We start from the raw sequence: 57,671 nt of genomic DNA, 5'->3' as shown, positions 1-57,671 counted from the left end.
TTAGCGCTCGCGCATCGCCTCTTTGGCCTTGTTAAACGGTTTGACCAGATAATCCATGATGCTCTTCTCGCCGGTTTTGATATCCACGGTAGATACCATGCCCGGGCTGATGGCAAAGCGCCGGCCGGCCTTGTTCTGCACATAGTCGTTGTCAGTACGAATAAATACGCGGTAGTAGTAAATCTCCGGTTTGACCTCGTCCTGAATGGTATCCGGCGAAATGCTTTCCACCACGCCGTTGAGGCCGCCGTAAATGGCGTAATCGTAAGCGGAGATCTTTACCACCGCGCGCTGACCGGGATGGATGAAGGCAATATCGCGCGGCGACAGACGCGCTTCTATCAGCAGCCGATCGTTCATCGGTACGATGTTCATCAGCTCACCGTTGGGCGGAATCACCCCGCCCACCGTCGAGACTTTGATGTTTTTCACGATGCCACGCATCGGTGCGCGAATGGTCAGACGCGTGACGGTATCTTCGCGTCCTTTAATCACCTGCGCCAGGCTGTCGGCTTCGGCGCTGGCCTTCGCCAGCTCTTCGCGCGCCTGCACGTAATACTGCGAGCGCATATCGGTGAGCTTCAGCTCGAGGTCGGACTTATCGCGCTGTAAGCGCAGCACTTCGACGCTGCTGGCGGCACCGGTTTTCGCCAGCCGCTGGGTGATCGCCAGTTCGCGATTAGCCAGCGCCAGCGACTCCTTAAACTGCCGGGTGGCATCATTGAGCTGGGCGCGTTTGGTGTTATACAGGCGGGTTTCCGCCGCGATAAGATCCGGATAGCCCTTCAGCTCGGCGGGAAACGTGAGCGGATCATCGTTCACTTCCGCGCGCAAACGCGAGGCCGCCGCCAGCGCGGCCCGGTAGCGCGCCGCGCTTTCGCCGACGCTGGACTGCGAGCGCGTGGCATCCAGTTTCGCCACGATCTGCCCGGCCTGCACGCGATCGCCCTCATGCACGTACAGCTCCGTGAGAATGCCGCCCTCCAGCGATTGCAGCACCTGTTCGCGCGAACTGGGGATCACCTTCCCGGTGCCGGTTGAGACCTCATCCAGCATGCCAAACCACGCCCACACCAGCGCCACCACGATCAGCGCAGTGCTGATGACGATCAGCCGCACTGCACCGGTGTAGTGGCTTTCCGATTTCAGTTCGCCGAGCAGATCGTCGGACGAATCCACTTCCGCAGCGGTGACCAGCCGCAGTTTTGCCGGCAATTGTTTCATCATGCCTGTCCCTCCCCCGCCGCTCCGCTGGCGCGCGGTGCCGGCAGCGCGTTCTCTTTCGGGCTGTCCATCACCAGCTGCCCCTCTTTCAGCACCAGAATGCGATCCACCAGCGACAGAATCGCCGCGCGGTGCGTTGCCACGATCAGCGTGCGGCCATTCAGCCAGGCGCCGAGCCGCTCAATAAAATCCTTCTCGGTATGATCGTCGAGCGAAGCGGTGGGCTCATCCAGCAGCACGATATTGGGATCGCGCAGCAGCATGCGCGCCAGCAGCAGCGACTGGCGCTGACCGCCGGACAGCCCGACGCCGCCCTCCATTACCGGATGATCGAGCCCGAGCGGCAGGCGGCGAATAAAATCGGCCCCGCCACTCACCGTCAGCGCGGCAAAAATCGCTTCGTCGGTGGCGTGCGCCGCGCCCATGGTGAGGTTTTCCCGCAGCGTACCGTGGAACAGCCGCGCGTTTTGCGTCAGCAGCCCGACGTTGCGCCGCACGTCCGCGACATCAATATGCGGCAGGCTGAGGTTGTCCAGCCGCAGCTCGCCGCCCACCAGATCCATGCCGCCGGCCATCGCCTGCAGCAGCGTGGATTTACCGGAGCCGTTACGCCCCAGCACGGCGATGCGCTCGCCCGGCTTGATGGTCAGCGTCTTAATGCGCAGCGCCACGGTCAGCGAATCGCTGTAGTAGCGGAACATGGCATCGGTGAACTGGTAGTGACCAAACAGCACCGGACAGTGAATGCGCGTTTCGTCTTTGCTGTTCTCCACCGGCAGATTCATCAGCGCATCAAGGCTGCTCTTTGCCGCTTTTACCTGCTGCCAGCGCGCCAGCACGCCACACAGCGTCGCCATCGGCGCAATCATGCGTGAGGACAGCAGCGAGGCGGCGACAATCGCCCCGGTGGTGATATCGCCGTTGATCACCATCGGCGCACCGACCACGATCACGCTGGCGTACACCAGCCCCTGAATGGTGACGCCCCAGCTGATCAGCGCATGCATCACTTTGCGCATCTCAACGCCCGACTGCGCGGTGATGCGGATATAGCTGTTCCACTGCTGCAGAAAGCGATCCTCCGCCTGCATCAGCTTGATATCTTCCAGCCCCTGCACGCTCTCTACCAGCACCGCGTTGCGCAGCGTCGACTCTTTCAGGTTTTGCTGCGCCAGCTTCGCCAGTTTTTTCTGGCTCAGCACGCCGGGCAGGATCATCAGCAGCACCGCCACCGGCGCGATCCACGCCAGCTGCGGCGCGATGATCGCCATCACCAGCATAAACAGCAGGAAGAACGGCATATCGACGATCGCCGTCACCGTGGTCGACGTCACCATTTCGCGCACCGCTTCCAGCTCGCGCAGCTGCGAAATAAAGGTGCCGGTCGATCGCGGCACCGCGCTGTTGCGCAGCCGCAGCGCATGGCCGAACACGCGATCGGAGACGCGCATATCGGCGCGCTTGCCGAGCAGATCGGTGACGTGATCGCGGCCAACGCGCAGAATATAGGTGAACACCACCGAGAGGATCACGCCGATATACAGCACGTAAAGCGTGGGATAGGACTGCGCCGGGATCACCCGGTCGTACACCTGCATGGAAAAGATGATGCCGACCAGCGCCAGCAGGTTGATGAGAAACGATCCCAGCATCACGTAGCCGTACGGGCGCATATCGTGCAGCACCAGGCGGCGCAGCCAGTCCGGCCGGACCGTGGCGAGATAGCGATCGACACGGCTATCTTTGGCGGCCGTCACCGGACGCAGCGCCGCGACGTAACCGATCTGCGGCAGCAACGTATTCAGCGCGATGGGCGCCGGTTGTTCATCGCCGGCGAAGTGCACCCGTACCGTATCATCGCCATCAAAGCTGGTGATGACGCCGACCTGGCCGTCGCGCAGTTCCACCGCCAGCGGCAAGCGCCAGCTGCTGATCTCCCACTGATGCTCTTCATACAGCTGCAGCGACAGCCCGGCCTGACGCGCCAGATGGCGCAGCGCTTTATCGCGTGACTGTTTGCCCTGCCATTCGCTGGCGGCCATGATCATGCCCGGCGAGCACGGCAGGCGATAATGGGTAGCGATGAGAATAATGGCGGTGGCCCAGCCGTGTAGCGGCACCTCGCCACCGGCGGCGCTGGCGGAATTGCCATTGGGTGCGTCCGGAATCTGTAATTGCGTCATGGCTGGATCTCCACGGACTGGATGCGCTGGTTATTCAGCGCAAACGCTGACCGCATCTGCCCGGTGCTGTATAAGCAGTCGAGCTGCAGTGAACGTAACTGGCTGATGGTTTGCTGCATGGCGAAGCGCGTCTGGAACACTTCCTGTTCGGCGTTGAGCACGTCCAGCAGCGGACGGGTGCCGAGCTGCAGATACTGATCCTGATATAGCTGCTGCGTCTTCTCGCCCAGCGTCTGCTGGCGCGACATGATCGCCAGGCTCTGCGACAGGCTCAGCGCTTCGGTTTGCGATTCACTCAGCTGCTGCTGCGCTTTGAGGCGCGCCGAGTTCACCGCCGCATTGGCCGCCTGCAGCGCGCTGGCCGCGGCATCGCGCGCCGCGGTAATGCCGCCGCCCTGATACAGCGGCATCTCAACTTTGACGAACGCGGAATACTGGGTACGGTCGAGCGTTTCGCTGCCGGAGTAGTGATTGTTGAGGTAATGCGTGACCTGCGGTTCCAGCGAGATGGTGGGTAAATTCTGCGCGTTAGCGTTATCCAGTTTGGCCTGCGCCTGCCGCGCCTGCGCCCACGCCGCCAGCACCGCCGGATTGGATTTGTCGTCGGCTTTGCCCACCGCGCAGGCGCGCGTCAGGCTGGGCGGAAACGCATCGCTGACCTTTTTCACCAGTGGCCAGCCGAGATAGCTGGCCAGCGTGGCCCGCCAGCGGTTGAGGCTGGCCTGATACTGGGTCAGCGTGGTGCGCGCGCCTTCGATACGCGCGTCGGTTTGCGTGGCGTCCGAGAGCGATGCCGCCCCCTCTTCATTGCGCTGACGCGCCAGATCGCCAATCTTACTCAGCGCCGTCAGCTGATCCTGGGCAATCTTCACCAGTTGCTGATAGCCCTGCACCTGCACCAGCGCGGCGGCGGTGTCGTGCGCGACGGTATCAATACTCACCAGCACGCTGGCCTGCTCCTGCGCCACCCCGGCTTCGGCGGAGCGCACCGAACTGCTAACTTTGCCAAAGTCATACAGCATCTGCGATACCGACAGCACAAATGACGGGCTGAAGCCTTTCTCGCTGTAGGCGTTGCTGTAGCCGTTGTTCATGCCGGCGCTGATTTGCGGATAGTATTTGGCCTGCGCCACATCGACCTGGCTGGCCTGCTCGAGCATTTTGCCAATCGCCTGCGCGATATCCGGATGCCACTGGATGGCGCGCTGTACCGCCTGATTAAGGGTTAAGGTATCCGGCACGTTAGCCAGCGCGGGTTCAGCCACCTGACCGGTTAATGAGGGAAGTTCCTGCTGCTGCGCCAGACCGGCTGAGGTTATGCGCCCCGCCTGCATCACGGCATCACTGGCAGCCATAAGATGAGAACTGTGAAAAAACACAATGCCAGCACACAGGGCGCTGAGCTTACAGGTACGGCGAGTTGTTGCGCCTGATTGCATCAGATCCATCGATTGTTCACCAGTCAAAGAGAGAAAGGGGCACCTCCGTGTGCCCGTTATGCGTCCCTGCGTAACACCCACTACGCCGTGTGGTTTTGATGCGGTTGCTGCAGCAGCTCCTCCAGTGAGACGTTTACGCCTTCCAGGGTAATCAGCTGCGTACTGCTGTACCCCGTCCCGCTGCCGTCACGGTCAATCGACAACACCGTATTGCCGTCCGCGGTATGATCCACTTTCACAAAGTCATTGATATTACTGGTGGCATCATTCCAGCCGATCAGCAGACTGCTGACGTCGATCTTGTCGCCCTGCGCGACGCTGAAGTCGGTCCAGCTGTCGTGACCGTTACCGCCGGTGGCATCTGCGCTGCTCAGCAGGTGGTAAACCAGCGTATCTGCGCCGGCACCGCTGGTAATGGTGTCGTCGTAGGCGCTGCTGGTAAGGCTGTCAGCCGCGGCGCTGCCCGTGATGGTCGGGTGAAGCTCAATGGTAAAGGTGTTGCTGGTGATGGTGCCGTCGGACGATGCCAGGGTGTAGGTAAACACCTCCTTATGCGTGATGTTCTGGATATTCACATCCGCGTTCAGGGTATAGGTGTAGCTACCGTTGGCGGCGATGGTCAGCACACCAAAGTCCCCGGCCACCGCCGTGCTGCCCACGCTGCTCACGGTGGTGAGATCGCCGTGCTCATTGAGGATGCTCAGCGTGCCGCTGTGGCTGGCGTTGCTGTCTCCCCAGATGCTGCCGCTGGCATCGTGCTCGCTGCTGCTGGTGGTTTCCGCCGCCAGACTGGTCGTCGCGAACAGCGCGGTGGCCGCACCGTTATGCAGCGTCACCGTCAGCGTCGCCGAGGTCACTGCACCGCTGGCATCCCGCACCGAGTAGGTGAAGGTGTCCGCCGATGGCAGGGTGTCGATATCCAGCCCGGCCTTCAGCGTGTAGGTGTAGTTACCCTTCGCATCAATGGTCAGCGTACCGTAGGTGGTGTTGATCACCGTATTGCCGCTGGAGGCCACCGCACTGCTGCCCACCGACGCCACCGCCGTGCCGGACGGAATCGTCCCGGCGATCGAGCTGGTATCGTTGGTCAGCAGATTGCCGGTAACCGTCGCGGCAGTAGTGACCGCCAGCGTGGTGAAATCCGACACCGTACTTACCGTGGTGGTTGGCAACACGCTAATGTTGGTGGTGGCTGCGACCACCACCGCATAGTTGCCGGTCCCCAGTCCGGTATAGGTGACGTTCGCCCCTTTCAGCGTACCGATCGTCAGCAGCGCGTTGATATAGTTGGTCTTGATGCTAATCAACTGCCACGAGCCGTTCGCCTGCTGTTCGTACAGGTTTAACGAGTAGTTAGCGGCCACGCCGAGGCTGGTCACCGACCCGTTGAGCGTCACGGTACGGCTATCATCGTTACCCACGCTGAACAGGTAAGCATTACCGTTGTTCAGTACGCTGGCATTGAGCACCGTACCCAGCCCCACGGTCAGCAGCGCGGTGTGTGACGAGTTGACCGTACCGTTGTTTACCGTGGCCTGCGTACTGGTGTAATCCACCTCGTTGCTGTCGTTGGTCGCCACGATGCGAATCGCACCGGTCAGCGAGGCCCCCGGCGAGACGTTACCGGCGCGATCCGTCTGGATCACCGAGAGCGGCGCCCCGGTGATCTGCGCGGTGGTGAGCGTCACCGACCAGTTGCCGCCGCTGCCGACCGTGGTGGTACCGAGCGCGTTGCCGCTGGCATCGCGCACCGTCACCGTGGCGCCCACTTCACCGCTACCGGTGACAAGGGTACCGGCGCTGTTGATCGCCAGCCCACTTACCGCCGCCGGCGGCAGGGTATCGACGTTCACCGTCGCCGTGATGTTACCGGTGCTGACGTTACCCGCCGTATCGGTCACCGTGGTGCTCAGCGTGTGCGCGCCGTTCGCCAGCGTGGCAGTGGTGAAACTCCAGCTGCCATCGCTACCGGCGGTCACCGAACCAATGGCGCTGGCACCGTCGTAGATGGTGACCACCGCACCCGCTTCCGTGGTGCCGCGCAGCGTTGGCGTGGTATCACGCGTGAAGGCACCGTTCGCCAGCGTCACCGGCGTACCGCTGATGTCATCAATGATGCTCAGCGTACTGGCAACCGGCACCACGGTGTCGACGATCAGCGTGGTCGACACCTGCGGGCTGACGTTGCCCGCCGGGTCGGTCTGCGTCACGTTCAGCGTGTGGCTGCCGTTGCTCAGCGCGTTGCCCACCACGAAACTCCAGCTGCCGTTGCTGCCCACCGTGGTGGTGCCCAGCAGTGTAGTGCCGTCGTACACCGTGATGCGCGCGCCCGCCTCACCGCTGCCGCTCAGCAACGGCGTGCTGTCGTTGGTGACGCCGTTGTTCGGGATGGTCACCGCCGTGCTGCCGTTGTTGTTGAGCGCCAGCAGATTGGTCACCGCCGCCGGGGCCGTGGTGTCGATAATCACCGTGGCCGCGGTGGTACCGCTGACGTTACCTGCCGCATCCGTCACCGTCACGGTGATCGGGTGCGGCCCGACGCTCAGCGCGGCCAGTGGCGTGAAGCTCCAGCTGCCGTCCGCCTGCACGATCGCCGTGCCCAGCGCCTGACCGTTGTCGAGGATAGTGATGCGCGCCCCCGCCTCGGCCGCGCTGACGCTACCGCGCAGCGTTGGCGTGGTGTCATTGGTCGCCCCGCCGTTGACGATAGTCGCACCGGTCGCATCATTAATAATGGTGAGACTGGTGTTCACAGGCGCCACGGTATCCACGGTGAGGTTAATCGCGTCAGAGCGCGCACTGACGTTGCCCGCGCTGTCGGTGACCGTCACGCTCAGCGCGTGAGCGGCGTTGCTCAGCGTCGGTGAAACGAAGCTCCAGCTGCCGCTGGCGTTGGCCTGCGCCGTACCGAGCAGCGTGTTGCCATCGTAAACCGTGACAATCGCGTTCGCTTCCGCCGTACCCTGCAGCGTCGGCGTGCTATCACTGGTGACGCCGTTATTGACGATCGCCACGCCGGTGACGTCGTTGGTCAGCGTCAGTCCGGTTGCCGCCAGCGGTGGCACGGTATCGACGGTTAGCGCGAGTGACGCGGCAGGACCGGTATTGCCTGCCGCATCGGTGGCCGTCACGCTGAAGGTGTGTAAACCGTCAGACAGGGTGCCGGTGACAAAGCTCCAGCTGCCGTTGCTGGCGGCGGTAACCGAACCCAGCACCGTATCGCCATCACGAATGGTCACGATGCTGTTGGCTTCCGCCGTGCCGCTCAGGCGTGGCGTGCTGTCATTGGTGACGCCACCTGCCGCAATCGCGACTGGCGTGCTGCCGTTGTTGTTCACCGCTGCCAGTCCGGTAATGGCCACCGGCGGCGTGGTGTCGATCACCAGCGTGGCGCTGGTGGTGGCACTGACGTTACCGGCCGCATCGGTGACCGTGACGTAGAGCGTATGGAGCGTTTCGCTCAGCGCCGTGGCTGGCGTCAGCGTCCAGCTGCCGTCACTGCCCACCTGCACGGAGCCGACCAGCGTGGTGCCATCCAGCACGGTGACGATGCTGCCCGCCTCCGCGCGGCCGCTCAGCACCGGCGTGGTATCGCTGGTGACGCCGCCATTCGGGATGACGCTGCCGCTGACGTCGTTGGTGACCACCAGCGTGGCTGCGCCCGGCGCAACGGTATCGACGGTGATCGTTACCGGCGTGGTGCGCGGGCCAACATTGCCTGCGGCATCGGTGACCGCCACGCTCAGCGCATGCGCGCCGTTACCCAGCGTCGGTGAAACAAAGCTCCACGCGCCGCTGCCGTTGACCTGCGTGGTGCCGAGCAGCGTGTTGCCGTCATAAACGCTGACCGTGGTGTTAGCCTCAGCGCTGCCGCTCAGCGTTGGCGAGGTATCACTGGTCGCGCCGCCAGCCGGTATGCTGACGCCGGTCACATCGTTAGTGATGGTCAGGTTGGTGGCCACCAGCGGTGGCGTCGCATCAACGATCAGCGTCACGCTGAGCGCCTCGCCGGTGTTACCCGCCGCGTCCGTTTCCGTGACGCTGAAGGTATGACTGCCGTCGCTCAGTGCCGCAGAGGTGTAACTCCAGTTACCGCTGCTGCCCACCGTCAGCGAGGCCACCACATCACCATCGAGGCTAATGGTCACCAAGCTGCCTGCCTCAGCCACACCGCGTAACAGCGGCGTGTTGTCGTTGGTGGTGCCGCCGTCGGCAATGGTCACCGGCGTGCTGCCGTTGTTGTTGCTGGCCGTCAGCGTCAGATCGTCTGGCGCCAGGGTATCGACGATCACCGTCGCGCTGGTGCTGGTGCTGACGTTGCCCGCCGCATCGGTCACCGAAACGCTCAGGGTGTGCGATCCTTCACTCAGCGCTGTCGCTGGCGTGTAGCTCCAGTTGCCGCCGGACGGCACGGTCAGCGTGGTCAGCACATCACCATTATTGAGGATGGTGACCGTGCTGCCCGCTTCCGCTACGCCGCTCAGGGTTGGTGTGGCATCGCTGCTGTAGCCGCCGCTGAGCACCGGCTGCGCGGTATCATCGTTGGTGATGACCAGCGTCGAAGCGTTCGGTGCGATGCTGTCCACCGTGAAGCTCAGCGCCGGGGTGCGGTCGCTACTGTTACCCGCCGCATCGCTGACGCCCACGCTCAGCGCGTGCGCCCCTTCGCTCAGGACAGGCGTAGTCAGCGTCCAGCTTCCACCCGCGCCCACCGTAACCGACGCGATGGCGGTGTTGCCATCGTACACCGTGACCAGGCTGCCCGCCTCGGCGCTGCCGCTGAGTACCGGCGTGTTGTCATTGATAACGCTGCCGTCGCTAATCGGCACCGCCGTGCCGCTGCGATCGTTGCTGATCACCACATCAGCGGCCACCGCCGGCGCGGTGGTATCCACGGTGAAGCCGAGGGTAGCCGATTTCGCCCCCTCATCACCGCCAGTGTTTTGCGCAGTGATGTAGTATGCGTAGCTGCCTTCAGCCAGCGTCGGCGTATAGCTCCACTGGCCGTTAGCATCCGCCGTAACGCTGGTGATTACCGCATCCGTATTAGCGTTATAAATACGAATCAGCTGACCGGGTTCGGCAGAGCCGCTGAGCGTTGGCGTGGTGTCGCGGGTTACCGCGCCGTCTGCCAGCGTCACCAGCGTCGTGCCCGTGTCGTCAGTGATTTGCAGCGTCGAGGTAGCTGGCGGCAGATCGGCCTGCACGTCGAGGCTGAACGCCGGCGTCGCCGTGCTGACGTTGCCCGCCGCATCGGTCACGGTCACGGTGAAGCTGTGAGGTCCGTTGTTGAGCGCTGCGGTCGTAAAGCTCCAGGCCCCGCCCGAGCCGGCCAGCGCAGTGCCCAGCAGCGTGGTGCCATCGTAGATGCTCACCGTGCTGCCGGCTTCTGCCGTGCCGCTCAGGGTTGGCGTGTTGTCATCGGTCGACGCGCCGTCATCCAGCGGGCCCGTCGTGCCACCGACGTTATCGGCGACCACCAGGTCAGGAACCGCGTCTGGCACCAGCGTATCGACGGTGATATTCACCGGACCCACCGGCTCGCTGACGTTGCCAGCGGCATCCACCACCTGCACCGAGAAGGCGTAGCTGCCATCCTGCAGCGCGCTGGTTTCAAAGCGCCATACGCCATTAGCATCGGCGACTACCGAGCCAATCACCGTATCGTCCTGCAGCAGATTGATGATGGCACCGGCCTGCGCCGTTCCGCTCAGCACCGGCGTGGTGTCGTTGGTAAAGCTGCCATCCACCAGCGGCAGTGCGGTTGGACCGTTATTGGCATTGACCTCAAACGACAGCACCGGATCCGGCCCGACGGTGTTGACCGTCACGCCAACACTCACCGGGTCGCTGACGTTACCCGCGTTGTCACGGACGACGACCGTCAGCGTGTAGCTGCCGTTATCCAGCGGCAAGGTATTCAGGCTCCAGTTGCCCTCGCTGTCCACCGTCGCCGACCCCACCAGCACGCTGCCGTTGTACACGTTGACGACGCCATCCGGCTCACCGCTGCCGCTCAGCAGCGGCGTGTTGTCGTTGGTGGCGCCACCGTTGGCGATGGTGACTGGATTATCCGGATCGTTATCATTCTGCAGCAGCACGGCGCTGACCGGCTGCGGCGGCGTGGCATCAACCTGAACGGTGAAGCTGGAAGACGGCGCGCTGACGTTGCCGAGGCTGTCCGTCACCGTGGCCGTCAGGGTGTGCTGACCATCGGTGAGCACGGGCGACAGGAACACCCATTCGCCGGCCGCATTGGCGGTGGTCGAACCCAGCACCACGTTGCCATCGTAAATGGTCACCAGGCTGTCAGCCTCCGCCGTACCGCTCAGGCGTGGCGTGTTGTCATTGGTAAAGGTGCCATCGGGCACCAGTACCAGATTGGTACCGTTGTCGTTATTCACTTCCAGCGTGGCCTGGGCCGGAGCCTGGCTATCCACGGTAACGTTAATCGGCGCCGACGCCGGCCCGGTGTTACCGGCCGCATCGGTGACGGTCACCGTCAGGCTGTGCGACGCATTGGTCAGCGTCGGCACGTTGAAACTCCACGCGCCGTCACTGCCCGCGATCGCCGTACCAATCGGCGCGCCGTTATCCAGAATGTTCACCGTGCTGCCCGGCTCGGCAACGCCCGCCAGCAGCGGCGTATTGTCGCTGGTGGTCGAGCCGGACGGGATAGCCACCAGCGCACTGCCGTTGTCATTGGAGAGACTGATTTCCGTCACCTGATCCGGTGCGGTGGCATCAATCACCAGCTGTGCCGTGACCGGCGCGCTGACGTTGCCTGCCGCGTCGCGCGCCACAACGGTTAAGGTGTAATTGCCGTCACTCAGCGCGCTGGCCGGCGTGAAGCTCCAGCTGCCGCTGCTGCCCACGGTAACGCTGCCCACCGGACCGTTCTGCGAGGTAATCACAATCAGGCTGCCCGGATCGCCGCTGCCGCTCAGCACCGGCGTGTTGTCACTGGTTAAGCCGCCGTTCGGGATGGTGACCGGATCGCCGCTACCATTGTCGCTGGCGACAATCAGCTGGGTGACCGCCGACGGTGCTACGGTATCGACGGTGATCGCCACGCTGGCGCTCGGTGCGCTGACATTGCCGGCGACGTCGGTGACCGTCACGCTGAGGCTGTGCGAGCCATCGGTCAGTTCAGGTGAGAAGCTCCATGCGCCGTCGTTATCTGCGGTCGCTGTGCCGATCGGCGTCTGTCCGTCATAGACGATGATGGTGCTGTTCGGCTCCGCCGTTCCGCTGAGCAGCGGCGTGCTGTCATTGGTGCTACTGCCTGAGGCGATCGGCGTGGCCGGATCGACATTGTTGTTCACCAGCAGCAGATCGACAACCGCGTCCGGCGCCGTGGTATCCACGGTAAAGCTAATTGGCGCGGAAGGATCGCTGACGTTACCCGCCGCATCAGTCACCGTTACCGTCAGGCTGTGATTGCCCTCGTTCAGCGTACCGGTAACAAACTGCCAGCTGCCATCGGCGCCCACGGTCACCGAACCGATCGGCGTCGTGCTGTCGCCGTCGTAGACGGTGATGATACTGCCCGCCGTGGCGCTGCCGGAGAGCTGCGGCGTGGTGTCGTTGGTGATGCCATTGGCGGCAATCGCCACCAGCGTGCTGCCATCGTTATTGCTCAGCACCACGTCCACGGGCGCTGCCGGTGGCGTGAGATCGACGGTAAAGGTGTACGGCGCAGACTCCGGTCCGACGTTGCCGGCCGGATCGGTGACGCTGGCCGTCAGGCTGTGACTGCCCGCTTCCAGGGCGGTATCTGGCGTGAAGCGCCAGCCACCGTCGCTGCCGGCGGTGGCCGAGCCGATGATCACGCCGTTGTCGCGCACGATCACCACGCTGTCAGGCTCGGCGATGCCGCTCAACACCGGCGTGGTGTCGTTGGTCGCGCCGCCCGATGCCACCGGTACAGCCGGATCGACCTCATCATTCTCCAGCTGCAGGCCGGTCGGCTCGGCCGGTGCCGTGGTATCGACGGTAAAATTAATCGCCGCGGACGGTGCGCTAACGTTGCCCGCCGCGCTGGTTACCGTGGTGGTCAGACTATGTTCGCCCTGGCTCAGCGCTGGTACCGCGAAGGTCCATGTCCCACCTTCACCCACCAGCACGCTGCCCAGCACCGTATTGCCATCAAGGATGGTGATGGTGCTGCCGGCGTCGGCGGTGCCGCTCAGCTGCGGCGTGGTGTCGTTGGTCGCGGTGCCGCTGTTAATCGGCTGCAGCGTCTCGCCATTATCGTTGTTCAGTACCACATCAACGGCGGCAGACGGCGTGGTGAGATCGATGGTGAAAGCAAACGCATCAGACGCCGGCCCGCTGTTGCCCGCCGTGTCGGTGACAATGGTGGTCAGGCTATGCGTGCCCGCCTCCAGTGCCGGATCCGGCGTGAAGCTCCAGTTGCCGTTTGCATCGGCCTGCGCCGAGCCAATCGCGCTGCCATTGTCGTAAATCGCCACCAGGCTGCCCGGTTCCGCGCTGCCGCTGAACAGCGGCGTAGTGTCATTGGTGACGCCATCCGCCGCGATCGGCAGCGGCGTTGCGCCGCGATCGTTAACCAGCAGCAAGTCAGCGGCGACCGCAGGATCGGTGAGATCGATATTCACCACCAGCGGCGCCGACGGCGCACTGGTGTTGCCAGCCGGACTGGTTTCGGTCGCCGTCAGGCTGTGCTGCCCCTCGCCCAGCGCGGTGGCTGGCGTGAAGCTCCAGCTGCCGTCGTCGTTGACGGTGGTGGTGCCCAGCACGGTATTGCCATCCGAGACGGTAATGGTGCTGCCGGCGGTACCGCTGCCGCTCAGGACCGGCGTGGTGTCGTTGGTGGCACCGCTGGTGATCAGCACCGGCGCGCCGCTCTGATCATCACTGAGCTGCACATTGCCCGGCGCGGCTGGCGTGGTGGTATCGATAGTAAAGCTGAGGGCGGTCGACGGTTCGCTGGTGTTGCCAGCGGTATCGGTGACCGTCGCCGTCAGGCTATGGTCGCCCGCCGCCAGCACCGGTGCGGTGAAGCTCCAGCTGCCGTCGTTGCCGACGGTGGCGGTGCCCAGAACCGTCTCGCCATCGGAAATGGTCACGGTGCTGCCCGGTTCCGCGCGGCCACTCAGCACCGGCGTGGTGTCATTGGTAAGGCCATTGCTGACCGGTACCGGTGTGCCGCTCTGGTCGTTGCTGAGCAGCAGCTCGCTGGCGACGGCGGGTGCGCTGGTATCGACGATGACAATCACCGCCGTACTGCCCGGACCGGTATTGCCCGCCGTATCGGTCACGGTCGACGTCAGGTTGTGCTGCCCTTCGCTCAGCGGATCGGTCGGGGTGAAGCTCCAGCTGCCGTCGCTGCCTGCCGTCGCCGTGCCCAGCACTGTATCGCCGTCGCTGACGGTCACGGTGCTGCCAGGTTCAGCGGTGCCGCTCAGGGTTGGCGTGGTGTCATTGGTGCTGCCGCCCGCGGCAACCGGCGTGCCGTCGCCATTGCTGAGCTGCAGATTGCCCGCCGCCGCCGGTGCCTGCGTATCAACCGTGACGGTTACCGGTGTTGACGCCGGTCCGGTGTTGCCGGCCGCATCGGTCACGGTGCTGGTCAGGCTGTGGCTGCCATCGCTGAGGGGCGGCGTGGTAAAGCTCCAGTTGCCATCGTTGCCCACCGTGGTGCTGCCAATCAACGTACCGCCATCGGAGATAATCACCACACCGCCGGCTTCGCCGCTGCCGCTCAGGGTTGGCGCAGAGACGTTGGTGCTGCCTGTGCCCAGCGGATCGCCGTCGTCGTTAGTCAGCTGGATGCCTGTCGGTGCTGCGGGCGCGACGGTGTCGATGGTGATGGTGATTACCGGCGAATCCGTCACCGTGCCGCTGCCGTTATCGGCGCTGGCGCGGAATGCGTAGGTGCCGTCGGCCAGCGCGGCTGGCGTGAAGCTCCACTGTCCATTGCTGCCCGCGACCACGCTGCCCAATACCGTGCTGCCGTTGTACAGGGTGACGAGATCGCCCGCGCCAGCCTGGCCGCTGAGAATTGGCGTGCTGTCGGTGGTGCTGTCGTTATTCGCCAGTTCGACCAGCGTGCTGCCGTTATCATCGGTGACAATCAGCAGGCTGCTGGTGGCCGGCACGCCAGCCTCGACGTTGACCGTGAACACCGGTGATGCCGGGCTGACATTGCCGGCCGCGTCGGTCACCGTGGTGGTCAGGCTGTGCTGACCGTTAGTGAGCGCATCTGGCGTGAAGCTCCAGCTGCCGTTGCTACCGGCGGTGACGCTGCCTAGCAGCGTGGTGCCGTCATAGATACGCACCACCGCGCCCGCCTCTGCCGAACCGCTCAGGGTTGGCGTGCGATCGTCGGTGGTCTGGCCGGACGCCAGCGCGCCAGTGGCGCTACCCACGTTATCCGTCACCTGCAGGCCGCTGACGGCGGCGGGCGCGGTGGTGTCAACGCTAAAGGTGACAGGTGCTGACGCCGGGCTGACGTTGCCGGCGGCATCGGTCACCGTGGTGCTCAGGCTGTGATTGCCCTCGCTCAGCGCTGGCGTGGTGAAGCTCCAGCTGCCGTTACTGCCGACGCTGACGCTGCCGAGGACGGTGTTGCCATCGCGAATGATGACAATCGTGCCGGCTTCTGCCGTGCCGCTCAGCAGCGGTGTCGCATCGTTAATCGCGCTGCCACTGGTCACCGGCTGTGCAGTACTGCCGGCATCGTTCGACAGGGCCAGATCGCTGGCCGCCGCCGGTGGCGTGGTATCCACCGTGATGTTCAGGGTGACGGTGTCAATCACATTGCCGTCAACGTCGGTAATGGTGGCGCTGAATGCGTGCCCGCCTTCACTCAGATCGCTCAGGGCAAAGCGCCACTGGCCATTGCCGTCGGCGGTGGTGCTGCCGACAAGATCGCCGCCGTCAAAGATCCTGACGAGGCTGCCGGCCCGGGTCAAACCGCTCAGCGTCGGACTGTCGTCATTGGTGACTGCGCCGTTTTGCAGTGACACCAGCGTATTGCCACTGTCGCCGACCAGCTCGATGCTACCGCTGGCTGGCGGCAGTGCGGCATCCACGTTGACCACAAATTCCGTGGTCGCGCTGCTGACGTTGCCCGCCGCATCGGTTTGCGTCACGGTCAGACTGTGGCTGCCGTTGCTGAGCGCTGGCGTGGTAAAGCTCCAGCTGCCGTTGGCCCCGACAAGAGTGTTGCCTAACAGCGTGCTGCCGTCGTAAATGCTGATCAGCGCACCGGCTTCGCCGCTGCCGCTCAGGGTAGGTGTGTTGTCATCGGTGGTAGCGCCCGAGGTCAGCGGGCCCTGGCTGGCACCGACGTTGTCGATTACCTGCAGATCGCCGATCGCCGCCGGTGCGGTGGTATCGACGGTGACCCCAATAGCCGCTGACGCCGGACCGGTATTGCCGGCGCTGTCGGTTACCGTGGTTGTCAGGCTGTGATTGCCCTCGCTGAGCGCTGGCGTGGTGAAGCTCCAGCTGCCGTTACTGCCGACGATGGCCGTGCCGAGCACCACGTTGCCATCACGTACCGTCACGGTACTGCCAGCTTCGGCTGTGCCGCTCAGCACCAGCGTGTTGTCATTGCTGCTGCCGCCGGCGGCAATCGGCGTTGCGGTGCCATTGCTGTCACCGGTCAGCAGCAGATCGCCTGCCGCGCCGGGTGCCACGGTATCAATGGTGACCGTCAGGGTGACTGAATTCGTTACGTTGCCAGCGCTATCAGTGGCGACGGCGCGGAACGCGTAGGTACCGTCCGCCAGCGCCGCTGGCGTAAAGCGCCACTGGCCGCTGCCGTCGGCGACAGTGCTGCCCAGCAACGTGGTGCCGTTGTACAGCGTAATCACGGCGTTAGCGCTGGCCAGACCGCTCAGCACCGGCGTGCTGTCGTTGGTGCTGGCCCCATCGCTCAGGATGCGCAGCGTGGCGGCGCTGTCATCGGTAATCTGCAGTGAGCTGCTGGTCGGCGGCAGGCTGGCCTGGATGGTCACGTCAAACGCAGACGATACCGCGCTCACGTTACCGGCTGCGTCAGTCAGCGTGACCGTCAGGCTGTGGCTGCCGGTGCTCAGCGCTGGCGTGGTGAAGCTCCAGCTGCCGTTGGCGCCCACTACCGCCGTGCCTAACAGCGTCTGTCCATCGTAAACGCTGACGATAGCGCCCGCTTCGCCGCGGCCGCTCAGGGTCGGCGTGTTGTCATCGGTGGCGGAACCGTTCGGTACCGGCGTAGTGCTGCCAGCGCTGTTGCCACTCAGCGACAAATCGCTGGCGGCCGCAGGCGGCTGGGTATCAACGGTAAAATCAACCGGGCTGGTGGCCGGACTGGTGTTGCCGGCAGCATCGGTGACGGTGACCGTCAGGCTGTGCTGACCCTCACCGAGCGCAGGCGTTGTGAAGCTCCAGCGGCCATCGGCACCGACGGTGACCGTGCCCAGCAGCGTGGTGCCGTCGTAAATGCTGACGATGGCACCGGCTTCGGCGGTGCCGCTTAACGTAGGCGTGTTGTCATCGGTGCTGGTGCCGCCCGTGATAGCGCCCTGCACGCTGCCCGCGTTATCGGTGATCAGCAGATCGCTGACTGCCGCCGGTGCCGTTGTGTCACCGCCGCCGCCATTGTCGCCGCCGCCGTTATCCCCGTCACCACCACCACCGCCGCCGTTGTTGCCGGCAATCAGCGCACCGATGCCAGCCAGCGCGGCGCCGGCAATACCGAAGGCGGTCAGCGTGCCGTCACCGGTGACGTTTTCTGCTAACAGCCCTTCCGTGCTGTCGATGGAGACAAACTGGAAGCCTTCGGTACCGGGATCTTCGACCCACCACAGCGCGCCTTTGTCGTCCTGCAACACCAGATCGCTGTCGCCGTTAGCATCGTAGAATTTATGAATAACAACGACTTCACCGGATTTAGTGGTGACCACTAAATCACTACCATTGCGTGTGAAAGATTTAATATCAGCCTGGTTAAGGTTGAGCTTAACCACACTGGGAGCAGTTAAATTAACCTGATTACCGCTCATTTCAGTAGCAATCGTTCCGCCCTTGGGCGTTACAGAGATATTGTTCATTTTATCGATATCCCGCGCAGTTATAAGCTTAATGGCATCCATAAAAACGCCCGGTATCGCCAGATACCGGTATTCTTCGCGAATAATTCAATGAATTACTCACATCCTCTCCAGGCCGGTTTCATCTGCCAGTGGCGCAATGAAAACGCGCTGAGTCGTTATTTGCCGCCCGTCCGAGAAATAGCTCTGTCGAACTCTTTTCAGACTTGCGCTAACAAATCAGTGAGATAGACGCTCTTCCAGTGGTAGCCTTGCATGCCGTAAATAGATTTTTGCGACAGCAAATCAACCTGACGTTGATGTTCAACACCCTCAACAATCACGCCGCGACATAATTGATTGAGGTGGTCGAGCAGAATGTCGAAAGTGCGATCTTCGCCAAATTGCCAAAAAAAATTTTTATCAATCTTGACGACGTCAAATATTCCGCTATCGAGCATGGTCAGGTTGGAATAACCCGGACCAAAGTCATCGAGCCATATCGGAGCCGGCGTAACTTTGGCTACGCCTTTGAGGATCAGCAGATCGGCACTATTAAAGCGCGCGGTAAAGAAAGCAGAGATTTCCAGCCGTAGTCGCGGTAGCGCGGCAAGTTTTCTTTGTGTTTCAGCATCTTTAAAAATGCTGGCAACAATATCTCTGTCTACGTTTACGCTAATGACCTGCTCAAACCCCGCATGGTACAGCTGAATAAGTTTTTCGACCTGGTGGAGGAATAACTGCCATTTTTCATCAGCAGAAAGCTGACTGAAGAACCCTGCATCCCTGTCAGGGTTACGCTTATTATTGGTATCTGCATCATCTGCGAAACGCGTTAACAATTCCCATGCCACAACCTCACCGGAAATCGCGTGAACCGGCTCCAGCATCAGGATGTAATCGGGTTTGCAGTTCATTTCACGATCCTTACACTGGCTAATAGCAGGGTAAACTGTCAGCTTTTCTCATGTGATTTGTAAGGGAAACATCGATAAAACTTAACACCTTAACTGAAGGTTAACTTACAACTTACATTTTGAAAAATAGATTTCAGTAAACGACAGTGCGAACTTTAATCGTTTAAACCAATCAATTAAGGTTCATTTTCGCCACATGTTTCATATAAAGATCAGATAATTCCTGGTTTTCAGTCACGTCGGTTTTGTGCCATCAACATCAAAATAAAATAAGACTATGATTTTTAAGAATTAAAAATCTAAAAACACACTTATTTTGAATTTTTAAGCTTATCATGGCATTTTTCATCCCGGGCACCGGGATTCCAGAAAGCGTCAAAAAAAACCAGCCAGACAGAAATGCCAGCCAACGCCTTATGCTTAAATTTTTATTATACATAGCAAGGAAATCATAAAAGAAATATTGGTCAATAGCGGGCACTTCCAGCACTAAGTCAAAGATTTGAAAAACGTTTTTTTTGCTGCCGATACGCTTTAATTGCAGAATTAAGCAGATAGCATTTGTTAATAAACGGTAGTGATTGCGCCGTGCCGGGCAGGATAATTTCAGAGTGACTGCGATCACGAATTGAATAAATGACAGAAAGGATTGTCAGGCGGGGTGATAATAACGGGCTCCACCAGGAGCCCGCTGTGGCAAATAGTAACTTACTCGTCTTCGAGATAGGTATAACCGTACAGACCGCTCTCAAACTCTTCAAGGAACTGCGCGCGCAGCTCTTCGTCGATATCCTGCTGCTGTTTTACCTGATCGCGGAATAACGTCATCAGATCGTTAGGATTGAGCTGCACGTATTGCAGCATATCCGCCACGGTATCCCCTTCATCAGACAGCTGCACTTCTACGCTGCCATCCGGGAAGGCGAAGACGTCCACCGCTTCGGTATCGCCAAACAGATTGTGCATGTTGCCAAGGATTTCCTGATACGCCCCGACCATGAAGAAGCCCAGCATCGGTGGATTATCCACATCGTACTCTGGCATTGGCATGGTGGTGGCGATACCGTCACCGTCAACATAGTGATCGATGGTGCCATCCGAATCACAGGTGATATCCAGCAGTACCGCACGACGCTGCGGGGTTTTGTTCAATCCTTCCAGCGGCAGCACCGGGAACAGCTGATCGATACCCCACGCATCCGGCATCGACTGGAACAGCGAGAAGTTGACGTAGATCTTGTCCGCCATGCGCTCCTGCAGCTCATCAATAATCGGCCGATGGGCGCGGTTGCTCGGGTCGAGATGCTGCTGAATGTAATGACAGATGCTGAGATACAGCTGCTCAGCCCAGGCGCGCTGGCCAAGATCGTAGGTGCCGGACGAATAGCCGGTATGGATATCGAACAGATCCATCTGGCTGTCATGCAGCCATTCGCGTAGCGAGCGGCGTACGTTCGGTTCGTGCATCTCCTGCCAGGTATCCCACAGGCTCTGAATAGGGCGCGGTGAGTCGGCATCCGGTGCGACCGGCGTACTGAACTCGTTGCGCTCGACGCCAATGATGTTGGAGACCAGCACGGTGTGGTGCGCGGTCACCGCACGCCCTGACTCAGTGATCACGGTCGGATGTTCCAGACCGTGCTCTTCACAGGCGTCGCCGATGGCCCAGATCACGTTGTTGGCGTATTCGTTGAGGCCGTAGTTGACCGAGCAATCCGACTGCGAACGCGTGCCTTCGTAATCAACCCCGAGCCCGCCGCCGACGTCAAAGCACTTGATGTTAACGCCCAGCTTGGCCAGCTCTACATAGAAGCGCGCCGATTCACGCACGCCGGTGGCGATATCGCGAATATTGGACATTTGCGAGCCGAGATGGAAGTGCAGCAGCTGCAGGCTGTCGAGGCGGCCCGCTTTGCGCATGATGTCGACCAGTTGTAACACCTGCGACGCCGCCAGACCAAACTTAGATTTTTCGCCGCCGCTCGACTGCCATTTACCGGAGCCCTGCGACGCCAGACGAGCACGGATGCCGAGGCGCGGCACCACATTCAGCCGTTCCGCCTCTTCCAGCACCAGACGCACTTCAGTCATCTTCTCAATCACCAGATAAACTTTGTGGCCGAGCTTTTCACCAATCAGTGCCAGGCGGATATATTCGCGGTCTTTATAACCGTTGCAGACAATCACCGAGCGGGTTTTACCGGCGTGCGCCAGTACCGCCATCAGCTCGGCTTTGGAGCCCGCTTCCAGCCCCAGCGGCTCGCCGGAGTTGACCAGCGATTCAATCACGCGCTTATGCTGGTTAACCTTGATCGGATAAACCAGGAAGTAGTCGCCTTTATAACCGTAAGATTCGCGCGCACGTTTAAACGCGGCGTTAATCGAACGCAGACGGTGCTGCAGAATTTGCGGGAAGCAGAACAGCGCAGGCAGGCGCTGACCGTCGGCCTCGCGCTCTTTTACCAGCTTCGCCAGGTCAACGCGCACTTCCGGCTGATCCGGGTCCGGGCAGACGCTGATGTGGCCAAGTTCGTTGACGTCGTAATAGTTGTTTCCCCACCAGGCAATATTGTAGGTGCGCAGCATTTTGCTTGCGTCCTGATCGTTCATCGCCACCTCCTGCATTGAGCGGAGTACACCCTGTTCGCCAGCTGACGAACCCTTGATATTCTTCATGTCGTCAGACATCACGAACCTCAATTTTCCGTTGAAATATGAAAAAGTTGCCGGATTTTGCTGCTACTGCGCCGGATGGAAATATCCTCATTCTGCTTATCTCACTTCAGCAGGTTACCGAGCGTGTTGCTGAGATTAAGTGTAAAACACCGCGCCGGAACCGGTGAACAACCGGGCGAAATCGTCCCGCGTTGCCTCACCACAGGCGAGTGAAACACAGCAAATAACAGGAGGAATAGCTTAGCCGGCGCTCGTGTCGGGATAATTACCGCAGCGCAGAAAACTTCGACGAGAGAAAAGAGCAGAACTGGAAATGGAAAGGCGTGCCAGCGCGCCAGAACGGCGCCGTGAACCGAAGAGAGCGAAAATGTGGTTCATTGTTTTTATCACCTCCAGCGCCTGCTAACAGCATGCGGAAACGGAGTGGATGAAAATCAGAGCAACAGCCTCTGACAGCGCGACGCACGGGGGCGTCATCCATGGGACAACAGCGGCGTTTTATACAGTCTGACGCGGCAAAATGCAAAATCTTTGTCGGCGCGCTGCGGCAGGTGTCAGGAAAATATTCCAGTTGAACTGTAGCGATAAATGCTCATGGCGAAAAAGCACTGGAAAAACGCGCACTGAGTGACCTAAAATAGCCGTCCAGATGGTTTTCCATCTAAACTGATTAACATCCAGGCGGTGTGAGCCTGGTACGCTGACACTTCCTACTGCTTGCGGCTTTGCCTGAAGGGGCGTCGAGCTGGCATCATCCCGCTTACGCTATGCAGTCGAATTCAAACCATTTGTAAGGTAAAGAACAGAATGGCTAAACACCTTTTTACTTCCGAGTCCGTATCAGAAGGACATCCTGATAAAATCGCAGACCAGATTTCCGATGCCGTGCTGGACGCTATCCTCGAACAAGATCCTAAAGCGCGCGTTGCCTGCGAGACCTACGTAAAAACCGGTATGGTGCTGGTTGGCGGTGAGATCACCACCAGCGCATGGGTTGATATTGAAGAGATCACCCGTAATACCGTACGTGAAATCGGCTATGTTCATTCCGATATGGGCTTTGATGCCAACTCCTGTGCGGTGCTGAGCGCGATTGGTAAGCAGTCGCCGGACATCAACCAGGGCGTAGACCGCACCGATCCGCTGGAGCAGGGTGCGGGCGACCAGGGCCTGATGTTTGGTTACGCCACCAATGAAACCGACGTGCTGATGCCGGCACCGGTAACCTACGCGCACCGTCTGGTGCAGCGTCAGGCTGAAGTGCGTAAAAACGGTACGCTGCCCTGGCTGCGTCCGGATGCCAAAAGCCAGATTACCTTCCAGTACGACGGCGGCAAGATTGTCGGTATCGATGCAGTAGTGCTGTCAACTCAGCATTCAGAAGAGATTTCACAGGCCGATCTGCGTGAAGCGGTGATGGAAGAGATCATCAAGCCGGTACTGCCGACCGAGTGGATCAACGCCAGCACCAAATACCACATCAACCCAACCGGTCGTTTCGTGATCGGCGGCCCGATGGGCGACTGCGGCCTGACCGGTCGTAAGATTATCGTTGATACCTACGGTGGCATGGCTCGTCACGGCGGCGGTGCGTTCTCCGGTAAAGATCCGTCGAAAGTAGACCGTTCTGCCGCATACGCTGCGCGCTACGTGGCGAAGAACATCGTTGCTGCTGGCCTGGCCGATCGCTGCGAAATCCAGGTTTCTTACGCCATTGGCGTGGCAGAACCGACCTCAATCATGGTGGAAACCTTCGGTACTGAGAAAGTTTCAACCGAACAGCTGACGCTGCTGGTGCGTGAGTTCTTCGACCTGCGTCCATACGGTCTGATTCAGATGATGGATCTGCTGAAGCCCATCTACAAAGAAACCGCTGCCTACGGTCACTTTGGTCGTGAACACTTCCCGTGGGAACAGACCGATAAAGCCGCCCAGCTGCGCGAGGCCGCAGGCCTGTAATCACAGCGGGTGCGGGCATCGGCTCTCACCCCAACCTTTTCTTCGCGGAGAAGGTAAAATCGAGCCCGCGCAAGCGGGCTTTTTTACAGGCATAATCGCCGTGCTCGCGCTTCCGACCGCATCCCCTGTCCCGCCCCGGCACCATCACACTTTTTGTCTACAGCACCGCAGGCGCATTTTTCAGCGCTGTCTACACTGTTAGCACTGCGCTTACAACAAAGTGTTAACGATTACATTTTGAAATCCTTTTAATATCTTAAATTTAGAGATTTTTCAGCGTAGTCACGGTGATGAAAATGCGTTATTTTCAGCGTCGTCTGATAGCCGATATTTATAGTGATGTCAGAAACTTAAAGGGTGCTATACCTTACTGGTTATGTGGCTGATTCGGGCTAAAAATGCTGGATTACAGGGTTTCAGCGTGTGTAACCGATTACATCGATGTGATCGCACTCACTTTTTCCCGCAGGCAGCTTACTTAACATTGATAACAACAAAGATGGATAAACTTCGGAGGCAATATGCCTGGTAATACTCACAAAAGCAGAACCTCAAACAAGGCGATGACCCTGTTTGTCTGCTTTCTGGCCGCTCTGGCGGGCCTGCTGTTCGGTCTGGATATCGGCGTTATCGCCGGTGCCCTGCCCTTCATCGCGAAAGATTTCAACGTTACCGCACATCAGCAGGAGTGGATCGTCAGCTCAATGATGTTTGGTGCTGCGGTCGGTGCCGTGGGCAGCGGCTGGATGTCTTCGCGTCTCGGCCGTAAAAAGAGCCTGATGGCCGGTGCCATCCTGTTCGTCATCGGTTCACTGTGGTCGGCGATGGCGCCAAACCCGGAAATGCTGATTGCCGCGCGCGTGGTGCTCGGCCTTGCCGTCGGCGTTGCCTCTTATACCGCACCGCTGTATCTCTCGGAAATCGCACCGGAGAAGATCCGCGGCAGTATGATTTCGCTGTATCAGCTTATGATCACCATCGGTATTCTCGGCGCTTACCTGTCTGACACCGCGTTCAGTGCCTCGGGCGACTGGCGCTGGATGCTGGGCATCATCACTATTCCGGCGGTGTTGCTGCTGGTTGGCGTGGTGTTCCTGCCAAACAGCCCGCGCTGGCTGGCGGCCAAAGGCGACTTCCGCGATGCGCAGCGCGTGCTGGATCGCTTGCGTGACACCAGCGAGCAGGCGAAACGCGAGCTGGATGAAATCCGCGAAAGCCTGAAGATCAAACAGTCCGGCTGGCAGCTGTTCCAGAGCAACAGCAACTTCCGCCGCGCGGTGTTCCTCGGCGTGCTGTTGCAGGTGATGCAGCAGTTCACCGGTATGAACGTCATCATGTACTACGCACCGAAAATCTTCGAAATCGCCGGCTTCGCCAATACCACGCAGCAAATGTGGGGCACCGTGATCGTGGGTCTGGTGAACGTGCTGGCGACCTTTATTGCTATCGGCCTGGTCGATCGCTGGGGCCGTAAACCAACGCTGGTGCTGGGCTTCCTGGTGATGGCAGCCGGTATGGGCATCCTCGGCACCATGCTGCACATTGGCATTAACTCCGCCGGTGAGCAGTACTTTGCCATCGCCATGCTGCTGATGTTTATTGTTGGCTTCGCGATGTCGGCCGGTCCGCTGATTTGGGTACTGTGTTCGGAAATCCAGCCGCTGAAAGGACGTGATTTTGGTATCACCGTCTCTACCGCGACCAACTGGATTGCCAACATGATCGTCGGTGCCACCTTCCTGACCATGCTGAACTCGCTGGGCAACGCGCCGACCTTCTGGGTCTACGCCGCGCTGAACGTGTTCTTTATTCTGCTGACGGTAGTGCTGATTCCGGAGACCAAAAACGTCTCGCTGGAGCACATCGAACGCAACCTGATGTCGGGCAAAAAACTACGCGACATCGGCCACCAGTAAGGCCAGATGGATTAACCGGGGCTGCCGCAGGGCGGCCCTTTTTTTATCTGCCGCCTGTGCGCATGCAGTTGCGTCCCCTGCCACAACGCCTTATGCTGCCGCACATGAAAACGCCACGCCTGCCCATCGCCCTGCAACAAGCTGTCATGCGCTCGCTGCGCCATTTTTTGCAGCTGGCTCAGCAAAAACTCGAACGTCATTTCGATGAGCCGACGCTGGTTTATCAGCAGCGCGGCACGGCCGCGGGCACCGCCTGGCTGCAGCAGTGGGAGATTCGCCTCAACCCGGTGCTGCTGCTGGAAAACCAGCAGGCGTTTGTCGATGAAGTGGTACCGCACGAGCTGGCGCATCTGCTGGTGTGGAAAACCTTTGGCCGCGTGCCGCCGCACGGTAAAGAGTGGAAGTGGATGATGGAGGACGTGCTTGGCGTCCCCGCACGGCGCACCCACCAGTTCGAAATCGCCTCGGTGCGCAGCAATACCTTTCCCTATCGCTGTCGCTGTCAGCAGCATCAGCTGACGGTGCGCCGTCATAACCGCGTACAGCGCGGTGAGAGCGAATATCGCTGCGTGCATTGCGGCACGCTGCTGCAACCCGGTGAATACGCAGCGGATTAGTCCGCGATTCTCATTCCCCACGCCCGACCATTCTGATACCCTGCCGCCCTTTTTCGGTACCGGGTTATTTTTTGGAATATGTCTCGCAAAACGCTGTTATTACTCTCTCTGCTGGTCGCGCCGCTCAGCGCGTACAGCCTCAGTCTCACCCATTACAACCAGAACAATTTTCAGCAGGCGAAAGTGGTCGCGGCAAAGATTAACGCGGATGCGCCAGCGGACTTCTACTGCGGCTGCAAAATCAGCTGGCACGGTAAAAAAGGCGTGCCGGATCTCAGCAGCTGTGGCTACAGTGTGCGCAAAAACGCCAACCGCGCGGAACGCATAGAGTGGGAGCACGTCATGCCGGCGTGGGAGTTTGGTCATCAGCGCCAGTGCTGGCAAAACGGCGGACGCAAAAACTGCAGCAAAGACGCAGACTATCGCCGCATTGAGAGCGATCTGCACAACCTGCAGCCGGCGATTGGCGAAGTGAACGGCGACCGCAATAACTTCCAGTACAGCCAGTGGAACGGCGGCGAACAGCCCTACGGCCAGTGCAGCATGAAGGTCGATTTTAAGCAGAAACGCGCTGAGCCTCCCGAACGCGCGCGCGGGGCCATCGCCCGCACCTACTTCTATATGCGCGACCAGTATCATCTGCGCCTGTCACGCCAGCAAACCCAGTTGTTCACCGCGTGGAACAAGCAGTATCCGGTCACGCCGTGGGAGTGCGAACGCGACCAGCGCATCGCTGCAGTGCAGGGAAATCACAATTCCTGGGTACAGCAGGCTTGCCAGCGCTGAAAGCGCTACCCTACACTAGCTTTTTTCGATTGGGCCGCATCGCGCGATGCGGCATAACGCCGGCAGGAACCGCATGCGCATACCCCGCATTTATCACCCCGAAGCTCTAACCGTTAACAGTGAAATCCTGCTTGATGAGGATGCCGCCAATCATGTCGGCCGCGTGCTGCGCATGAGCGCCGGACAGCAGATTGAGCTGTTTGATGGCAGTAATCTGACTTTTAGCGCCGAAATCACCCAGGCCGACAAAAAGCGTGTAAAAGTAAAGGTCCTTGCCAGCCAGCCGGACGATCGTGAATCCCCGCTGCACTTGCACCTCGGACAGGTGATGTCGCGCGGTGAAAAAATGGAATTCACTATCCAGAAATCGATCGAACTGGGCGTGAATGTGATTACGCCCTTGTTTTCTGAACGCTGTGGCGTAAAGCTGGATGCCGAACGCCTGGCGAAAAAGATTCAGCAGTGGCAGAAAATTGCCATCGCCGCCTGCGAGCAGTGCGGCCGTAATCGCGTGCCGGAAATCCGCGCCGCGATGACGCTGGAAGCCTGGTGTGCCGAAGCGGATGACGGCCTGAAGCTGAATCTGCATCCGCGCGCCAGCCACAGCATCAATACGCTGCCGCAGCCGGTTGAACGCGTACGGCTGCTGATTGGCCCGGAAGGCGGCCTGTCGGCAGAGGAAATTGCCATGACGGCGCAGCACGGCTTTACCGATATCCTGCTCGGTCCGCGCGTTTTGCGCACCGAAACCACGGCGCTCACCGCCATCACGGCACTTCAGGTGAGGTTTGGTGACCTCGGTTAAGGGATACTTTCAGCCCGAAGACACACGCAGATAACTGACCAGCACAACGCTTTCGCACGGAACGGGGTGGCTGAATTCCCCTTTGAGGAGAGAATAATGATTAAGCTTGGCATCGTTATGGACCCGATTTCGTCCATCAACATTAAAAAAGACTCCAGCTTCGCCATGTTGCTGGAAGCACAGCGCCGCGGTTATGAAATTCACTACATGGAGATGGGCGATCTGTCGCTGCGCGGTGGCGTGACGTATGCGCGCACCCGGTTGCTGAGCGTCGAGCAGAACTACGATCAGTGGTACACGTTTGGCAGCGAGCAGACTATCCCGCTGGCCGATCTCAACGTGGTGCTGATGCGTAAAGATCCGCCGTTTGATACCGAATTCATTTACGCCACCTATCTGCTGGAGCGTGCGGAAGAGCAAGGCACGCTGATCGTTAACAAACCGCAGAGCCTGCGTGACTGCAACGAAAAACTCTACACCGCCTGGTTCGCCGACCTGACGCCAGACACGCTGGTGACGCGCAACAAAGAGCAGCTGCGCGCCTTCTGGCAGGAGCATGGCGATGTGATCTTCAAGCCGCTCGACGGCATGGGCGGCGCGTCGATTTTCCGCATCAAAAAAGATGATGCCAACTTCGGCGTGATCACCGAAACCCTGACCAACCACGGCCAGTTCTTCTGCATGGCGCAAAACTACCTGCCGGCGATTAAAGACGGTGACAAGCGCGTGCTGGTGGTCGATGGTGAACCGGTGCCATACTGCCTGGCGCGTATTCCGCAGGGCGGGGAAACCCGTGGCAACCTCGCCGCCGGTGGCCGCGGCGAAGCCCGTCCGCTGAGCGACAGCGACTGGGAAATTGCCCGCCGCGTAGGTCCGACGCTGAAAGCCAAAGGGCTGATTTTTGTCGGCCTCGATATTATCGGTGATAAACTGACAGAAGTTAACGTCACCAGCCCAACCTGCATCCGTGAAATCGAGGCGGCGTTCCCGGTCTCCATTACCGGCATGCTGATGGACGCGATTGAAAAACGTTTGGGCTGAGGATGCCGCAGGAGTGAGAACTCCGTGAACCACCCAAAGCCGGTGCTGGCGTTCAGCGCCGGCTATTTTTGGTAAACGAGTGAGAATGAATTTACAGCACCATTTCTTGATTGCGATGCCGTCGCTGCAGGACCCTTTCTTCAAACGCTCGGTGGTGTATATCTGCGAGCATAACGAAGATGGCGCCATGGGTTTGATCGTTAACAAGCCGATGGACAACCTGACGGTCGAAGGCATCCTGAAAAAACTTAAAATCAGCCCATCAGAACGCGATCCTGCCATCAAACTGGACAAGCCGGTGTTTGCCGGTGGCCCGCTGGCTGAAGATCGTGGCTTTATTCTGCACTCGGCGCAGCGCGTGTTCTCTTCCAGCATCCGCATTTCTGACAATACGGTGATCACCACTTCGCGCGATGTGCTGGAAGCAATCGGCACGCGTGAACAGCCAGAGAACGTGCTGGTGGCGCTGGGTTATTGCGCGTGGGAGAAGGATCAGCTGGAAAACGAGCTGCTGGAGAATGCCTGGCTGACCACGCCGGCCAATACGCAGATCCTGTTTCAGACGCCGATTGCCGAACGCTGGCGTGAAGCCGCGCGCAGCATGGGTGTGGACATCCACAACATGACCAGCGATGCAGGACACGCCTGATGACCAGTGAAACGCTGCTCGGCTTTGACTTCGGCACCAAAAGCATCGGCGTCGCCATCGGGCAACAGCTGACCGGCACTGCGCGACCGCTCACCGCGCTGAAAGCGCAGGACGGCACGCCGGACTGGGAGCTGATCGGTAAGCTGCTGAAAGAGTGGCAGCCGGATTATGTGGTGGTTGGCCTGCCACTGAACATGGACGGCAGCGAACAGCCGCTGACGGCGCGCGCGCGCAAGTTTGCTAACCGGCTGCACGGCCGCTTCGGCGTGCGTGTCGAGCTGCAGGACGAGCGCCTGAGCACCGTTGAAGCGCGTGCCGATCTGTTCGAACGCGGCGGCTATCGTGCGCTGCAGAAAGGCCACATCGATTCGCAGTCCGCGGTGATTATCCTGCAGGACTGGTTCGAGACGCATTAAATCAGCCCAAATGCGGCCGCGCGGTTTCGCGCCGCCGTGTCGCAGGTTCTCAGAGCACTTCTCCGCTCAAATCAATCCCGCCTCGCGCCGGGCCTGCTCGCTTTGGGCGAAAGTCTGCATTCCGGCCTGTGCGCCGGTCTGCAATACGCCGGGCAGCTGATGCATCTTGCCTTCGCGGATCAGGTTGGCGACCGCCGGCGTCGCCACCAGCACTTCAAACAGCCCAATGCGGCCGCCGGCTTTGGCGGCGACTAAACGCTGCGCCAGCACCGCTTTCAGGCTGCCGGCCAGCTGGGTGCGCACCAGGTTTTTCTCCTCGGCCGGAAACACATCCACCAGCCGGTCCACCGCCTGCGTCGCGCCGCGCGTATGCAGCGTGGCCAGCACCAGATGGCCGGTTTCGGCAGCGGTCAGCGCCAGCCTGATGGTTTCGCTGTCGCGCAGCTCACCCAGCAGGATGACATCCGGATCTTCACGCAGCGCCGCTTTTAATCCGAGCTGAAACGAGGCGCAGTGCGCGCCGATTTCACGCTGCTGAATCAGCGAACGCTGGCTGTGGTGGACGAACTCGATGGGATCTTCCAGCGTGATGATGTGGCGCGCCTGCTGACGATTGAGGCTATCCACCAGCGCCGCCAGCGTGGTAGATTTGCCGCTGCCGGTCGCGCCGGTGATAAGAATGAGCCCTTCCTCCAGCTGCAGTAGCGAGCGCACCACGTCCGGCAGCTGCAGGCGCGCTATATCCGGTGGCTGGCTGGCAATCAGCCGCAGCGCCAGCGCCAGTCCGTGCCGCTGGCGGAACAGGTTGGCGCGCAGCCGGATACCGCTGCCGAGCGTGATGGCAAAATCAACGTGACCGCTACCGGCTAATTCACTGTGCTGCGCGGCGGTGAGCCACTGTTCGCGAAAGGCCTGCAGCCAGCTCTCGGGTAAGGTGTGCTGTTGCGGTATCGGCTCCAGCACGCCCTGCCGCCGCCAGTGCGGTAAATGTCCGCTGCAAAGGTGCAGATCGGCCGCGTTATGCTTTACACTAAGCGCCACAACGTCATCCAAATCCATTTAACTTCTCCTGACTATGACTTCCATTGAGCACAACTTACAGCAAGTGCGCGAGCGTATCGCTGCTGCTGCCGCGCGTTGCGGCCGCGCACCAGAAGAAATTACGCTGCTTGCAGTGAGCAAAACCAAACCTGCGAGCGCCATCGCAGAAGCGATTGCCGCCGGACAGCACGCCTTCGGTGAAAATTACGTGCAGGAAGGGGTTGAAAAAGTTGCCGAACTGGCCGCACATCCTGATCTGCAATGGCACTTTATCGGGCCGTTACAATCCAATAAAAGCCGTCTGGTGGCGGAAAACTTTGCCTGGTGCCACACCGTTGACCGCCTGCGTATCGCGCAGCGGCTCAACGATCAGCGCCCGGCCGCGCTGCCGCCGCTTAACGTGTTAATTCAGGTAAATATCAGTGACGAGCACAGCAAATCTGGCATCATGCTGGAGGACGTCGCCGGGCTGGCGCAGCAGATTGCCGCGCTGCCACGTTTATGCCTGCGCGGGCTGATGGCGATTCCGGCGCCCGAGCAGGATTTCGCACGCCAGCTGGCGGTGTGCCAGCAGATGGCCAGCGCGTTCCGCGCCCTGCAGCAGGACTATCCAGGCGTCGATACGCTTTCTCTGGGAATGAGCGACGATATGGATGCGGCGATTGCCGCAGGCAGTACCATGGTGCGCATCGGCACCGCCGTATTTGGCGCGCGGGATTATGCGCGCCCTTCACAACAATAATTGAGGAACCTCATGTTAACACTGACGTTTTTAGTCAAAACGCTGATTGACCTGTACGTGATGGTGCTGCTGCTGCGCATCTGGATGCAGTGGTCACGCTGTGACTTTTATAATCCGCTGGCGCAGTTTGTCGTGAAGATCACCCAGCCGATTGTTAAACCGCTGCGCCGCATTTTGCCGGCGCTGGGACCGATTGACACCGCATCGCTGCTGCTGGCGTTTGTGCTGACCACGCTGAAATACCCGATTCTGCTGCTGATTCAGGTCGGGGTGTTCTCCGTCGATCCGACCAACCTGCTGGTGGGCCTGCTGTCGCTGGTGAAATCCGCCGGCTATCTGGTGTTCTGGGTGATCATCATTCGCTCGCTGATGAGCTGGATCAGTCAGGGACGCGGTGCGATGGACTATGTGCTGATCCAGCTGACCGAACCGCTGATGGCACCGATTCGCCGCATCCTGCCGGCGATGGGCGGCATCGATTTCTCGGCGATGATCGTGATTCTGGTGCTGTATGCGCTGAACTTCCTCGGTATGGACCTGTTCCCGGGTCTCTGGTACCTGCTGTAATTCGTTAATCTGGAACTGTTATGCAAAAAGTTGTGCTCGCCACCGGTAATCCGGGCAAAGTACGTGAACTGGCCGATCTGTTAGCGGCCTTCGGCCTGGATATCGTGGCGCAAACCGAGCTGGGCGTAGAGTCTGCCGAAGAGACCGGGCTGACCTTTATCGAAAACGCCATCCTGAAAGCGCGTCACGCGGCGCAGATCACCGGCCTGCCGGCGATTGCCGATGACTCCGGGCTGGCAGTCGATGCGCTGGGCGGCGCACCGGGCATTTACTCGGCGCGCTATGCCGGCGTTGATGCCAGCGACCAGCAGAATCTCGACAAACTGCTGCAGGCGCTGGAGCAGGTGCCGGACGGCGAGCGCCAGGCACAGTTCCACTGCGTGCTGGTGTACGTGCGTCACGCCACTGACCCGACGCCGCTGGTGTTTCACGGCAGCTGGGCCGGGGAGATTACCCGCGCGGCCGCCGGTGAAGGCGGTTTCGGTTATGATCCGATCTTTTACGTGCCGGCGCTGGGTAAAACTGCGGCCGAGCTGAGCAAGGATGAAAAGCGTGCCGTGTCGCACCGGGGTAAAGCATTGACGCTGCTGCTGGAAGCGATGCGCAATGCCTGAGTTACCACCGTTAAGCCTTTATATCCACATCCCGTGGTGCGTGCAGAAGTGTCCGTACTGCGATTTCAACTCGCACGCGCTCAAAGGCGAAGTGCCGCACAGCGAGTATGTGCAGCATCTGCTCAACGATCTTGACCAGGATCTGCCGCTGACCGCCGGGCGCGAAGTGCGCACCATTTTCATCGGCGGCGGCACGCCCAGCCTGCTGAGCAGCGAAGCGATGCAGCAGCTGATGGACGGCGTGCGTGCGCGCCTGCCGCTGGCGGCGGACGCCGAAATCACCATGGAAGCCAATCCGGGCACGGTGGAAGCCGATCGCTTCAGCGGCTACCAGCGGGCGGGCATTAACCGGATTTCGATTGGCGTGCAGAGTTTCAGTCCGCAAAAGCTGACGCGCCTGGGCCGCATCCACGGTCCGGACGAGGCGCGCCGCGCGGCACAGCTGGCGGCCGGTCTCGGCCTGCGCAGCTTTAACCTCGACCTGATGCACGGTCTGCCGGATCAGTCGCTGGAAGAGGCGCTGGACGATTTGCGCCAGGCGATTGCCCTCAACCCGCCGCATCTGTCGTGGTATCAGCTGACCATTGAGCCCAACACGCTGTTTGGTTCACGCCCGCCGGTATTGCCGGATGACGATGCGCTGTGGGATATCTTTGAGCAGGGTCATCAGCTGCTGAGCGCCGCAGGCTATCAGCAGTATGAAACCTCGGCCTACGCCAAACCGGGCTATCGCTGCGAGCATAACCTGAACTACTGGCGCTTCGGTGATTACCTCGGCATCGGCTGTGGCGCGCACGGCAAGCTGACGCAGCCGGACGGGCGCATCGTGCGCACGGTGAAAACCCGTCATCCGCGCGGTTTTATGAAGGGCAACTATCTGGATAAGCAGCAAGACGTGCCGGACGAGGACAAACCGTTCGAGTTCTTTATGAACCGTTTCCGCCTGCTGGAAGCCGCGCCGCGCGCCGACTTTCAGCGCTACACCGGGCTGGACGAGGCAGTGATTCGCCCGCAGATCGACGCGGCCATCGCCGCCGGTTATGTGCAGGAAGAGGCAGAACACTGGCAGATTACCGAAAAAGGCAAACTGTTCCTGAATTCGTTGCTGGAGCTGTTCATGTAAATTCAGCGGAGAAGGCGCGCGCCTTTTCCGCTGGCAGCCGTGCAGTGCGGCACGGCTGCATCCCTTACGCTCAGGCGACCGTCACCTCATTATTGATTAACAGCGTCGCGCTGTGATCGAGACTCTCAAACACCTGCCACACTTTGCCACCGCTCTGCTGCGTCCCCTGCTGCTGCCACTGCTGATAAAATTGCGTGCTATCGCTGAGCTGCACCACATCGCCGGCATCACCATCAATCAGCCAGCTGTGCGCGCGCTCTGGCAGCAGTAAATCCTGCTGCGCCTGCTGCAACAGCTGCTGCGCATCCAGCTGCAGCAGATTGTCTCCTGTGCCGCTAAGATCGATATGCCGCAGGCCGCTGATATGCTGCGTCAGCTGCTGATAATCAAGCTGCTGATGTTCTCCTTCCAGCACCAGCGCAGAGAAGCCCTGCAGCGGTTGTCCGCTGTGCGCCGCCAGCCACTGCTGTACATCATTCAGATGCAGCTGCGCGCCCTCCCGTTGCTGCGTTTCCGGCAGCGTATTGTGCTGTAACAGGCTCTCGTCTTTGCCCCAGCGCACAGTGTCAATAATCCAGCCGACATCGCGCTTCACCAGCACGTTCCAGCACAGCACTTTTTTATAGGTATCCGGATCTTCACCTGAATGGACGTCAATATAGCCAATCTGCTGGCCCGCCGGAGCCTGCCAGCTAAAGGTGTTCAGGCCCTGCTCAGACCGGCTGGCGCCGCCGGGCTGCAGGTATTCACGTCCCAGCAATTCACCGCCGGGGGAGAAGATATCCACGTAGGTATCGCAATTGTGGAGATAGCCATAATTGAACTCGACGTAATTGGTGGCACCACAATCAAACTGCACGATCGAATGATCCAGCATCTCAATCGCTTTGCTTTCATAACCATCCGGCCGGTTCATGATGCCAGTGTAGAAACTGCTGTTGCTGGTGCCGTGTTTCAGTTCGGTAACTTTCAATCCGCCGTACTGATACACCCGGCCGGTTTGCCAACTGATATTGGCGCGGCAGTTCCAGTTCTCTTCGCCAGAACTGTGCTTTACGCCGGAATCATAATTGATCGCCCAGTTGGGCGCATAGTCACTGACGTTACCTGCCAGATCGACCGCTTTTACCGTAAAGTTGTTGATGCCCTTCTGCATGTCGCGGTCCGGCGTAATCTGCCAGCGGCCGTCGGCACCCACCGTGGCGCTGCCGGCTGCCACGCCGTTCAGGTACAGCGTCACCTGACTGTAAGGCTCGGCCTGTCCGGAAAAATCGAGTCGCTTATCGTCGGTGGTCTGGCCCGGCAGCACCGGCTGGATGGTGCCGACGTCATCGATAGCCTGCAGGATGGTGGGCGTGTTGATGCGGGTGTCGATGGTTAGCGTCCAGCTGTCGCTCCACTGACTGAGGTTGCCGGCTTTATCGCTGCTGCGGCTGCGAAAACGCCAGTCGCCGTCCGGCAGCAGATCCTGCGGCGGCGTCCAGTGCCAGTGGCCGCTGCTGTCGACGGTGGCCGTACCGCCGACAATCCACTTACCGCCCGGTGCGGCATACTGAATGCGCACCACGCTGCCGGGCTCGGCTTCGCCGTGCAGTTCCGGCCGGACATCATCGGTGGGTTTGCCGCGGCCAAACTGGCCCTGATACAGCCCGCGATTGTCGTCGTAATAGCTGAACGCTGGCGTGTCCGGGGCAAGCGTATCGAGATGAAAGGTCCACTTCGGCGACGGCTGGCTGCGGTTGTCGGCGCGATCCTCGGCCTGCGCCGTCAGGTTATAGGTTCCGTCCTGCGGCAGATCGAGCTGCGCCTGCCAGTTGCCCTGCGCATCGGCACGGGCAGAGGCGAGAAGGTTGTTACCATCATAAAGATAGACCAGCGTGTTGGCTTCTGCCTGCCCGCGTACCACCGGCTGATCATCGTTGGTATAGCCGTTACGGCGGATGCTGTTACCGTCCTCCACACCGCCGGCAACGTGGTCTTCAATCGCTTCAATGATCGGTCTGGCGGGCGGATGGGTATCAATATTGTAATCCACGCGCGTGGGTGCGCTGTGATTGCCAGCGGCATCCACGGCGGTGAACGTGAGCTGGTATTCGCCATCGGCCATTGGCTGTAGCGGCATCCACTCGAAGTGGCCATTGATCACCGGCACGCGTAGCGGATTGCCACCGTTAACCGTCACGATGACTTCAACCGCATCCGGCGTTTGCACCGTTCCCTGCCAGCGTTTTTGCGGATCGTTGTACCAGCCGCGTTCGGCAAAGATAACCACAGGGGGAGATAAAACCGGATGTGAACTGGAAGCAGAGGTGTCAGAAAATAACATAAAATTTTCCTTAAAAATTAATAAGTTCAATAGGCTTAATGCCCGTTGATATAGTTATTAATGCGGAAATTTTGCCGTTATCAGATTCGTCCCGAATCTAGGACAACCCGTTAAATCACGGCTTAAAAGTCGCAGGGATAAAAAAGGCGCCACTGTTCAGAAGAACAATGACGCCGTGATGTTCCGTGCATGCAGCGGCAACGCGTCTGGCTTAGCCCTTTACGTTTTGCATCAGCGTTTTGCGCTGGCTTTCCAGTGCGGTCACCCGGTTACACACTTCATGACCAAAGTTCTGGAAATCCTGCTCCTGATTGTTCCATTCAGTCTGAATCGACTGCTGTAGCCCGCCGAGGTTGCCCATCAGCGCCTGCAGCGGATTGCTGCCGCTGGCGGCCTGTTTGGTGCCCATCTCGTTCAGGCTATCCTGCAACACTCCGCCCAGCGTGCTCTGCACCAGCTTCTCGCCGTCGGCGCGCACCTGCTCAATGGCCTGATGGTGGAAGGTCAGGCCATCCGGACGATGCTCGATGATGCGGTTCATCTGCTGCTTGAGCTGGCCGTTCAGCGTGGTCAGGCGATTGCGCACGTTGCTGTCCGCCCCGAGTTTTTCGACGATCACTTTATCCAGCGCCACGCGGCCGCGCTCCAGACGGGTGGTTGCGCCGCTGTCGACCCAAGGCAGATCGCGACGCAGCGCGTTCTGGTAGTCAATCGCCTGCTGGCGCGTGGCGTTATCGACGCTCACCGGCTTGCCGTTGAACTGCACATCGCCCTGTGGCGTGATTTCAAGGTTGCCGTTGCTGCCCACCACCTGCACGCTCTGGGGTTTGATGATCACATCATCCTTTGGATTGACGCTGCACTGATAGTCAGCATGCGCCTGAGCTGCCGTCAGCAGCAGCGCGGCGAGAAGAGCCTTACGAACCATGAAATCTCCTGCAGATGTGAATAGTCTGATAAGCGGTGGCATTGTGCTGCGTCTGGCGATGCGCAATAAATTGCGCCGCTACGAAAGGTGCATTTGACAAGCGAATCAACCAATACGCACTGAATGTGTAGCGGCGCGATTCATCGCGCGAAGTTATTGCGCCGCTACGAAAGGTGCATTGGACAAGCGAATCAACCAACACGCACTGAATGTGTAGCGGCGCGATTCATCGCGCGAAGTTATTGCGCCGCTACGAAAGGTGCATTGGACAAGCGAATCAACCAACACGCACTGAATGTGTAGCGGCGCGATTCATCGCGCGAAGCTATTGCGCCGCTACGAAAGGTGCGTTGGGCAAGCGAATCAACCAACACGCACTGAATGTGTAGCGGCGCGATTCATCGCGCGAAGTTATCGCCAGTGGTGATACTTAGTCCCACCAAACGTCGAAGAGTTCAGTGACCTGAATATCGGCGAGATTTTTCTTTTCCAGCCAGTTACGCACCAGCTCGCGGTGCGCGTCGGTGCACTTACCGGTCTGCTGCAGACACACCAGCCCTTCCCACACCAGATAGCCGCTGCCGTCATAGGCCAGACCATTCGGATCGATCACCTCATTGATGAACTGATCGAGCGTGGCATCCACCTCTTCCTCACTGGTGCCTTCGGCAAAACGCCAGGCAACAGAGAAGCCCAGCTCCTGGAACTCATCAACATGCAACTTTTTACGTAAACGGCGGCTACGTTTTACGGCCATTATTTCACCCTCTCAAACATCAGATCCCATACGCCATGGCCCAGTCGCTGCCCGCGCTGCTCAAATTTAGTTAACGGACGCGTTTCCGGACGCGGCACGTAATTCTGGCTCTCCGACTGATTGCTATAGCCATCGATGCTGCTCATCACTTCGAGCATGTGCGTGGCGTACTCTTCCCAGTCGGTCGCCATGTGGAACACACCGCCCAGCTTCAGCTTACGCAGCACCAGCTCGGCAAACGGTACCTGCACGATGCGGCGCTTGTTGTGACGCGCTTTATGCCACGGGTCCGGGAAAAACAGCTGCACCATGCGCAGCGAATTGTCCGGCACCATGTTCTCCAGCACTTCCACTGCGTCGTGACACATCACGCGCAGGTTCTCCACGCCAGCCTCTTTGGCCGACGCCAGGCAGGCACCGACACCCGGCGCGTGCACTTCAATGCCGAGGAAGTTCTGGTGCGGATTATTTTGCGCCATGGTCACCAGCGAGGCGCCCATGCCAAACCCGATCTCCAGCACCAGCGGCGCTTCGCGGCCAAACAGCGCGGCCATGTCGAGCGGCTGCGGCTGATACTCGACGCCCATCTCCGGCCAGTAATTGTCGAGCGCGAGCTGCTGTCCTTTCGTTAAGCGCCCCTGGCGGCGCACAAAACTGCGGATACGGCGTAAAGGCCGCCCGTTCTCATCAAATTCCGGGGTGATGACGTCATTAATCATGTTGAAACCTGCTGGTTAGCCTGTTCAGGGAAACGGGCATTATGCAAAGTTAAGTAACAGAAGCAAGCCTTTGCAATCTTCCGGTTTACACCCTGATGTCTCTGTGCTGGAATTCCTGCCTGATTGTAGAGTAAACACGGAAAATTTCCTTCTTATGATGCAGGCGCCGCAGTTCGCGCAACAGGTGCTGGAGTGGTATCAACGCTTTGGCCGTAAAACTCTGCCGTGGCAGCTGGAGAAAACACCTTATAAGGTGTGGCTCTCTGAAGTGATGCTGCAGCAGACGCAGGTTGCCACCGTTATTCCCTATTTCGAACGCTTTATGGCGCGCTTCCCCACGGTTGCCGACCTGGCCGCCGCACCGCTCGATGAAGTGCTGCATCTGTGGACCGGCCTCGGCTATTACGCACGGGCGCGTAACCTGCACAAGGCGGCTAAACAGGTGGTTGAGCTGCACGGCGGCGTATTCCCGCCCCATTTCGATGACGTCGCGGCGCTGCCGGGCGTCGGCCGCTCCACGGCGGGCGCGATTCTGTCGCTGTCGCTTGGCCTGCATTTCCCGATCCTCGACGGCAACGTAAAACGCGTGCTGGCGCGCTGCTATGCGGTGAGCGGCTGGCCGGGCAAAAAAGAGGTGGAGAAGCGGCTGTGGCAGATCAGCGAAGACGTCACGCCAGCGGAAGGCGTCAGCCAGTTCAATCAGGCAATGATGGATCTCGGCGCGTTAGTGTGTACTCGCTCCCGCCCGAAATGCGAAATCTGCCCGCTTAACAGCGGCTGCGAGGCCTATGCACAGGGCAACTGGGCTGATTATCCCGGCAAGAAGCCGAAAGTCACGCTGCCAGAGCGCAGCGGCTGGTTCCTGATGCTGCAGCACGGCGACGAGGTGTTTCTGGAACAGCGTCCGCCGGTGGGTTTGTGGGGCGGCCTGTTCTGCTTCCCGCAGTTCACCAGTGAGCAAGCGCTGACTGACTGGCTGGCGGCGCGCGGCATCACCGCGAAGCCGCAGCAGCTCACCGCGTTTCGTCACACCTTCAGCCATTTCCACTTAGACATTGTGCCTATGTGGCTGGCGTGGCCTTCCTCCGGGTCGCTGATGGATGAAGCCGGCGGTCTCTGGTATAACTTAGCGCAACCACCGTCAGTGGGGCTGGCCGCGCCGGTAGAGCGCCTGCTGCATGAGCTGCGCCATCCCCGGCAGCTTCAACTGCGAACCCGTTTGACCGAAGAGGAAGAGTAATGAGCCGCACCATTTTTTGTACCTATCTGCAACGCGACGCTGAAGGCCAGGACTTTCAGCTCTATCCTGGCGAACTGGGTAAGCGCATCTACAATGAGATTTCTAAAGAAGCCTGGCAGCAGTGGATGTCTAAGCAGACCATGTTGATCAACGAGAAGAAGCTCAACATGATGAACCCGGAAGATCGCAAAGTGCTGGAGAAGGAGATGGTGAATTTCCTGTTCGAAGGCAAAGATGTGCACATTGAAGGTTTTACCCCGCCAGAAAAATAAACGTTCAGGGCCTTCCTTTGAGGCCCTCTTTTTTCGAATCAGGCACGCATTCACAATGAATAAAAAACTGATAGCACTGCTGGTCATCGCACCCCTGTTAGTCTCCTGCTCCGGACAAAAAAAATCGCAGTACCATGAAGAGTGGGTTAAGGACACCAACGGTTTTGACATTCTGATGGGGCAATTTGCCGCCAACATCGAGAATATCTGGGGGATGAATGAGGTTCTGATCGCCGGACCGAAAGATTACGTCAAATACAGCGACAACTATTACACCCGCAGTCACATCAACTTCGACAGCGGTAGCATCACCATTGAGACCATTTCCGGTACCGATCCGATGGCCAGCCTGCGCCAGGCCATCATCACCACGCTGTTGATTGGTGACGATCCGGGCAACGTCGACCTTTACTCCGACGCCAATGATATTCAGATCAGTAAAGAGCCTTTGCTGTACGGTCAGGTGCTGGATAATACCGGTCAGCCGATCCGCTGGCAGGGGCGCGCTGGCAACTTTGCCGATTACCTGATTCAGAACAAACTGCAGAAACGCACCTCCGGGCTGCACGTCATCTGGTCGGTGACTATTCCGATGGTGCCAAACCACCTCGACAAACGTGCGCATAAATATCTGCCGCTGGTGCGCAAAGCCGCCGAACAGTATGGCGTTGATGCCTCGCTGATTCTGGCGATCATGCAGACCGAATCGAGCTTCAACCCTTATGCGGTAAGCAACGCCGATGCGCTGGGTCTGATGCAGGTGGTGCAGCATACTGCCGGGGTCGATGTGTTCCGCATGAAGGGCAAATGGGGTAAACCGAGCCGCAGCTACCTGCTCGATCCGGCCAACAACATTGATGCCGGTACTGCCTATCTGTCGCTGTTGCAGAAGAGCTATCTCGGCGGGATTCAGGATCCGCTGTCGCGCCGTTACGCGGTGATCACCGCCTATAACGGCGGTGCGGGCAGCGTGCTGCGCGTGTTCTCCAGCGATAAAGACCGCGCTTTCGCCACCATCAACGGCATGTCACCGAGCCAGGTGTATCAGACGCTGACCACCAACCATCCATCGGCCGAATCGCGCCGCTATCTGTACAAAGTGAGCCAGGCTCAGCGCAGCTACCATCGTTATTGATTAGCGCTCATCGCCACCTTCTCCCGCTCCTGCGGGAGAAGGTGCCGTGCGGTGTGGGAACAGCCCCTTCCTACAACATCATATTCGCCACTAACCGCTTATACCCGCTGTCATCTTCCTCGGTATAAACGCCCTGCAATTCCGGTGAAAAGCCCGGCAGCAGATTGATCCCCGCTTCCAGCGCGAGGAAATAGCGCTGCACCGCGCCGCCCCAGGTTTCGCCGGGCACCACGCACAGCACACCCGGCGGATACGGCAGCGCGCCCTCAGCGGCAATGCGCCCTTCCGCGCGGGCAATCGGCACCAGCTCAACGTCACCGCGAATATACGCCTGATGCGCATCCTGCGGATTGACCTCGACCTTCGGGAAACACGCATGACGGAACATGTCGCGCTGCAGATCCTTGACGTCGTAGCTGACGTACAAATCGTGCATCTCCTGACACAAACGACGCAGCGTGTAGCCCTGATAGCGCTCGACGTGCCTGCGATACACGCTCGGCAGCACTTCGGCCAGCAGCGCATCTTCACGCACGTGCTGTTCAAACTGCTCCAGCATCGCCACCAGATGCGCCATTTTTTCCGGCGTTTCCGCTGGCGTCAGCAGGAACAGGATCGAGTTAAGATCGCACTTCTCCGGCACGATCCCGTTCTCGCGCAGATAGTTGGCGAGAATGGTGGCCGGAATGCCAAAGCGGGTGTATTCGCCGCTGGCGGCATCAATGCCCGGTGTGGTGAGCAGCAGCTTGCACGGATCCACCAGGTACTGCCCGGCATCGTAACCGGCAAAACCGTGCCACTTCGCGCCCGGTTCGAAGCTGAAATACGCCGGATCGGCGGCGATGGTGGCGGTTTCCGCCGCCTGCCACGGCTTGCCGTGCACCTGCTCCGGCAGGAAGGGCTGAATCAGGCTGCAGCGCTCAAGGATCGCTTTACGCGCATCAATGCCCAGCGTAACGCAGTCGTGCCACATACTGCGCCCCGCTTCGCCCTGATGCATTCTGGCGTTGATATCCAGCGCGGCGAACAGCGGATAGAACGGGCTGGTCGAGGCGTGCAGCATAAACGCGTTGTTCAGCCGCTTGTGTGGGCAGAAGCGTTTCTGGCCGCGAATGTGGTTATCTTTCTTGTGAATCTGCGAAGTCTGCGAGAAGCCCGCCAGCTGCTTATGCACCGACTGGGTGACAAAGATGCCCGGATCGTTCTCGCTGAGCTCCAGCGTCAGCGGCGAGCAGCCGGCCATCAGCGGAATAAACTGCTCGTAACCCAGCCATGCCGAATCAAACAGGATGTAGTCACACAGATGCCCGATGCGGTCCACCACCTGGCGCGCGTTGTACACCGTGCCATCGTAGGTGCCAAGCTGAATGATCGCCAGCCGGAACGGACGCGGCTGATCCGCACGCTGTGGCGCGACCTGGCGCACCTGTTCGCGCAGATACGCCTCGTCGAAACAGTGCGCATCGATGCCGCCAATAAAGCCAAACGGGTTACGCGCCGCTTCCAGATAAACCGGCGTGGCGCCCGCCTGGATCAGCGCACCGTGATGGTTGGATTTATGGTTGTTGCGGTCAAACAGCACCAGATCGCCGCGCGTCAGCAGCGCGTTGGTCACCACTTTGTTGGCGCTGGAGGTGCCGTTCAGCACGAAGTAGGTTTTATCGGCGTTGAACACGCGCGCGGCATATTTCTGCGCATCCTTGGCCGAGCCTTCGTGGATCAGTAAATCGCCCAGCTTGACGTCCGCGTTACACATATCGGAGCGAAAAACGTTCTCGCCGTAGAACTCATAAAACTGGCGTCCGGCCGGATGACGACGGAAAAACGCCCCGCCCTGATGGCCCGGACAGGCAAAGGTGCTGTTTTGCATATCAACATAGCGCGTCAGGGTGTCGAAAAACGGCGGCAGCAGTTCTGCTTCATACGCCTGCGCCGCCTGCTCCAGCGCCTGCCACTCTTCCGCTGCGCCGTTAATCTCTCCGGTCACGCCCGGCAATGCCAGCACCGCGTCATCAAAGGCGTTCGCGACAAACACCGGCAGATTGAAGCCGGTCTGGCGCAGCAGCGTCAGCACGCCGCTGCGCGTGTCGGCCAGCGAGATCACCACCGCGGCAACATCGGTGAAATCGGTATTGTCCAGCGTCACCACGTCGCGCGCGGTGTTAAGACTCAGGCTTGGCGCTACCGCTACGCTGGCAGCAATTTTCAATGGGTTCATAACACAAATCCCCGTAATGAAGGATGAGTGGGTGCCAGTGGCACAGCAATGAGGAAATTTCCCCGGCGAATAACGTCCGGCGGCCGCAACCGATAGACATCAGTAAAGCCAGATCGCATCTGTCTTTACTCATATCCAACAGCAAACGGGGATGCGCCTCACCGCATGGTGAGCGGGAAATGCGAACAACAGATGACGGAGGCGCGCTTAGCATGAAGCGCACGGCGACAAGTGCAGATGTGCATTGTACCGGGCATGGCGGCGTCCTCAGCAATGAAGATGGGAAATAAATTCGGGCGACATGATGGCATCTTTTTTTCCCGCGAACAACCAATCAGGGCGGAATTTTGATGCAGTGCACCAGATGAGTAACCCGTTGTATTAAAATGATTATTTTTAATGGGCGCGTTTCTAACTGCCTGAATAGTCGAAGGTTATGCAAAGTTATGCAGAATGTAACGCCAGTCAGGTCTGGCACACCAGCCACGGCAACCCGCCTGGCAGTCGCGCGGGCAGAAGCGTAGTATGAGGCACACTTTCCCCAACCAGCCGGAGGCTGCATGTTCAAGGCACTGGTCATTGAAAATGATGAACAGGGATACCGCACATCCCTGCAGGATCTGTCAGAGCAACAATTGCCCGATCAGGATGTTACCCTCGAAGTAAGCTACTCCACCCTCAACTACAAAGACGCGCTGGCCATCTGCAATAAAGGGCCGATTGTGCGCCAGTTTCCCATGGTGCCGGGCATCGATTTTGTTGGCCGGGTGATCCACAGCCGCCATCCGGAGTGGCAGCAGGACGATATCGCGCTGCTCACCGGCTGGGGCGTGGGCGAGAAACACTGGGGCGGGCTGGCGCAGAAAGCCAGCGTCTCCGGCGACTGGCTGGTCAAGGTCCCCGCGGCGCTCAGCCCGCTGCAAACCATGGCGATTGGTACTGCCGGCTTTACCGCGATGCTGTGCGTGCTGGCGCTGGAAAAACAGGGCATCACACCGCAGCACGGTCCGGTGCTGGTTACCGGTGCCAGCGGCGGCGTGGGCAGTTTCAGCGTGAGCCTGCTGGCGCGTCTCGGCTATGAGGTGGTGGCATCCAGCGGCCGCGCCAGCGACAGCGCCTACCTGCTTGATACGCTCGGCGCCTCCGCGATTATTGACCGTAACGAACTGAGCACGCCTGGCAAACCGCTGGCGAAAGAGCGCTGGGCTGCGGCGATCGATAGCGTCGGCAGCCATACGCTGGCCAATGTGTTAGCCGGGATTCAGCGCGACGGCGTGGTCGCCGCCTGCGGCATGGCGCAGGGCCTCGATCTGCCCACCAGCGTCGCGCCGTTTATTCTGCGCGGCGTTACGCTGGCCGGCGTGGACAGCGTGATGTGCGCCAAACCGCTGCGTCAGCAGGCGTGGCAGCGTCTGGCAGAGCTGGTTGACGGCGCGCAGCTGGAGCAGATGACCAATGTGATTCCACTGAGCGAGGCGCGCACAGGCGCAGAACAGCTGCTGGCGGGCCAGGTGCGTGGGCGGCTGATTGTCGATTGCCGCCAGGCGCCCTGACCCGGTGCAGGGTGCAGTTATGGCCGCAGCTGTATCTGCGGCCGATCCTGCGCTGGCAGCGTAACCACCTGCAGGTCGGCCTGATACCAGCGCGTCAGGATCGGTTCGGTCATCACCGCGTGCGGTGCGCCCTGCGCCACCAGTTGCCCGTGGTGTAACAGCAACACCCGATCCGACCACAGTGAGGCGAGGTTCAAATCGTGTAGCACCGCGCAGACGCTGAAGCGGCCATTGCGCGTCAGCCGGTGCAGCAGGCGCAGAGTGGACTGCTGCCAGTAGAGATCGAGCGCGGAGGTGGGTTCATCCAGCAACAACCAGCCGCGCGGACCGTCGTCATGCCACAGCTGCGCCAGCACCCGGGCCAGCTGCACGCGCTGCTGCTCCCCGCCCGACAGCGAGCGATAGTCGCGCTGCGCCAGCGGCGCGCTGCCGGTTAACTGCATCACCTCCTGCACCACCGCCTGGCAGTTACCGGCCGGCCAGGGTGCGCGCCCCATCGCCACCACGTCGGCAGCCGGCAGCGGAAAGGTGACGCTGTTTTGCTGGCGCATCACCGCCCGGCGCTGCGCCAGCGGTTCGCGCGGCCAGGCCGCCAGTGGACGATCGCCCAGCCAGCATTCGCCGGCGTCCGCGTGCAGAAAGCCGGTCAGCAGCCGCAGCAGCGTCGACTTACCGGCACCGTTAGGACCGATCAGGGCAACCATTTCGCCCGGCGGCAGCGTCAGGGAAACATCATCGATTAAGGTACGCGTTCCCCGGCCAAACCGCAGTCCGCGCGCCTGCAACGGCTCACTCATTCAGCCCCCTTTGCTGGCGCAGAATCTGCGACAGGAACCACGGCCCGCCCAGCAGACTGGTTAGCAGCCCGACCGGCATTTCGGCCGGAATCACCACGGTGCGCGCTAGCGTATCCGCCAGCAACAGCAGAATCGCTCCTGCCAGCGCCGCGCCCGGCAGCAGCCAGCGGTGGTCACTGCCGAGACAAAAACGCATCACGTGCGGCACCACCAGCCCGACAAAACCGATAATGCCGCTGACCGCCACCGCCGTGCCCACCAGCAGCGCACTCAGCACCAGCAGCTGGCGCTGCGTGCGTTTAACATCGACGCCCAGATAGTGCGCGTCCTCTTCGCCCAGCTGCAGCAGATTGAGGCGACGCGCGCGCGTCTGCACCAGCAGCAGCGCCGGCACCATCAGCAGCGCACACACCAGCAGGCTCGGCCACTGGGCACCCGTCAGGCTGCCCATGCCCCACAGCGACAGCTGACGCAGCTGCTGGTCGTTGCTCAGCCACGACAGCACGCCAACCGCCGCGCCGCACAGCGCATTAATCGCAATGCCCACCAGCAGCAGGCGCGCCAGCTGGCCCTGCGCCAGCCGGCTAAAGCTGAAGATCAGCAGCGTCACCACCAGGCTGCCGGCAAACGCTGCCAGCGAGGGCAGCCACAGCGCCAGCAGCGGCGGCAGGCTCACCGGTAACACCACCGAGAGCGCCACCGCCAGCCCGGCACCGCTGCTGATCCCCAGCAGTCCGGGATCGGCCAGCGGATTACGAAACAGCCCCTGCATCACCGCGCCGGACACCGCCAGCGCCATGCCAGTCAGCACCGCCAGCAAAACGCGCGGCAGGCGAATTGTGAGCCAGATTTGCCAGGCCAGATCGCTGAACGGCGCCTGCCACAGCGTGCGCAGCGACAGCGGCATCGCACCGAGGTTGGCCGCCAGCAGCATGCACCCCAGCATGCTGATACTCATTAACATCAGCCAGCGCATCATCAGGCGGTTAATCATGCTGCACGGCTTCCGCCGCCTGGCGCAGGCGCAAAATCGCGCCCGGCGTATCGAGGCCGAAACTCAGCAGCGCCATCTCATCAATCACCAGCAGCGCGTGATGCTGGCCGGCCGGCGTCAGCTTCAGGCCTGGCAGCGCCCACACCGCCTGTTCGCCTCCCAGCGTGCGCAGCCCCTCTTCGCCGACCACCACCAAATCCGGTGCTGCCGCCACGACGCCCTCCTGCGACAGCTGCTGATAGTGCGGTACCGCGCCCATGGCATTGACCAGGCCGGCAGCGCGAATTGCGCCGTCAGCGCCGGTCTGCGCACCAGCCGCCTGGGTGCGTAAACCACCGTGCGCCATGATAAACAGCACTTTCACCGGCAGCGGCTGCTGCGGTAGCTGCGCACGCTGTTTGTTGACCTTGTCGATCAACGCGCGGGCCGCCTGTTCACGCTGCAGCGCGTTGCCAATGGTGGCGATTTTGTCCGTGATGGCATCGAGGCGGTTATCCCCACTGACCTCCACCACCGTTACTCCGGCGTCCGCCACCTGCTGCAACACCAGCGATGGTTTAGCCAGCGCGCTGGCCAGTACCAGCGTCGGTTTCAGCGCCAGAATGCCCTCGGCGTTGAGCTGGCGCATGTAGCCAATATCCGGCAGTCTGGTGGCCTGCGCCGGATGCTGGCTGGTGCTGTCGCGCGCCACCAGCTGCGCCTGCGCATCCAGCGCATAGACGATCTGCGTTACATCGCCGCCGATAGTAATGATGCGCTGCGCCGCCCACGCCGGCAGCGTCAGCAGAGCAAGCAGTGTCAGGATCAGCGCTTTCATGCGGCGGCTCCTGTCGGCGTCAGCGCCATCACCTGCTCGCGCCAGCGTGCCTGTTCCGGCGTGCCCTCGCTGCGCTGGCCGTACAGCTGGGCAATCTGCGTGCCATCGGCAGCGAACAGCTCCAGACTGGTGACGAAACCATCACCGCCCGGCTTGCGTGTCACCCAGCTCTCGTGAATGCAGTCCGCCATCAGATGCAGCGTGAACGTGGGATTAAAAACATTAATCCAGTTATCCAGCGGCACAACTTTGTCGATAGCGCCGGTAAAGATCTGGGTACAGCCGCGATTGCCGACGAAAATCATGATTTCATTGCCATCCTGCTGCACCTGCGCCAGCAGCGTTGCCAGCGCGGTGTTGCTCACCTGACACGCTAAATCATCCGGCACCGCGCGAAATGCCTGCGGCCGCGCGAGATGGTGACGCTTCAGCAGGCCAAAGAACTGATGCACATCGGTCATGGCACGCCATTCCGCTTCGACAGTGCCGGCATCAACCTGGTCGCTGAACGGCGTGGCGCTGACCGGCTGCGGCTGCAGCTGAGGCGCGTGCGCCAGCCGGAAGCGCTCAATCAGCGCCTGCCACGCCAGCATCGCCGTTTGCGCGGTAGTGTAGATTTTCAGCACCGCATCGGCGTGACGATCGAAAATCTGGATGCTCTGCCGTTCGCCGTGCGCGGTCTGCTCATGCAGGAAGAAAGCACTGTGCCACTGCGCGGGAAACAGACGCTGGTCGAGCGCACGCGGATTAAGCACCAGCCCGCCGTGTTCACCGAGATGCAGATTGCTGTAGGTTCCCAGCTGTTCGTGCACCGCATAAGCATTGCGCGTAATACTTTTGGTCTCACCCACTGCCGCCAGCGCCGTCAGCAGCGCTGGAAAATCGGCGCGCAGCGGCAGCGCGTCGTGGCCCACGCGCGCTTCGCACAGCTGGGCTTCCCCTATGCCCATCAGCGCGGCTAAATCACGCGCGTACATTTTTGGATGCTGGCCTTTCAGCGCCAGATAGTGTTGATAGCGTTGATGCATTGCGCTTGCTCCCGTGAAAATGCCCTGCGCCACCGCAGGGCGAAAAGTGATTAGAAGTCGACGTTCACGCCCAGTTGCCAGGTGCGTCCCGGCATCACGGCCAGATTGATGTCGTTGCGCTCCTGCGCGCTGGCGCTGGTCAGCGTGCGGCTGCTGAGGTAATCCCAGTATTTGCGATCGGTAATGTTGTAGACACCGCCGCTCAGCCTGACGTTTTTCGTCAGCTGCCAGTACGCAGTGGCATCGATCAGGCCGTAGCCCGGCACGCGCATGTATTCGCTGCTGGCGTCGCTGATGGCCGCCCCGCTGTTGCTGTAGCTTTCACGGTTGGTGGCGCTGGCCTGTTTGCCTTTGACGAAGGTGGCGGTGAGCGCCGCGCCGTAACCGCGCGCTTTGTCGTCCCACGCGACGCCGACAATCGCTTTCAGCGGCGCGACGCTGTCGAGATCGATGTATTTGTCGCCCAGATAGCGGGATTTCGCTTTACCCTCGCTGTAGCCGAGCGCAAAGGTGCTGCTCAGGCCATCCACGGTCGGGAACCAGCTGCCGTAGTTGACGCGGGTGCTGATCTCCGCCCCATAAATGTAGGCTTTGTCGCGGTTCTCAGCCTGATAGCTGGTGTAGATGTTGGCCGGAACATTGACGAACATCGCCGGGTTGGTGGCACGACGATAGCGGGTGTAGGCAATAAAGTTTTTGTAGGTGTTGTAGAACACCGAGGTATTGAGGGTGATACCGTCGGTCGGCTGTCCTTTCAGACCCCACTCAAAATTGTTGCTGGTCTCGGTTTTCAGATCGGCATTACCAATCAGCGCATACTGCGCGCTGCCGGCGTAGCTTGAACCAAGGTTCCACGAGCCGTACAGCTGGCTGGTGGTCGGGAACTCCACGCCGCGCTTATATTGCAGCCAGGTGGTGAGCGCCGGATTGATATCGTACTGCAAGGTCAGTGACGGCAGCACTTCGGTGTCTGAATTGGTCTTGCCGTACAGTTTTTCCACCTGCTCTTCAGTCAGCACCGTGCTGCCGTTGGTCAGATCGCCGAGGTTCTTCGGTTTGGTGCTTTGATGAATGACGCGCACGCCGGGAATCAGCGCGAAAGTGTGGCTATCGAGATCGAAACTGATCTTATCCTGCAGATAACCGGCCACGGTCCAGGAACGGCTGTCCGACTGCGGCTGGGTGATGGTGCCGAAGGTGCCCGGGTTCGGCTCCTGGCGGAACGGACGCTCGCTGTTCTCCACACGCGCGTTGACGCCGCCGCTCAGTTCGTGGCGACCGAGTGTTTTGCTGGCGCGCGTGTCAAATCCTAAGGTATCGACGTTGTAGTCAGAGTAGACGAAGCCGTACTGACTGGCGCTGGTCGGCAGCCATGTGGTGTCGTGCGCCTCGGTTTGCTGCCAGTAAACCCGCGTGGTCAGTGTGTCGATCACCTCGTTATACGGCGTCCACTCATCGACAAGGTTAATGCCCCAGCGGCGCGAATCGCTCTGCTGTTGCGCCGTACCCCAGATAGTGTTGCCGGTGGTGCTGTCCCAGGTATCGTAGTGGGTGTGATTGGTTTTGTGGTAGTAGTCGAAGGTGGCGCTCAGCTTGTGCTGATCGTCTGGCTGCCAGATGCCTGACGTCATAAAGGCATCCGAGTGCCAGTTGGCCGGATAGGCGTCTTTTACGCCGCTGTTGTTGCGCGTCTGCTGGCCATCGCGGCGGCTGTAGACAAACAGGCCGCGCAGTTCATCATCCCCTGCCGCCGCAGTGATGCCGTTGTGCCAGCTGCGATCTTCCGAGCTGTAGTTGCTCTGATAACCGAAATAGTGGGTTGTATCGCTGCTGAGGTAGTCGTCCGGCGATTTGTTGTGAAACGACACGTTGCCGCCGATCGCGGTATTCGGTTGCTCCACCGACGTAGCGCCCTTTTCAATCTCGACGCTACCAAACATATAAGGATCGATGTAGTCGCGACCGATACCGAAGGTGTTGTTCCCGGCGCGGCTGACGTACGGACGCCCGGTGGCGTCCGGTACCGGAATGCCATCGATATCCAGTCCGACACGGTTACTTTCCAGCCCGCGAATGTTGTAGCCGGTATAGCCTGCACGGTCAAAGCCGCTTTTACCGGCTGACGAACCGCCCGCCGCACCAGTGGCGCTGACCAGCGGCTCATAACGCATGATCGAACCGAAGTCATTGGCGCCGCGTTTCTGCAGATCGCTGGCGGTGAGCGTGGTTTTATTGCCGGCCTGCGGCTTTGGTGCGGTGACGGTCATGACCGGTTCACTGCTACTGTTATGCTCTGCGGAACGCGCCAGCGTGATGCTGTCGCTGGCGGCATAGCTGCAGGCTGCGTGAATGGCTGAAGCAATGACAGCGACTTTACACAGACGCTGCTGAACAGTTCCCTGAAGGTTGAAAGACATGCGCGAAATACCTGGTTAATTGTTAGTATTCGCTCACTTGTTTGCTGCCAGAAAACCACGGCTTTATGCTAAAAACCGTGAAACAGCGCGTCACGCTGGCCAGATAATGTTATCGATCCCGGCACCTGTGGCACAGTGTCATGCACGCTTCAGTGCACAGCTGCCGGGTGTCACTGACAGCGGCGCCGCAGGGATGCCTGTGGGATTTATAGAGAGTAAAATGATGGCGAAAACAATTTAATGCAATTGGTAATCATTATCAATATCATTTGCATCAAGATGTATCTTTGTGCGCACAATTTGTTAACCCATGATTAATCAAGCACTAACAGGAGGGATAGGATGGCAGATAAACCGGCAGTAACCATTCACTACTGTACCCAATGTAACTGGCTGCTGCGTTCGGCGTGGATGGCGCAGGAGCTGCTGCATACTTTCGCCGGCGATCTCAGCGCGGTCACGCTCCAGCCCGGCAGCGGCGGCGTGTTCGAGATCAGCATTGATGGTCAGGTAATTTGGGAACGCAAACAGGAAGGCGGTTTTCCCGACGCGGCGGCGCTGAAACAGCGGGTGCGCGATGTCTGCTGGCCGGATCGCGAACTGGGGCACGTGGACAAGAAGAAACCGTAACGGTAAAGGGTGAGCGCTTAGCTGCTGGCGATCTTCTTCGCCGCGTCCTGCAGCGCCGCCACGACAATGTCTACCGTGGCGGGTGAAATCTGCTCCTGCGACAGCCGGTGATTGAGCGTGTAGCGAAGCGTGTGGATCGCCTGCTCTACCTGGGGAATGCTGCGGTTATTGACCAGAATCGCCAGCGAGGCGAGCCGCTCAATAATCACCGTCAGGTTATCGCGATTTTCCGCCAGCAGCGCGCGGCCTGCGTCGTTGAGCGCGTAGGCTTTGCGCGCGGCCTGGGCATCCACCACGCGGATGGCGTCCATCTCTTCCAGCAGCGTCAGGTTGGGATAAATAATGCCGGGGCTGGGGGAATATTCGCCCTTCGACAATTCTTCCACCGACTTGATCAGTTCATACCCGTGCGCCGCACCACTGGCCAGAAAGTGCAGGATCAGCAGCCGGACATCGCTGGCATCCAGCATCCGCTCACGCCGCTTTCTGCGCGCGCCGGCACAGCTGGCACGCTGCGCCGCATCGGCGTGCTCTGGAACATCCCGCTGCTGTTTCATCGCCTTCCCGGGGTCAGTTAAGGGACGTTGATAGTAGTCCGCTGCCTGGCAAAATTCAACACAGGCGGCCGCGGGCGGGCGACGGTTATTTCTGATGCCAGTAAGCGACGGCGCGCACCAGGTCGCTGTGTGCCGCGCGCTGCTGCGTAAAGTAATCGCTCAGCTGCTTCACCGCTGCGCCTTCGCCGGTCAGCCAGATGAAGTAATCTTCGGCGGGCAGCACTATCTGGTCGAGCACCGGCGTCAGCGCCTCAGCCTGCATGTTGCCGCTGCCGAGCCAGCTCACCGTGACGTCCGGCAGGTCGCCAAGATACGCGCGGCCGATTGGCTCATCGACACAGGCCAGCAGATGAATTTGCTGTGCCTGCATTTCCTGATAGCGACGCTTAAACGCCGGCAGACCGGTCTCATCACACACATAGATCTGGCAGGCATAATCCACTGGCGCGACGCACGAGCCGCGCGGGCCGCCCATGGCGATGCGATCGCCCGGCTGAGCGGCACTGGCCCAGCTGCTGGCGACGCCGCCATCGTGGATATAAAAATCCAGCGTCAGCGAATCGCTGCCGTTAAAGGCCAGCGGCGTATAGTCACGCGCCGCCGGACGCACACCCTCAGGCCAGACGATGCCTTCGTCAGTCATGTGCGGCAGCGCCAGCGCACTGCCTGGCGTATCCGGGAAAAACACCTTGATGTGGTCATCAAAAGAGGGCGAGTGGAAGCCCGCCAGATCGCTGCCGCTGAAGACGATGCGCCAGAAGGCATCGGCCACCCGCGTTTTGCTGGCGACGGTGATGTGACGGAAGCGTAATTCATTGCGCACGCGTTGCGGAGCGCGGTGGTGAGTCGGGTTTGGCAACGTTTCTCTCCCTGCAGCGGCGGTCCCGCGCTACTGCGCTGCCGCACACCGCTGATGGTGGATGTTATCGAAAATCATTCTCATTAAACGCCTTGCAAGATACCTATGATATATTTTCGACGCAATGCCGAAAAATGCTATTGATGAAAACGGAGCCGGTTTTTGCAAGATGAGGAGGCGTTTTTGGCGGGGGTTTTCGCGGCTTCAGGTCGCCATCAATGGCGCCCTGTTGAGGTAGTCGCAAGCCGCACGACATTTGTAGCGGCGCGATTTATCGCGCAATAAATGGCGCAGCTACCAAGATGCTGTCGTTTTGACAGGAGGTGAGCTGTTAAAGCGTTGAATGACAAAAAACAATGCCGTTGAATATCTGCATGGCAGCGCCGCGCATAAAAAAAGCGGAGAGTCACCTCTCCGCTTTTCCTGGTAACGCAGCCGATTAGCGCGTCAGATCGTCAAAGAACTTCTTCACACCGTCGAAGAAGCTTTTGGAGCGCGGGCTGTTTTTCTCGCCGGTTGGTCCGCCGAAGCTCTCTTCCAGCTCGCGCAGCAGCGCTTTTTGCTTGTCGTTGAGGCTGACCGGGGTTTCCACCACCACGCGACACAGCAGATCGCCAACCGCACCGCCGCGCACCGACTTCACGCCTTTGCCGCGCATGCGGAACAGCTTGCCGGTCTGGGTTTCTGCCGGCACTTTCAGCTTCACGCGACCGTCGAGCGTCGGCACTTCAATCTCGCCGCCCAGCGCTGCCATGGCAAAATTGATCGGCACTTCGCAGTACAGGTTGTTATCTTCACGCTCGAAGATTGGGTGTTTCTTCACCGAAACCTGCACGTACAGATCGCCAGCCGGTGCGCCGTGTTCGCCCGCTTCACCTTCTCCGCTAAGACGGATACGGTCGCCGGTGTCGACGCCTGCCGGGATTTTCACCGACAGCGTTTTCTGGCGCTCGACGCGGCCGTGGCCGTGACAGGCGTTGCACGGATCTTTAATCACCGAGCCGCGACCGTGACAGGTCGGACAGGCTTGCTGCACGGTAAAGAAGCCCTGACGCATCTGTACCTGGCCCGCACCGTGACAGGTCGGACAGGTCTGCGGCTGGGTGCCAGCTTTGGCGCCGCTGCCGTGGCAGACATCACACTCTTCCAGCGTAGGAATGCGGATCTCTTTGGTCACGCCGCGTACCGCTTCTTCCAGCGTCAGTTCCATGTTGTAGCGTAAATCGGCGCCGCGTGAGGCGCGCTGACGGCGACCACCACCAAAGATATCGCCGAACACGTCGCCAAAGATATCGCTGAAGTCGGCACCGCCGCCACCAAAGCCGCCGCCGAATCCGCCACCACCGCCCTGCTCAAACGCCGCATGACCGTACTGATCGTAAGCCGCACGCTTCTGCGCATCGGTGAGGATCTCGTAGGCTTCCTTGACCTCTTTGAATTTGGTTTCGGCCTCTTTATCGCCCGGATTACGGTCAGGGTGATACTTCATCGCCAGGCGCTTATAGGCCTTTTTGATTTCGCGCTCATCGGCGGATTTTGAGACGCCTAAGATCTCGTAAAAATCACTCTTAGCCATTTTATTCTGCCCTTAACATGATCGCACGGGCGTGGAGAGATCTCCGACGCCCGTGCTGGTTTCAACGGCTGTCAGGCCAGCCGTCGCGCCCGGTCAGGGGCAATTATTTTTTATCTTTCACTTCTTCGAATTCAGCGTCGACAACGTCGTCATCTTTCTTCGCCGAAGCGTCGCCGGCATCCGCTGCGCCAGCCTGAGACTGCTGCTGCGCCAGTTCCATCAGCTTGCTGGACACTTCCATCAGCGCCTGCATTTTGGCTTCGATTTCTGCTTTATCTTCGCCTTTAAGCGCGGTGTTCAGATCGTTCAGAGCAGACTCGATAGGTGCTTTGTCTTCCGCCGACAGTTTGTCACCGGCTTCGTCCAGCTGCTTACGCGTGCTGTGCGCAATCTGGTCACCCTGGTTACGCGTCTGCACCAGCTCTTCGAACTTACGGTCTGACTCGGCGTTAGCTTCCGCGTCACGAACCATTTTTTCGATCTCTTCCTCGTTCAGACCAGAAGACGCTTTGATGGTGATCTTCTGCTCTTTGCCGCTGTTTTTGTCTTTGGCAGACACATGCAGAATACCGTCAGCATCGATGTCGAAGGTCACTTCGATCTGTGGCATACCGCGCGGCGCAGGCTGAATTCCGTCGAGGTTGAACTGGCCCAGCGATTTGTTATCCGCGGAACGCTTACGCTCACCCTGCAGCACGTGAATGGTCACGGCAGACTGGTTGTCTTCAGCAGTCGAGAACACCTGGCTGTGCTTGGTTGGGATCGTGGTGTTCTTGCTGATCAGCGACGTCATCACGCCACCCATGGTTTCGATACCCAGCGACAGCGGGGTTACGTCCAGCAGCAGAACGTCTTTCACTTCACCAGCCAGCACGCCGCCCTGGACCGCAGCACCGACAGCGACCGCTTCGTCCGGGTTCACGTCTTTACGTGGCTCTTTACCGAAGAACTCGGCCACTTTCGCCTGCACCATTGGCATACGCGTCTGACCACCGACCAGGATCACGTCGTTGATGTCAGAGACTGACAGACCAGCATCGCTCAGTGCCACTTTCAGCGGCTCAATCGAGCGGCTAACCAGATCTTCCACCAGTGATTCCAGCTTCGCGCGGGTCACTTTGATGTTCAGGTGCTTAGGACCGGTGGCGTCCGCCGTGATGTACGGCAGGTTAACGTCGGTCTGCTGCGCAGAAGAGAGCTCGATTTTCGCTTTCTCTGCGGCTTCTTTCAGGCGCTGCATCGCCAGCGGATCGTTGTGCAGATCGATGCCCTGATCTTTCTTGAATTCTGCCACCAGGTAGTTGATCAGACGGCTGTCGAAGTCTTCACCACCCAGGTGAGTATCACCGTTGGTCGCCAGTACTTCGAAGGTTTTCTCGCCGTCAACTTCGTCGATCTCGATGATGGAGATGTCGAAGGTACCGCCACCCAGGTCGTATACCGCGATGGTGCGGTTGCCCTGACCTTTATCCAGGCCGTAAGCCAGTGCCGCTGCGGTCGGTTCGTTGATGATACGTTTTACGTCCAGACCCGCGATACGGCCGGCGTCTTTGGTCGCCTGACGCTGCGCATCGTTGAAGTAGGCTGGTACGGTGATAACTGCTTCGGTTACCGGCTCACCGAGGAAATCTTCCGCGGTTTTCTTCATTTTTTTCAGCACTTCTGCAGAGATCTGCGGCGGTGCCATTTTCTGGCCTTTCACGTCCAGCCATGCGTCACCGTTGTCAGAACCGATGATTTTGTACGGCATGATTTTGATATCACGCTGCACTTCTTCGTCCTGGAAACGACGGCCGATCAGGCGCTTGATTGCAAACAGGGTGTTCTGCGGGTTGGTCACCGCCTGACGTTTAGCCGGTTGACCGACCAGAGTTTCGCCATCCCCGGTATATGCAATGATTGACGGTGTGGTGCGATCGCCTTCGGCGTTTTCAAGCACGCGTGCTTTGCCACCGTCCATAATCGCCACACATGAGTTGGTTGTACCCAGGTCAATACCAATAATCTTACCCATCTAAACGTCTCCCACTTAAATTCTTTGCCAAATTGGGTTGTGAAGCAGAGATGCGGTCACGCTGACCACTTTCAACTGCTGCGGCAGATTTTTTTGCTGCCTCACAATGCTTGATGACAACTAAATGGGGCCGCTTCGAAGCGCATCAAGGGTTAAAACTAAAAAAAATTTAGATTCTCTTACCCCGTGAGATCAAAGTGCGGCAAAAGCCACCTGATTATGATGCAGCGCCCCGCGCCCCAGCGCTGCTGGCACGGGCGCTACACCAATAAACAATAACGCTGCTGCTGAGGAATTATGGGCAACACCACGCTGGCGAATCCCGCCCCACTGGGCCTGATGGGTTTTGGTATGACCACCATCCTGCTCAACTTACACAACACCGGTCTGTTTGAGATGGATGTCATTATCCTGGCAATGGGCCTTTTTTATGGCGGCATCGCGCAAATCCTTGCCGGGCTGCTGGAGTATAAAAAAGGCAACACCTTCGGCCTGACCGCCTTTACCTCCTACGGCAGCTTCTGGCTGACGCTGGTGGCGATTCTGCTGCTGCCAAAAATGGGGCTTGCCGCTGCCGCCGATGGCCACTTCCTCGGCGCTTATCTGGCACTGTGGGGCATCTTCACGCTGTTTCTGTTCTTTGGCACGCTGCGGGCCGCAAGAATGCTGCAGTTTGTGTTTGCCAGCCTGACGCTGCTGTTTGCGCTGCTGGCGATTGGTCATCTGCTCGATCACGCGGCGCTGCTGCGCATCGCCGGCTGGGTGGGTATCGTCTGTGGTGCCAGCGCTTTTTATCTGGCGATGGGCGAAGTGCTGAACGAGAAGTTTGGACGCAGCGTGTTGCCGATTGGCGAGTGATGAAACGCGCGCGGAGCCACTCCGCGCGTCGTCATTACGAGGAATGCAGCGAGACATCCAGCTGCGCATTAGCCTGGCGACTGTCATGCCATAACCACAGCGCCACCAGCATGCCGATCAGCGCCAGCGCCAGCACGTACCAGGCCGGTGCCATCGGCGTCAGCGACATCATCAGCGTGACGCTAATCGGCGTCAGGCCGCCAAAGATGGCATACGAC

The 57,671-nt window shown here is 59.8% G+C and carries 40 protein-coding genes (1 of these 40 only partly in view); 18 read left to right on the top strand and 22 right to left on the bottom strand.

The window, feature by feature from the left end:
* From MXF20_RS13280 to speA, 6 genes are all read right to left on the bottom strand, one after another.
* Positions 1–1,224, bottom strand: coding sequence for an HlyD family type I secretion periplasmic adaptor subunit (locus tag MXF20_RS13280; protein WP_369974314.1), 1,224 nt, complete (start codon positions 1,222–1,224; stop codon positions 1–3).
* A complete protein-coding gene (locus tag MXF20_RS13275; protein WP_325969755.1) occupies positions 1,224–3,407 on the bottom strand; it encodes a type I secretion system permease/ATPase in 2,184 nt (727 codons plus the stop codon). Before MXF20_RS13275 ends, MXF20_RS13280 begins: the two co-directional genes overlap by 1 nt.
* Entirely contained in the window at positions 3,404–4,855 is a 1,452-nt protein-coding gene (locus tag MXF20_RS13270) for a TolC family outer membrane protein (protein WP_325969754.1), read from the bottom strand. The genes MXF20_RS13275 and MXF20_RS13270 overlap by 4 nt, the downstream gene beginning before the upstream one ends.
* A 71-nt stretch (positions 4,856–4,926) precedes the next feature.
* Positions 4,927–17,910, bottom strand: coding sequence for an Ig-like domain-containing protein (locus MXF20_RS13265; RefSeq protein ID WP_325969753.1), 12,984 nt, complete (start codon positions 17,908–17,910; stop codon positions 4,927–4,929).
* A gap of 200 nt (positions 17,911–18,110) precedes the next feature.
* The gene (locus tag MXF20_RS13260) at positions 18,111–18,806 is read right to left on the bottom strand and encodes an EAL domain-containing protein (RefSeq protein ID WP_325969752.1); all 696 of its coding nucleotides are present in this window, start codon (positions 18,804–18,806) and stop codon (positions 18,111–18,113) included.
* A gap of 708 nt (positions 18,807–19,514) precedes the next feature.
* A complete protein-coding gene (speA, locus tag MXF20_RS13255) occupies positions 19,515–21,494 on the bottom strand; it encodes a biosynthetic arginine decarboxylase (RefSeq protein ID WP_325969751.1) in 1,980 nt (659 codons plus the stop codon).
* 795 nt (positions 21,495–22,289) lie between these two features.
* Between speA and metK the strand changes: the two genes are divergently transcribed.
* From metK to ruvX, 8 genes are all read left to right on the top strand, one after another.
* Entirely contained in the window at positions 22,290–23,441 is a 1,152-nt protein-coding gene (gene metK, locus MXF20_RS13250; RefSeq protein ID WP_021506636.1) for a methionine adenosyltransferase, read from the top strand.
* A gap of 521 nt (positions 23,442–23,962) precedes the next feature.
* The gene (locus tag MXF20_RS13245) at positions 23,963–25,357 is read left to right on the top strand and encodes a sugar porter family MFS transporter (protein ID WP_325969750.1); all 1,395 of its coding nucleotides are present in this window, start codon (positions 23,963–23,965) and stop codon (positions 25,355–25,357) included.
* Between the two features lie 104 nt (positions 25,358–25,461).
* On the top strand, positions 25,462–25,974 hold the full coding sequence (locus MXF20_RS13240; RefSeq protein WP_325969749.1) for a SprT family zinc-dependent metalloprotease: 513 nt from the start codon (positions 25,462–25,464) through the stop codon (positions 25,972–25,974).
* A gap of 78 nt (positions 25,975–26,052) precedes the next feature.
* Entirely contained in the window at positions 26,053–26,760 is a 708-nt protein-coding gene (gene endA / locus MXF20_RS13235; RefSeq protein WP_325969748.1) for a deoxyribonuclease I, read from the top strand.
* Positions 26,761–26,833: 73 nt separating this feature from the next.
* On the top strand, positions 26,834–27,565 hold the full coding sequence (gene rsmE / locus MXF20_RS13230) for a 16S rRNA (uracil(1498)-N(3))-methyltransferase (RefSeq protein ID WP_325969747.1): 732 nt from the start codon (positions 26,834–26,836) through the stop codon (positions 27,563–27,565).
* Positions 27,566–27,661: 96 nt separating this feature from the next.
* Entirely contained in the window at positions 27,662–28,606 is a 945-nt protein-coding gene (gshB, locus tag MXF20_RS13225) for a glutathione synthase (RefSeq protein ID WP_021506631.1), read from the top strand.
* An 85-nt stretch (positions 28,607–28,691) separates the two neighbouring features.
* Positions 28,692–29,255, top strand: coding sequence for a YqgE/AlgH family protein (locus MXF20_RS13220; RefSeq protein WP_325969746.1), 564 nt, complete (start codon positions 28,692–28,694; stop codon positions 29,253–29,255).
* Positions 29,255–29,671, top strand: coding sequence for a Holliday junction resolvase RuvX (ruvX, locus tag MXF20_RS13215; RefSeq protein WP_058781621.1), 417 nt, complete (start codon positions 29,255–29,257; stop codon positions 29,669–29,671). Before MXF20_RS13220 ends, ruvX begins: the two co-directional genes overlap by 1 nt.
* A gap of 66 nt (positions 29,672–29,737) precedes the next feature.
* Here the strand turns inward: ruvX and MXF20_RS13210 are convergent, their stop codons facing one another.
* Positions 29,738–30,730, bottom strand: coding sequence for a type IV pilus twitching motility protein PilT (locus MXF20_RS13210; RefSeq protein ID WP_325969745.1), 993 nt, complete (start codon positions 30,728–30,730; stop codon positions 29,738–29,740).
* 16 nt (positions 30,731–30,746) lie between these two features.
* Here MXF20_RS13210 and MXF20_RS13205 point away from each other — a divergent pair, with 16 nt between their 5' ends.
* From MXF20_RS13205 to hemW, 4 genes are read left to right on the top strand one after another with little or no spacing between them, the layout of a single operon-like run.
* Positions 30,747–31,454, top strand: a complete 708-nt coding sequence (locus MXF20_RS13205; protein ID WP_325969744.1) for a YggS family pyridoxal phosphate-dependent enzyme — start codon at positions 30,747–30,749, stop codon at positions 31,452–31,454.
* 12 nt (positions 31,455–31,466) lie between these two features.
* Positions 31,467–32,021, top strand: coding sequence for a YggT family protein (locus MXF20_RS13200; RefSeq protein WP_021506626.1), 555 nt, complete (start codon positions 31,467–31,469; stop codon positions 32,019–32,021).
* Between the two features lie 20 nt (positions 32,022–32,041).
* A complete protein-coding gene (locus tag MXF20_RS13195; RefSeq protein ID WP_325969743.1) occupies positions 32,042–32,635 on the top strand; it encodes an XTP/dITP diphosphatase in 594 nt (197 codons plus the stop codon).
* Positions 32,628–33,758 carry a radical SAM family heme chaperone HemW gene (hemW, locus tag MXF20_RS13190; protein ID WP_325969742.1) on the top strand — a complete coding sequence of 377 codons (1,131 nt, stop codon included), beginning with the start codon at positions 32,628–32,630 and terminating at the stop codon, positions 33,756–33,758. The genes MXF20_RS13195 and hemW overlap by 8 nt, the downstream gene beginning before the upstream one ends.
* A 70-nt stretch (positions 33,759–33,828) precedes the next feature.
* On the opposite strand, the gene MXF20_RS13185 is transcribed toward hemW, so the two are convergent.
* The 4 genes from MXF20_RS13185 to trmB all read right to left on the bottom strand — a co-directional run bounded on the left by MXF20_RS13185 (position 33,829) and on the right by trmB (position 38,488).
* Positions 33,829–36,084, bottom strand: a complete 2,256-nt coding sequence (locus tag MXF20_RS13185) for an Ig-like domain-containing protein (protein ID WP_325969741.1) — start codon at positions 36,082–36,084, stop codon at positions 33,829–33,831.
* A gap of 211 nt (positions 36,085–36,295) precedes the next feature.
* A complete protein-coding gene (locus MXF20_RS13180; RefSeq protein WP_325969740.1) occupies positions 36,296–37,012 on the bottom strand; it encodes a DUF2884 domain-containing protein in 717 nt (238 codons plus the stop codon).
* 430 nt (positions 37,013–37,442) lie between these two features.
* On the bottom strand, positions 37,443–37,769 hold the full coding sequence (locus MXF20_RS13175) for a YggL family protein (protein ID WP_021313105.1): 327 nt from the start codon (positions 37,767–37,769) through the stop codon (positions 37,443–37,445).
* A complete protein-coding gene (trmB, locus tag MXF20_RS13170) occupies positions 37,769–38,488 on the bottom strand; it encodes a tRNA (guanosine(46)-N7)-methyltransferase TrmB (RefSeq protein WP_325969739.1) in 720 nt (239 codons plus the stop codon). Before trmB ends, MXF20_RS13175 begins: the two co-directional genes overlap by 1 nt.
* A gap of 154 nt (positions 38,489–38,642) precedes the next feature.
* On the opposite strand from trmB, the gene mutY reads away from it, so the two are divergent.
* From mutY to mltC, 3 genes are read left to right on the top strand one after another with little or no spacing between them, the layout of a single operon-like run.
* Positions 38,643–39,728, top strand: coding sequence for an A/G-specific adenine glycosylase (gene mutY / locus MXF20_RS13165; protein ID WP_325969738.1), 1,086 nt, complete (start codon positions 38,643–38,645; stop codon positions 39,726–39,728).
* The gene (locus MXF20_RS13160; protein ID WP_039380106.1) at positions 39,728–40,000 is read left to right on the top strand and encodes an oxidative damage protection protein; all 273 of its coding nucleotides are present in this window, start codon (positions 39,728–39,730) and stop codon (positions 39,998–40,000) included. Before mutY ends, MXF20_RS13160 begins: the two co-directional genes overlap by 1 nt.
* A gap of 55 nt (positions 40,001–40,055) precedes the next feature.
* Entirely contained in the window at positions 40,056–41,135 is a 1,080-nt protein-coding gene (gene mltC, locus MXF20_RS13155; protein WP_125310017.1) for a membrane-bound lytic murein transglycosylase MltC, read from the top strand.
* 70 nt (positions 41,136–41,205) lie between these two features.
* On the opposite strand, the gene MXF20_RS13150 is transcribed toward mltC, so the two are convergent.
* Entirely contained in the window at positions 41,206–43,353 is a 2,148-nt protein-coding gene (locus MXF20_RS13150; protein ID WP_325969737.1) for an ornithine decarboxylase, read from the bottom strand.
* Positions 43,354–43,913: 560 nt separating this feature from the next.
* Between MXF20_RS13150 and MXF20_RS13145 the strand changes: the two genes are divergently transcribed.
* Positions 43,914–44,906 carry an MDR family oxidoreductase gene (locus MXF20_RS13145; protein WP_325969736.1) on the top strand — a complete coding sequence of 331 codons (993 nt, stop codon included), beginning with the start codon at positions 43,914–43,916 and terminating at the stop codon, positions 44,904–44,906.
* 17 nt (positions 44,907–44,923) lie between these two features.
* Here MXF20_RS13145 and MXF20_RS13140 read toward each other — a convergent pair whose 3' ends face one another.
* The 5 genes from MXF20_RS13140 to MXF20_RS13120 are packed head-to-tail and all read right to left on the bottom strand — an operon-like array spanning position 44,924 to position 50,959.
* Positions 44,924–45,703 carry a heme ABC transporter ATP-binding protein gene (locus MXF20_RS13140; RefSeq protein ID WP_325969735.1) on the bottom strand — a complete coding sequence of 260 codons (780 nt, stop codon included), beginning with the start codon at positions 45,701–45,703 and terminating at the stop codon, positions 44,924–44,926.
* Positions 45,696–46,697 (bottom strand): iron ABC transporter permease, encoded by a 1,002-nt coding sequence (locus tag MXF20_RS13135; protein WP_325969734.1) that lies wholly within the window; start codon positions 46,695–46,697, stop codon positions 45,696–45,698. Before MXF20_RS13135 ends, MXF20_RS13140 begins: the two co-directional genes overlap by 8 nt.
* Positions 46,690–47,514 (bottom strand): heme/hemin ABC transporter substrate-binding protein, encoded by an 825-nt coding sequence (locus tag MXF20_RS13130; RefSeq protein ID WP_325969733.1) that lies wholly within the window; start codon positions 47,512–47,514, stop codon positions 46,690–46,692. The genes MXF20_RS13135 and MXF20_RS13130 overlap by 8 nt, the downstream gene beginning before the upstream one ends.
* Positions 47,511–48,542: a hemin-degrading factor gene (locus MXF20_RS13125; protein WP_325969732.1), complete on the bottom strand. Its 1,032-nt coding sequence runs from the start codon at positions 48,540–48,542 to the stop codon at positions 47,511–47,513. Before MXF20_RS13125 ends, MXF20_RS13130 begins: the two co-directional genes overlap by 4 nt.
* A gap of 50 nt (positions 48,543–48,592) precedes the next feature.
* Complete coding sequence (locus tag MXF20_RS13120; protein WP_325969731.1) at positions 48,593–50,959, bottom strand: TonB-dependent receptor domain-containing protein; 2,367 nt, start codon at positions 50,957–50,959, stop codon at positions 48,593–48,595.
* A 342-nt stretch (positions 50,960–51,301) separates the two neighbouring features.
* Here MXF20_RS13120 and MXF20_RS13115 point away from each other — a divergent pair, with 342 nt between their 5' ends.
* A complete protein-coding gene (locus MXF20_RS13115; RefSeq protein ID WP_021506610.1) occupies positions 51,302–51,589 on the top strand; it encodes a SelT/SelW/SelH family protein in 288 nt (95 codons plus the stop codon).
* 17 nt (positions 51,590–51,606) lie between these two features.
* On the opposite strand, the gene MXF20_RS13110 is transcribed toward MXF20_RS13115, so the two are convergent.
* The 4 genes from MXF20_RS13110 to dnaK form a co-directional block, all read right to left on the bottom strand.
* The gene (locus tag MXF20_RS13110) at positions 51,607–52,146 is read right to left on the bottom strand and encodes a PadR family transcriptional regulator (protein WP_325969730.1); all 540 of its coding nucleotides are present in this window, start codon (positions 52,144–52,146) and stop codon (positions 51,607–51,609) included.
* An 85-nt stretch (positions 52,147–52,231) separates the two neighbouring features.
* On the bottom strand, positions 52,232–53,005 hold the full coding sequence (locus tag MXF20_RS13105) for a siderophore-interacting protein (RefSeq protein WP_325969729.1): 774 nt from the start codon (positions 53,003–53,005) through the stop codon (positions 52,232–52,234).
* Between the two features lie 439 nt (positions 53,006–53,444).
* Positions 53,445–54,581 (bottom strand): molecular chaperone DnaJ, encoded by a 1,137-nt coding sequence (gene dnaJ, locus MXF20_RS13100; RefSeq protein WP_021508663.1) that lies wholly within the window; start codon positions 54,579–54,581, stop codon positions 53,445–53,447.
* Between the two features lie 103 nt (positions 54,582–54,684).
* On the bottom strand, positions 54,685–56,595 hold the full coding sequence (gene dnaK, locus MXF20_RS13095; protein ID WP_325969728.1) for a molecular chaperone DnaK: 1,911 nt from the start codon (positions 56,593–56,595) through the stop codon (positions 54,685–54,687).
* 297 nt (positions 56,596–56,892) lie between these two features.
* Between dnaK and satP the strand changes: the two genes are divergently transcribed.
* Positions 56,893–57,453 (top strand): acetate uptake transporter, encoded by a 561-nt coding sequence (satP, locus tag MXF20_RS13090; protein WP_325969727.1) that lies wholly within the window; start codon positions 56,893–56,895, stop codon positions 57,451–57,453.
* Between the two features lie 34 nt (positions 57,454–57,487).
* Here the strand turns inward: satP and MXF20_RS13085 are convergent, their stop codons facing one another.
* Positions 57,488–57,671 carry the 3' end of an MFS transporter gene (locus tag MXF20_RS13085; protein ID WP_325969726.1) on the bottom strand. The gene runs 1,127 nt beyond the window's last position, so only the last 184 of its 1,311 coding nucleotides appear in the window; its start codon lies beyond the right edge, outside the window — the gene reads right to left on this strand; it ends in the stop codon at positions 57,488–57,490.

It is taken from the genome of Pantoea dispersa (assembly GCF_035783935.1).
In the GTDB taxonomy this organism is placed as follows: Bacteria; Pseudomonadota; Gammaproteobacteria; order Enterobacterales; family Enterobacteriaceae; genus Pantoea; species Pantoea dispersa_C.
The sequence above is the reverse complement of the archived record's forward strand: the minus strand, read 5'-3'. Positions and strand labels throughout refer to the sequence as shown.

Excerpts from the sequence above, each read along its gene's own strand:
- satP (WP_325969727.1), top strand. The coding sequence starts at position 56,893 with ATGGGCAACACCACGCTGGCGAATCCCGCCCCACTGGGCCTGATGGGT.
- MXF20_RS13160 (WP_039380106.1), top strand. The coding sequence starts at position 39,728 with ATGAGCCGCACCATTTTTTGTACCTATCTGCAACGCGACGCTGAAGGC.
- dnaJ (WP_021508663.1), bottom strand. The coding sequence starts at position 54,581 with ATGGCTAAGAGTGATTTTTACGAGATCTTAGGCGTCTCAAAATCCGCC.
- mltC (WP_125310017.1), top strand. The coding sequence starts at position 40,056 with ATGAATAAAAAACTGATAGCACTGCTGGTCATCGCACCCCTGTTAGTC.
- MXF20_RS13220 (WP_325969746.1), top strand. The coding sequence starts at position 28,692 with ATGAATTTACAGCACCATTTCTTGATTGCGATGCCGTCGCTGCAGGAC.
- MXF20_RS13150 (WP_325969737.1), bottom strand. The coding sequence starts at position 43,353 with ATGAACCCATTGAAAATTGCTGCCAGCGTAGCGGTAGCGCCAAGCCTG.
- MXF20_RS13270 (WP_325969754.1), bottom strand. The coding sequence starts at position 4,855 with ATGGATCTGATGCAATCAGGCGCAACAACTCGCCGTACCTGTAAGCTC.
- MXF20_RS13245 (WP_325969750.1), top strand. The coding sequence starts at position 23,963 with ATGCCTGGTAATACTCACAAAAGCAGAACCTCAAACAAGGCGATGACC.
- MXF20_RS13130 (WP_325969733.1), bottom strand. The coding sequence starts at position 47,514 with ATGAAAGCGCTGATCCTGACACTGCTTGCTCTGCTGACGCTGCCGGCG.
- MXF20_RS13125 (WP_325969732.1), bottom strand. The coding sequence starts at position 48,542 with ATGCATCAACGCTATCAACACTATCTGGCGCTGAAAGGCCAGCATCCA.
- MXF20_RS13205 (WP_325969744.1), top strand. The coding sequence starts at position 30,747 with ATGACTTCCATTGAGCACAACTTACAGCAAGTGCGCGAGCGTATCGCT.
- dnaK (WP_325969728.1), bottom strand. The coding sequence starts at position 56,595 with ATGGGTAAGATTATTGGTATTGACCTGGGTACAACCAACTCATGTGTG.
- MXF20_RS13280 (WP_369974314.1), bottom strand. The coding sequence starts at position 1,224 with ATGAAACAATTGCCGGCAAAACTGCGGCTGGTCACCGCTGCGGAAGTG.
- MXF20_RS13275 (WP_325969755.1), bottom strand. The coding sequence starts at position 3,407 with ATGACGCAATTACAGATTCCGGACGCACCCAATGGCAATTCCGCCAGC.
- MXF20_RS13120 (WP_325969731.1), bottom strand. The coding sequence starts at position 50,959 with ATGTCTTTCAACCTTCAGGGAACTGTTCAGCAGCGTCTGTGTAAAGTC.
- MXF20_RS13145 (WP_325969736.1), top strand. The coding sequence starts at position 43,914 with ATGTTCAAGGCACTGGTCATTGAAAATGATGAACAGGGATACCGCACA.
- speA (WP_325969751.1), bottom strand. The coding sequence starts at position 21,494 with ATGTCTGACGACATGAAGAATATCAAGGGTTCGTCAGCTGGCGAACAG.
- trmB (WP_325969739.1), bottom strand. The coding sequence starts at position 38,488 with ATGATTAATGACGTCATCACCCCGGAATTTGATGAGAACGGGCGGCCT.
- MXF20_RS13210 (WP_325969745.1), bottom strand. The coding sequence starts at position 30,730 with ATGGATTTGGATGACGTTGTGGCGCTTAGTGTAAAGCATAACGCGGCC.
- MXF20_RS13115 (WP_021506610.1), top strand. The coding sequence starts at position 51,302 with ATGGCAGATAAACCGGCAGTAACCATTCACTACTGTACCCAATGTAAC.
- metK (WP_021506636.1), top strand. The coding sequence starts at position 22,290 with ATGGCTAAACACCTTTTTACTTCCGAGTCCGTATCAGAAGGACATCCT.
- MXF20_RS13200 (WP_021506626.1), top strand. The coding sequence starts at position 31,467 with ATGTTAACACTGACGTTTTTAGTCAAAACGCTGATTGACCTGTACGTG.
- MXF20_RS13260 (WP_325969752.1), bottom strand. The coding sequence starts at position 18,806 with ATGAACTGCAAACCCGATTACATCCTGATGCTGGAGCCGGTTCACGCG.
- gshB (WP_021506631.1), top strand. The coding sequence starts at position 27,662 with ATGATTAAGCTTGGCATCGTTATGGACCCGATTTCGTCCATCAACATT.
- ruvX (WP_058781621.1), top strand. The coding sequence starts at position 29,255 with ATGACCAGTGAAACGCTGCTCGGCTTTGACTTCGGCACCAAAAGCATC.
- hemW (WP_325969742.1), top strand. The coding sequence starts at position 32,628 with ATGCCTGAGTTACCACCGTTAAGCCTTTATATCCACATCCCGTGGTGC.
- MXF20_RS13180 (WP_325969740.1), bottom strand. The coding sequence starts at position 37,012 with ATGGTTCGTAAGGCTCTTCTCGCCGCGCTGCTGCTGACGGCAGCTCAG.
- MXF20_RS13265 (WP_325969753.1), bottom strand. The coding sequence starts at position 17,910 with ATGAACAATATCTCTGTAACGCCCAAGGGCGGAACGATTGCTACTGAA.
- rsmE (WP_325969747.1), top strand. The coding sequence starts at position 26,834 with ATGCGCATACCCCGCATTTATCACCCCGAAGCTCTAACCGTTAACAGT.
- MXF20_RS13240 (WP_325969749.1), top strand. The coding sequence starts at position 25,462 with ATGAAAACGCCACGCCTGCCCATCGCCCTGCAACAAGCTGTCATGCGC.
- MXF20_RS13110 (WP_325969730.1), bottom strand. The coding sequence starts at position 52,146 with ATGAAACAGCAGCGGGATGTTCCAGAGCACGCCGATGCGGCGCAGCGT.
- MXF20_RS13185 (WP_325969741.1), bottom strand. The coding sequence starts at position 36,084 with ATGTTATTTTCTGACACCTCTGCTTCCAGTTCACATCCGGTTTTATCT.
- mutY (WP_325969738.1), top strand. The coding sequence starts at position 38,643 with ATGATGCAGGCGCCGCAGTTCGCGCAACAGGTGCTGGAGTGGTATCAA.
- MXF20_RS13175 (WP_021313105.1), bottom strand. The coding sequence starts at position 37,769 with ATGGCCGTAAAACGTAGCCGCCGTTTACGTAAAAAGTTGCATGTTGAT.
- MXF20_RS13140 (WP_325969735.1), bottom strand. The coding sequence starts at position 45,703 with ATGAGTGAGCCGTTGCAGGCGCGCGGACTGCGGTTTGGCCGGGGAACG.
- MXF20_RS13195 (WP_325969743.1), top strand. The coding sequence starts at position 32,042 with ATGCAAAAAGTTGTGCTCGCCACCGGTAATCCGGGCAAAGTACGTGAA.
- endA (WP_325969748.1), top strand. The coding sequence starts at position 26,053 with ATGTCTCGCAAAACGCTGTTATTACTCTCTCTGCTGGTCGCGCCGCTC.
- MXF20_RS13135 (WP_325969734.1), bottom strand. The coding sequence starts at position 46,697 with ATGATTAACCGCCTGATGATGCGCTGGCTGATGTTAATGAGTATCAGC.